Below are 57,201 nucleotides of genomic sequence, written 5' to 3' on the forward strand. Positions count from 1 at the left end.
CGCCAGGATCGGCCTTCCGGCCGTGCTCAAGACCCGCCGCTTCGGTTATGACGGCAAGGGCCAGGCCATCATCCGCGAGGGCGACGACATCGCCAAGGTGTGGACCAGCCTCGCCACCAAATCCGCGATTCTGGAAGCCTTCGTGCCCTACGAGCGCGAGATCTCCGTGATCGCCGCGCGCTCGGCCACGGGCCAGGTCGAGTGTTTCGACGTCACCGAGAACGAGCATCGCGACCACATTCTGAAGATATCCCGAGCGCCCGCCCGAATTCCCGACGCGCTCGCCGAGGAAGCCCGCAGCATCGCCGGCAAGATCGCGAGCGCGCTCGACTATATCGGCGTGCTCGCCGTCGAGATGTTCGTGCTCGCCAACGGCACCGGCCCGAAGGTGCTGGTCAACGAGATCGCCCCCCGCGTGCATAATTCCGGGCACTGGACGCTCGACGGCGCGTCGGTCTCGCAGTTCGAGCAGCACATCCGCGCCATCGCCGGCTGGCCGCTCGGCAAGCCCGTGCGCCACGGCGAAATCGTCACCATGACCAATCTGATCGGCGACGAGATCAACGATTACGAGAAATGGCTGAGCGTGCCGGGCGCGACCGTGCACATCTACGGCAAGGGCGCGCCGCGCCCCGGCCGAAAGATGGGCCACGTCACCGAAGTGCTTTCCACCACGGGCAGGTAACGGGACCGCAGCAATCGCTGCGATCCCGCTTTGCGACTACGCCGTCTTCGTGCCTGCGACGACGCCAGCGGGCTCCTCGCTGAGCCAGCGATAGATCACCCCGCCCAGGGCGCCGCCGATCAGCGGTGCGACCCAGAACAGCCAGAGCTGCGCGGTCGCCCAGCCGCCGACGAACAGCGCAGGGCCCGTGCTGCGCGCCGGGTTCACCGAAGTATTGGTGACGGGGATGCTGACGAGATGGATCATCACCAGCGCGAGCCCGATCGCGAGCGGCGCAAAGCCTGCGGGTGCGCGGCCATGGGTCGCGCCCATGATGATGAACAGGAACATCATGGTCATCACCACCTCGGTGAGGAAGCACACGATCATGCTGTACTGGCCGGGCGAATGCGCATCATAGCCGTTGGAGGCGAAGCCCTTGCTGACATCGAAACCCGGAGCTCCGCTCGCGATGACGTAGAGGAGCCAGGCGGCCACGATCGCGCCGGCCACCTGGGCGATCACGTAGGGCAGGATCTGCCCGGCGGGAAAACGGCCGCCGGCAGCAAGCCCGACGGTGACCGCCGGGTTGAGATGGCAACCCGAGATATGGCCGATCGCATAGGCCATGGTGACGACGCTCAAGCCGAACGCCAAGGAGACGCCGACCAGGCCGATTCCGACCTGCGGAAAACCGGCGGCGATCACCGCGCTACCGCAACCTGCGAATGTGAGCCAAAAGGTGCCGATGGCCTCAGCGGCGTATTTCTTGATATCCATGTGTCGTCCCCTGCTTTCAAAGATTCCGGAACGAAGCTCCGGAAACGGCCCCACCCTTGGCGTCAAATCTCCCAAATCAGGGCCGCGCAGAGGTATTTTGCCTCATTTAATGGCTGAACTTGGCCCGAATCCCCGCTTGGCCGGTGGACATCCCGGGTTTTGTCTGATACATCCGCGCCCTCAAGGTTAAGGGCTTGCGCGTTTTCGCCATCCCCTTTGACTTACCAGAATTCAAATCCGATCCACTGAAGAGGATGCCGCGTGCAGGTTCTCGTTCGCGATAACAATGTCGACCAAGCCCTCAAGGCGCTGAAGAAGAAGATGCAGCGCGAGGGAATTTTCCGCGAGATGAAGCTCCGCGGTCATTACGAGAAGCCCTCCGAGAAGAAGGCCCGCGAAAAGGCCGAAGCCGTGCGCCGCGCGCGCAAGCTGGCCCGCAAGAAGCTGCAGCGCGAAGGCCTGCTGCCGATGAAGCCCAAGCCGGTGTTCGGCGCCGGTCCCGGCGGTGATCGCGGCGGTCGTAGCGGCCCGGGTGCAGGTGCAGGTGCAGGTCCGCGCGGACCGCGCTGATTTACCGAATCTTGAAAGACTTTGAGTTTTCGATGACGCGGGCCTCTGGCCCGCGTTATTGTTTGTGCGCGGAGCCTTTCCGGGCCGGGCATCAGGGGCGCGGCACACAGGCGCGATGAGATTTGGATTGAACGTCGTCGCGCTTTGGTTTGTTGTTCGAGCATGATCTCTACGCAAACGCGTTCCGCGTTTGTCGCGAGGAAAAACCGCTGCATGCTTTTCGCCAACGCGGCCTTCGGGTCCGGATCATGCTCTAGCGCGAGCGAACCGTAGATGGCCTCCCCCTTCCCCCAGCGCGGCTTGGCGCGGCTACGCCAGATCTGGCAGCCGCTCGCGCTGGCGTTGATGGGGATTACGCTGTGCGGCTGTTCTTTCGATCTGGGATCGCTGATGCCGGAGAAGGACAAGCCGCAGGAGGCCCCCAAGGCGGCCGCGCCCGCCGAGAGCGCAGTGAGCGCGGGCAACGTCGCCGAGGCCCAGGCCCTCACCGCAAAAGCCCAATCCCTGGCGAAGTCAGGCGAGGTCGCGGCAGCCCTCGACGAATTCAATCGCGCGGTCGGGCTCGATCCCTACAATGCGCAGGCGCTGTATGGCCGTGCCCTGATCTACCAAGGCAAAAATCAGCACGATTTCGCGATCGCAGATTTCAGCGCTGCGAGCGGGCTCAATCCCCAGAAGGTCGAGCCGCTGCTCGGCCGCGCCACCAGCTATCTCGCGCTCGGCAAGGTCAAGGAGGCCACGGCCGATCTAGATGAGGCTTCCGAGGCCGATCCACACAACGCGCAGGTCTGGACTGCGCGCGGACAGGCCTATGAGCGGCTGGGCGACAGGGCCAAGGCGGCGGCGTCCTACACCAGGGCTGTCTCGCTTCGCCCACGTGACGACGCCGCGCGCAGCGGCCTCGCCCGCGTCGGCGGCTGACGGTTTTGGCGGCGCGGGCGCCGTCTTAATCGGGGGTGGCGCCCTTCGGCAGGACCGAGTGGAACATCGACTTCATGCCCGACAGCATCTCGTCGGCGACATTGGTCTTCTTCGGCCGGGGCATGGAGGCGCCGGCGTCGGCGCGCAGATCGAGCGGGGGCGCGATCGTCGGCACGGGAATGTCAGCCGGCGGCGTCATCCGATTTGGGTCATCGTTACCGACCGAGGCCGTGTAGGGCGGATTGGCCGGCGAGGAGCCATCCTTGTCATAGGCGTCCGGCAAGGGCGTCGATACCGTGATCGGCGGCGGCAGCGGACGGACCGTAGCCGGCTCCATGCTGATGATCTGGGGGGCCTCCGGCGTGCGGGCGGCTTCCCGCACGGCAGGCTCGATCGGCCTCTCGGCTGACTTGGCTTCGGCAGGCCTGGCCTCGAACGGCCTGACCTCGGCGGACTTGCTCTCGGACGACTTGCTCTCGTACGACTTGCCCTCAGGAGACTTGCGCAGCCGCTCGATCGCGGCACGCACGAGGTCGTTGGCGTCGGGGGCCGGGGCCGCAGCAGCCGGTGCCGAATTGGCCTCTACCACCGGAGCGGGGGTGCCGGCGGCCGGGGTCGACTTGGCCGCTGCCTTCTCGCGCGCCGACGGCTTGCCACGCGGACCGGCCTCGGCCGGGGCCCCGTCGGCAGACTTGTGCTCGGCGGACGGCTGATCGCCAGCCTTTACAGCCGTCGGCTTGTCCGTCACGCTCTTCTCGAGGATGCCTTTGGCCTTGACGCCGGGCGCAGGGAGATTGGCCACATCGGCTGGCTTGCCGTTCTTGCCGGCTTCGGCAGGGGCCACGACGGCCGCAGGGGCATCAGCCGCCGGCCTGGCGTTGATGTAGTGGTTAACGATGTACGCCCCGATGATCGTCGCGAGCACCGAGGGGAAAATATCCATCGAAATTTTAGCGAGGTATTTCAGCATTCCGGCCACTCCCCGCGATCAGATGCGGGAACTTTGGGGCATTGTAAGGGATCAACTGCGACGGATCGATGGCAAGTTGTAAGGCGGACCTACGGCTTCAGCTCGATCTCAAGGAACACGATCTCGGTTGAGGTTTCGTTAAGTACGTCGTGTTGGACGCCGGCCTTGCGGAAATAGGATTTCCCGGCTGCCAGCTGCGCCTTGGACCGCTCTCCGCCGGGCGCGACGATGGTCATTTCCCCCGCGACCACGGGAACAATCACGTAGTCCATGCCGTGGGTGTGATGGCCGGTGGCGCCGCCGGGCGGAAGGCGCCATTCGGTCACCCGGACCTCCTCGTTGTCGACCTGAACCTCGGACTTGGCGGCAAGCATCTGGAACCTCTCCTGGCACCTAGCACGTCAGGGTACGAAAACCATGAACACGTAAACGGCAAATACCACCATATGGACCAGCCCGAACAGGACATTGGTCCTGCCCGTTCCGAAGGTCAGCATGCTCAGAAAGAAGGTCAGCAGCAAAAGCACGCTGCCCTGGGAACTGAGGCCGAGCGTGAGCTCCTTGTCGAGCGCGTAGGTGGCGACTCCGACGGCCGGGATGGTCAGCCCGATGGTCGCCAACGACGACCCCAAGGCGAGGTTGATGCTCTTCTGGAGGTCGTTCTTGCGGGCCGCCGCGACGGCCGCGACGCCTTCCGGCATCAGGATCAGAAGCGCGACCAGAACGCCGGCAAAGGCCGGCGGCGCCCCGATCTTGGCCGCGACGGCGTCCATCACCAGCGAGAATTTCTTGGCGAGCAGCACCACGGCCAGCAGCGCAATCAGCAGCAGCACCACGCTGAGCGCCAAGATCCGGCCCGACAGATACGCCTCGCCGCTCCCCCCGTCCGCCCATTCATGGACGAAGTAATCCTGGTGCAGGACGGTCTGAGTGTAGAGAAACACCCCGTACAGCGCCAGCGTGACCACACCGACGAAGCCGAGCTGAACCGCCGAATAGGCCGGCCCCGGCGTTGTGGTCGTGTAGTTCGGCATGATCAGCGTGATGGTCGCGAGCGCGAACAGGACGCTGAGATAAACGTTCGCCCCCGAGAGCTGAAAGCCCTGCTCGCGATAGCGCAGGCCGCCGATGAAGATGCAGAGTCCGACGAGACCGTTGCAGACGATCATGACCACGGCGAACACGGTGTCGCGCGCCAGTTCCGGGGCGGGCTTGTCGCCCAGCATGATCGTGGTGATCAGCGCCACCTCGATGACGGTCACCGAGAGCGTCAGCACCAGCGTGCCATAGGGCTCACCGACCCGCTCGGCGATCACTTCGGCATGATGAACCGCGGCGAACACCGTGCCAAACAGGATGACCAGGAGGACGATGGCGAAGACGAGCCCGCCGAGCGACAGCGTGAAGACGTAGCCGGTCGCGCTGACGGCTGCGAACAACAGCACGGCCAGCGCCGGAAAGATCCAGGCCGACCTGGGCATCGGATTATGCGCGCTCATCTACCGGCTCCAATCGCTGAAGACGAGCAGTAGCAAATCGGCAGGCAGATTCAATGCCAGCGCAGGATCGGCGCCACCGGCAGCAGCGTCAGCAGCATGAACAGCGGGATCAGCACCGCGCCGGCGCGCAAGAAATAGCCGAAGAAGCTCGGCATCTCGATGCCGTTCTCGCTGGCGATGCTGCTGACCATGAAGTTCGGCGCATTACCGATATAGGTGAGCGCTCCCATGTAGACGGCGCCCATCGAGATCGACGCGAGCGTGCCCGACAGCTGATGCATCAACGTCTGCGGATCGCCGCCGGCAAGCTGGAAGAACAAAAGATAGGTCGGCGCATTGTCGAGAAACGCCGACATCAGGCCGGTGAACCAGAAATAGGCGACCTCGCGCGGCGCGCCGTCCGGCCCCGTCACGGCCGACAACAGCCAGGCGAAGGCACCGTGATGGCCGGCATTGAGCATGGCAATGACCGGGATGATGGCGACAAAAATGCCCGCGAACAGTTTCGCGACCTCGCGGATCGGCTCCCAGGTGAAGCCGTTGGCCTCCCTGTGCTCATCCGGGGTCAGCCACACTGACAACGCCGCGATGGAAAGCAGCGCCAGATTGCGGGCGATGTCTTCGAGCTCCAGCTTCGTTCCGAGAATGTCGAAAGCAATAGCCGGCTTCCACATCGCCGACGCCAGCAGGCTCGCGACGATCGCTGCGATCAGCACGAGGTTGACGAGACCGCGGATGCGGACGGGGGCTGCAGGACTGGGGTCGCTGAGTGCAGGCTCGCGGCGGAAGCGCCAAAGATCGACAACGATGAAGATCGCGAGCAGCAATCCGGCAACGATCGCGGTCTGCAACCAGATGGTCCGCGTGGTCCAGAAGAAGTCGACGCCGTGCAGGAAACCGACGAACAACGGGGGATCGCCGAGCGGGCTCAGCGCGCCGCCGACATTGGCGACAAGAATGATGAAGAAGATGATGACATGGGCATTGTAGCGCCGGGGCCGGTTGGCGCGGATCAGCGGGCGGACCAGGATCATCGCGGCACCCGTGGTGCCGACGATGCTCGCCATCAAGGTGCCGAGCGCGAGAATGCCGGCATTCGTCGCCGGCGTGGCCTTGATGTCGCCCGTGATCAGGATGCCACCGGCCACGACGTAGAGCGCGAACAGCAGCACGATGAAGCCGAGATATTCAGTTAGCATGGCATGGACTAACGCCGCCAGCGTCGCCATGCTTCCGGCAAAAATGACGAGCGAGGCCAGCGCCAGCAGCGACCAGGCAGCGGTGATCTTGCCGTAATGATGGTGCCAGACTTTCGCAAACAGCAGCGGTCCGAGCGCGATCGAGAGCAACAGGCCTGCAAAGGGAAGCGCGTAGGGCCAACGCATCGCCGCACCATCGAGGCCGGTTGCGGCCCATGCCTGCTGCGGCAACAATACGAGGATGGCGGCAAGGGATATGCTCCAGAGCCGGGTGACGAGCTGTTTAGGATCCAATGAATTGCCTTACTGTTTCGATCGCACCGAACGCATCGAGATTGTCGTGTCCGCCACCCGCAAAGCGAACGAACTGCTTCGGTTCATGCGCGAGCGCGAACAGACGCTCTCCGAACACGATCGAAATGGCAAGGTCATTGGTGCCATGCATGACCAATAGCGGCACAGTGACGCGCGCGATCCGCTGGTCGGAAGGGAACGGATCGCGCATCAAGAGGCGCACCGGAACGAACCAGAACGACGAAGATGCAATGTCGGCCGTCGACGTATGGGGCGCCTCCATGACGAGTTTCCCAACACGCCGTTCCGAGGCGAGCGCGACCGCCACGCCGGTCCCGAGCGAAAAGCCCCAGGCGACGATTCGTTCCGCCGTGTAGCGCGCCGTGGTGAAGGCATAGGCCGCGGCGGCATCGCGCAGCAGCCCCTCCTCGCTCGGCGCGCCGCTCGAGCCGGCATAGCCGCGGTAGGACAGCGCAACGAGCCCCGTGCCGTCAGCCGTCATCGCCTTGAAGCGACCGACACGGCCGGCGAGAAAATCGCCATTGCCCGGAAAATACAGGATCACGGGACGACCGGGCCTCGCCGGCACGTGCCAGACGATGATCTTCTCGCCATCCGAGGTGGTCAGGACATGCTCCTCCGCCTCGGGACAATCCGCCGCCTCCGGCGGGGTCCGCTTGGCGGTCGGTATCGGAAACAGCATCTCGCGCTGCCGGGTGTAGAGCACGACGAGCCCGGCGAGATAGACGCCAGCGAGCAGGATGACGGTCCATTTGGCGATGGTGATCATGGCGCGGCCGGCCCTGGTTCAGGCTCAGGATTTGCGACGGCTCCGCAGCAATTTCATGACGTCGGGCCGGAGGCTCGCCGGTACGTCGCGGCAACCGCACGCCGCCTTGTGGGCGGCATGCCATGCGACGCGTTGCTCGCGCGTTGCCTTGAGCGGCATGCGATGAGACCGGTGCCATTCCTTGTTGATGGCCACGGTCGGTTTCCTTCGCGTGCTACATCGCCTTGACGATGTTCTCGGTGACCTTCTTGGCGTCCCCGAGCAGCATCATGGTATTGTCGCGATAGAACAGCGGATTGTCGATGCCGGCATAGCCGGAGGCAAGCGAGCGCTTGATGAACATCACGGTGCCCGCCTTCCAGACCTGCAGCACGGGCATGCCGTAGATCGGCGAGGTCTTGTCCTCTTCGGCCGCCGGATTGGTGACGTCGTTGGCGCCGATCACGAAGGCGATGTCGGCCTGAGCGAACTCCGAGTTGATGTCCTCGAGCTCGAACACCTCATCATAGGGAACGTTGGCTTCGGCCAGCAGCACGTTCATGTGGCCGGGCATACGGCCGGCGACCGGGTGAATGGCGTATTTCACCTCGACGCCTTCCTTCTTCAGGATGTCGCCCATCTCGCGCAGCGCGTGCTGCGCCTGCGCCACCGCCATGCCGTAGCCGGGCACGATAATGACCTTCTGGGCATTCTTCATGATGAAGGCCGCGTCGTCGGCCGAGCCGAGCTTGGCGGGCTTCTGCTCGCCGCCGCCACCGCCGGCCGCCGCGGTCTCGCCGCCGAAGCCGCCGAGGATGACCGAGATGAAGGACCGGTTCATCGCGTGGCACATGATGTAGGACAGGATCGCACCGGACGATCCGACCAGCGCGCCCGTGATGATCAGCGCGGAATTGCCGAGCGTGAAGCCGATGCCGGCCGCAGCCCAGCCGGAATAGGAGTTCAGCATCGAGATCACGACCGGCATGTCGGCGCCGCCGATCGGGATGATCATGAGTACGCCGAGCGCCAGCGCGATGATGACGATCAGCCAGAAGTCGAGCGCGCTGCCCGACATCACCAGCCCGACGATGAAGACGACGAGCGCGATTGCCAGCGCGATGTTGATGATGTGGCGGAACGGCAGGATGATCGGCGCGCCGCTCATGCGCGCGGACAGCTTCAGAAACGCGATCACCGAGCCGGTGAAGGTCAGCGCGCCGATGGCGACGCCGAGCGACATCTCGACCAGGCTTTGCGGATGGATGTTGCCGGGAGTGCCGATGTCGAAGGCTTCGGGCGCGTAGAACGCGCCGGCGGCCACCAGCACCGCGGCCATGCCGACCAGCGAGTGGAAGGCGGCGACCAGTTCAGGCATCGAGGTCATCGGCACGCGGCGGGCGATGACCGCGCCGACCGAGCCACCGATAGCGATGCCGAGAATGACCAGCACCCAGGCGAGACCGTCGGCCGGCGGATGGCTTGCCAGCGTGGTGGCGACCGCGATCGCCATGCCGATCATGCCGAAGAAATTACCCTGGCGCGACGTCGCCGGGCTGGACAACCCGCGCAGCGACAGGATGAACAGCACACCCGCCACAAGGTAAAGAACTGCTGCCAGATTGGCGTTCATCTCAGGTCCCCTTTGTCTTCGTCACCCCGAGGTGCACGCCGGTCACTTTACCTTCTTCTTGTACATCGCCAGCATGCGCTGGGTGACAAGGAAGCCGCCGAAGATGTTCACGCAGGCGAAGATCAGCGCGATGAAGCCGAAGGCACGCGCCCATCCTGAACCGCTTGAGATCATACCGACGCCGACGGCGAGCAGCGCGCCGACCACGATCACCGAGGAGATCGCGTTGGTCACGCTCATCAGCGGGGTATGCAGTGCCGGGGTCACCGACCACACCACGAAATAGCCGACGAAGACGGCAAGAACGAAGATCGACAGCCGGAAGACGAAGGGGTCGACGACCTGTGCAACATGCTCCATGGCGGCTCTCCTCAAGCTTTCGGCTGGAAGTTCGGATGAATGACGGCGCCGTCTTTCGTGAGCGCGGTCGCCTTGACGAGCTCGTCGTCCCAGTTCACGGCGAGCTTCTTCTCCTTCTTGTCGACCATGGTCTCAATGAAGTTGAAAAGATTGCGCGCGTAGAGGCTGGAAGCAGACGCCGCGACACGGCCGGCGACGTTGGTGTAGCCGACGATCTTGATGCCATCGAGGTCGACGACCTCGCCGGCCTTGGCGCCCTCGACATTGCCGCCGCGCTCGACGGCAAGATCGACCAGCACCGAGCCCGGCTTCATCGACTTGACCATCTCGCCGGAGACGAGCTTCGGCGCGGGCCGGCCCGGGATCAACGCGGTGGTGATCACGATGTCCTGCTTCTTGATGTGCTCGGCGGTGAGCGCGGCCTGCTTGGCCTGGTATTCCTTGGACATTTCCTTGGCGTAGCCGCCGGCGGTCTGCGCGTTCTTGAACTCCTCGTCCTCGACGGCGAGGAATTTCGCGCCGAGCGATTCGACCTGCTCCTTCGTGGCGGGACGCACGTCGGTCGCGGTGACGACGGCGCCGAGACGGCGCGCGGTCGCGATCGCCTGGAGGCCGGCGACGCCGACGCCCATCACGAACACTTTTGCGGCAGGCACGGTACCGGCCGCGGTCATCATCATCGGGAAGGCGCGGCCGAACGCCTCGGCGCCCTCGATCACGGCGCGGTAGCCGGCGAGGTTCGCCTGCGAGGACAGCACGTCCATCACCTGCGCGCGGGTGATGCGCGGCATCAACTCCATCGCGAAGGCGGAAACGCCGGCATCGGCGATCGTCTTCAGCGCAGCCTCGTTGCCGTAGGGATCCATGATCGCGATGACGAGTGCACCGCGCTTGTATTGCGCGAGCTCGGACGCCTCAGGGCGCTTCACCTTGATGATGATGTCGGCATCCTTCAGCGCATCTGCGCTGACGGTGGCGCCGGCGGCCGTGAATTCGGAATCCGGAAGACCCGATTTGAGGCCGGCGCCCGGCTCGACGGCGATCTCGGCACCCAACGCCTTGAACTTCTTCACCGTATCAGGCGAAGCGGCAACGCGCGGCTCCGACGGATCGATTTCCTTGGCAACGGCGATCTTCATAGGCCCTCCGGCGACGCGGACAAAAACGCGCACGCGAACTTAGCGTTACTCCCGCAACGTTTCGATACCGGTTTTGGAACCGGCTTGTATGCAAATTTTATGAGCAGCCGCCGGCGCTGGCGGATGCAACCGTCGATGGATCAGGTCAGGAAGACCGCCATCAGGATCACGATGAGCGCGACCGAGACCGTGCCGTACTTCACCAGCTTGATGAAGCCCTCATAGGTCTGCTCGTGGGCAATGTAGTCGTTGCCGTCTGCGGTGGTGTAGGCCACTTCGCTATGGTCAGCCATGGAATGTCCCCAGTCGAAAGTCGAATTCTTGGGCTGGGATACCTGAAACCTTCGAACAGGGCAACGGCAGGCAAGCGCGGTTTTCCCGCAAATCAGGTCATTTGGAATCCCAATTGTCGCGGATCCAGCGCGTCAGGCTCTCCTCGCTGACTTCGCCGGCGGCGAGCGAGAGGATGATGATTGTCGCTTCCGCGGGATCGGGACTGAAGGCCACGCCGTTCTTGTGGAGGAAGACCATCAACGCCATGAAGGCGATGCGCTTGTTTCCATCGACGAATGCTGGGTTTTTCGCGAGACCAAATGCATAGGCCGCGGCGAATTCATCGATCGGCGCCTGCTCGTACCGCCATTTGTTGATCGGACGGTCCAGCGCCGAGCGCAACATGCCCTCGTCGCGCAATCCCGGCGCACCGCCGAAGCGCCGGAGTTGTCGACCGTGAATTGCGACGACCTGCTCGTAGGTGATCCAGAGCGGCTCCTGCAGATCGCTCATGCGCCTGGCAGGCTATTTTGCAAGCGCAGCGAGCGTGTCGCGATACTTGTCCATCACCTCGTCGGCGATTTCCATCGTCCGCTCGAAATCGGGGTCGTAAGGCAACAACTGAAAACCACCGCCGGGTAATTCCACGATGTGCAATTGCTGTCCGCGCTTGAGATCGAGACGCTGCATCAATTCGCGCGGCAGCAGCAGACCATCGGAATTGCCGATTTTCTTGATCTCGATCTTCATGGGCTTGCCTTAGGGGCGTTATACATATGTATAACACTGTTGACCAGCGCTGTTCAACAGGTGTTTTACGCCCTGTTGGGCGCTTGGAGCACCGCTACCTCCCCTCAGCCCATTGCCTCCAACTCGTCGATCATGCCGGCGATGACCGAGAGCCCGCCGTCCCAGAACTTCGGGTCCTTGGCATCGAGCCCGAACGGCCGCAGCAGCTCGGAATAATGCTTGGTACCGCCGGCGGCGAGCATGTCGAGATAGCGCTCGGCAAAACCCTCGGCCGCGTTCTCGTAGACCGCATAGAGCGAGTTCACGAGGCAATCGCCGAACGCATAGGCGTAAACGTAGAACGGCGAATGGATGAAGTGCGGGATGTACATCCAGTAGTTCTCATAGCCCGCCTTGATCTCGATCGCCGGACCGAGGCTCTCGCCTTGCACCGACAGCCAGATCTCGCCGAGCCGCGTCGCGGTGAGCTCGCCGTTCTTGCGCTCGGTGTGGACCGCGCGCTCGAACGAGTAGAACGCGATCTGCCGCACCACGGTGTTGATCATGTCCTCGACCTTACCGGCGAGCAGCGCCTGGCGCTGTTTCGCATTCCTGGTCTGGGCAAGGAGCCGCCTGAAAGTGAGCATCTCGCCGAACACGCTGGCGGTCTCGGCCAGCGTCAGCGGCGTCGGCGCCATGAGCGCGCCGTTCTTCGCCGCCAGCACCTGGTGCACGCCATGGCCGAGCTCGTGGGCGAGCGTCATCACGTCGCGCGGCTTGCCCTGGTAGTTCATCAGCACATAGGGGTGCGCCGACGGAGTGGTCGGATGCGAGAACGCGCCCGGCGCCTTGCCCGGCCGCACCGGCGCGTCGATCCAGCGATCGGTGAAGAAGCGCTCCGCGATATCAGCCATTTTGGGCGAGAACCCACGATAGGCCGTCAGCACCATGTTGCGGGCGTCGGGCCAGCCGATGGTATCGGTCGCGGCAAAGGGCAGCGGGGCGTTGCGATCCCAATAAGCGAGCCGCTTCTTGCCGAACCACTTCGCCTTCAGCGCGTAATAGCGATGCGACAGCTTTGGATAGGCTGCGCGGACCGAGGCGACCAGTGCATCCACCACCTCGCGCTCGACGCGGTTGTTGAGATGGCGGGAATCCGCGACATCCTTGAACCCGCGCCAGCGGTCGGAGATGTCCTTGTCCTTGGCGAGCGTGTTGGTGATCAGGGCAAAGGTGCGCTCATTGGCCTTGAAGGTCTTTGCCAGCGCCTCAGCCGCAGCCTTGCGCTTGGCGCCGTCACGGTCCTGCAACAAATTGAGCGTCGGCTCGATCGCGAGCTCCTTGGACCCGACCTTGAAGCGCAGCCCGGAGATGGTCTGGTCGAACAACCGGTTGAAGGCGGAGTAGCCGGTCTGCGCCTTCTCGAGGAAAAGCTGCTCGAGCTTGTCGTCGAGCTGATACGGCTTCTCCTTGCGCAGATCCTCGATCCAGGGACGGTAGTGCGCCAGCTCGGGGGCTTGCATCGCGCGGTTCAAAATATCGTCATCGATACGATTGAGCTCGAGCGCGAAGAACAGAAGATGCGTGGACGCCCCGGTCAGCCGCTCCGACACATCGCCATAAAACTTTGAAATCGCAGGGTCCACGCTGTCGCCGGCGTGGACGAGCCCGGCATAGGAACCGAGCCGACCGGCAAGATCGTCGATTGCCTCATAGCGTCGCACGGCTCCCGCGAGCCATTTTCCGCCATCTTCGTTTGCTGTCCCTGTCGCCAGCTTGCCCTTGTAGTCGGTCTCGAACGCGACGCAGTCGGCATCCATCTTTTCGAGATCGCGCGCCACTTCCGGCGCATCGATCCCGGAATAGAGATCGGCGAGGTTCCACTCTGGAAGCTTGCCGGTCTTGCTCACAGGCTTCGTGGGTGAAGATTTGGAGGATTTGGCCTTGGCGGCAGATTTCGGATTGCGAAGCGCGGGCTTGCTGGAAGCGGACTTCTTGAGAGCGGAGGTTTTGAGAGCAGGCTTGGAGCGCGAATTCATTGTGTGGGAAACCTGTGTTCAACAATCGCAGCGGCGGGCGAGGGCATCAAGGTTTAAGAGTGCGTTAATCGGCTTCGGCCAGAGTGCCCCGATTCGAGACAGATAGTAGTAGCGTGCGGGGAACACCATGGCTGCCAGTATTTTGATCGCCGACGACGATGCCGTGGCCCGCCGGCTGGTCGAGAACATGGTACAGAAATGCGGCTATGAGACGGTCGTCGTGGACTCCGGTGACGCCGCGATCGCCGCCCTCACCGCCCCCGATGCGCCGGCCATCGACGCCGTCATCCTCGATCTCGTGATGCCCGGTCTCGACGGCATGGGCGTGCTGGCGAAAATCCGCGAAGCGGGTCTCAGCGTCCCCGTCATCGTGCAGACCGCCCATGGCGGCATCGACAACGTGATCTCGGCGATGCGCGCCGGCGCGGCCGATTTCGTGGTCAAGCCGGTCGGTGTGGAGCGGCTCCAGGTCTCACTTCGCAACGCGCTCAACGCCTCCGCGCTCAAGGGCGAATTGCAGCGCATCCGGCACAGCCGCGAGGGCCGGCTGACCTTCTCCGACATCATTACCCGCGCCGAGGCAATGGCCGGCGTGATGCGCGCCGCGCAGAAGGCGGCGAACTCCGCGATTCCCGTTCTAATCGAAGGCGAGTCCGGAGTCGGCAAGGAGATGTTCGCGCGCGCCATCCATGGCAGCGGCGAGCGCAAGGCAAAGCCGTTCGTCGCGGTCAATTGCGGCGCGATCCCCGACAACCTCGTCGAGTCCATCCTGTTCGGCCATGAAAAGGGTGCCTTCACCGGCGCCACCGAGCGGCACATGGGTAAGTTCGTCGAAGCCCATGGCGGCACGCTGTTTCTGGACGAGGTCAGCGAACTGCCGCTGGCTGCGCAGGTCAAGCTGCTGCGCGCGCTCCAGGAAGGCGCCGTCGAGGCAGTCGGCGGCCGCAAGCCCGTCAAGGTCGACGTGCGCATCGTCTCGGCAACCAATCGCCGGCTGCTGGAGCGGGTGAAACAGGGGCACTTCCGCGAAGACCTGTTCTACCGCCTGCACGTGCTGCCGCTGACGATCCCCTCGCTCAGGAGCCGGCGCGAGGACATCCCGCATCTGCTCCGGCATTTCCTGGCGCGCTTTGCCGCCGAGGAGAATCGCCAGATCACCGGCATCAGTGGCGAGGCCATGGCGCATCTGGCCCAGCTCGACTGGCCCGGCAACATCCGCCAGCTGGAGAACGCGGTCTACCGTGCGGTGGTGATGAGCGAGGGCGACCAACTCGGCCTTAGCGATTTCCCTCTGCTCGCCTCGCAGCCGCATCCCGCAACCGAGATTCCAACCGCCCCGCTGATGCTCGAGCCGGCCGCGGCCCCGTCGATGGTATCAGGCAATGAAATACCGATCGCGCCGCTTCCGGCGGGGGGAACTCTCGCCCTGCTCACTGCGACCGGCGACGTCCGCTCGCTGGAGGACATGGAGAGCGAGATCATCCGCTTCGCGATCTCGCACTACCGCGGCCAGATGTCCGAGGTGGCCCGCCGCCTCAAAATCGGCCGGTCCACCCTGTACCGCAAACTCGACGAGGCCGGCGTTCCCGGACATGGCGGGAAAAGCGGCGAGGAGACGCACTGAGCCTCAAGAAAACGGAGGTTCGCGGGACGCTGGGAGACCAGCTGTAAGCCGTTCGCATGACGACAGAATTCGACTGTGGCTTGAACCGTGACTTGGAAGTGACAGACACAGGGAAAAGCGCTTCGGGCAAGCGCACAATCCGTTGCCAAGAGGCTCCCTTGAAGTCAGTTTGCCGTGAGTTGTCCCGGTTAGCGCTGGCTGCAAAACCGGGCCCTGTATATCGTCTGCGTAGGAATCGTTGCGTGCAGGCGTGCAACTTTCGAGAGGCCGGCGCCGTTTAGCCGAAGCTCAATAGGCGATAACAAAGCTGTTCCACGAGGGACAGTTCACCCGAGGGGTGCGACACAATGCGTGACTGTTTGAACCACCGTGCAGGCTTCGATCGTGTCTTGATGACGGTCGCGGCAACCTTCCTCACGGTGTCCGCCGGCTCGGCCCTGGCCCAGGATCAGGCGCGCAGCAGCGCCGCCGAGCTCGCAATCGAAGCCGCGATCCCACGTCCCGAGCCGGCCAATGTCCCGCCCCCGACCGCGTCGGACATCAAGCTCGACACCACCGCCACGGTTCAGGACGCCGCCAAGGAACCAGCGAAGGAGCCCGTAAGGGCTGACGTCGCTCCAGCCCCGGCCCCCGAGAAGGTCGAAACCAAGCCGTCTGACGTCGCCACCACGCCTGCGCCCGCGGCGCCGAACAGCGAAACCGCGAAGTCCGAGCCCGCAGCCACTACCCCGGCCGCGCCGGCACCCGCCACCGCTGCGGCTCCTGCCGCTGAGCCCGTGAAGGCCGCGAGCAACGTTCCCGCCGCCGACCAGCCGGTCGCCGACAAGCTCAAGGACATCATCGGCGCCAAGACCTCGCGCCATTTCGACCGCAAGAACGAGCGCGCCGCGATCGAAAAGTTCTATGGCGCACGCGACTTCGCGCCGGTCTGGACCCAAGGCGGCAGCCTGACGCCCGCCGCCAAGGGCGTCATCGCACGGCTGAAGGACGCGGCGTCCGACGGCCTCAATCCCGCCGACTATGCGGTGCCCGACTTCGCCAGCGCCATCACGCCCGATGCGCTGGCCGATGCAGAGCTCAAGCTCACCGCCAGCATGTTCGACTATGCGCGCCAAGCCCAGAGCGGCCGCATGCATTGGTCGCAGGTCAGCGGCGACATCCTCTATCCCGAGCATCCGGTCGATCCGAACGAGGTGCTCGCCAAGGTCACGACCGCGACGGATGCCTCCGCTGCGCTCGACAGCTACAATCCGCCGCACAAGCTCTACAAGGAGCTGAAGGCCAAGCTCGCGGAGCTTCGCGGTCAGGGCAACGGCCCGGTGATCGAGATCGCCGATGGTCCGGCGCTGAAATACACGCCAGCCCGCGGTAAGAAGCAGGCTGAAATCGTCGTCGACGATCCGCGCGTGCCGCAGCTGCGCGCCAAGCTCGGCATCACCGAAAACGCGAGCGACACCCGGTATGACGCAACGGTCGCCGAAGCCGTGCGCAAATTCCAGACCAGCGCCGAGATCAAGGCGAACGGTATCCTCGACGACAAGACGGTCAAGGCGATCAACACCCCGAAGCGCGACAAGCAGATCGACGCCGTGCTGGTGAACATGGAGCGCTGGCGCTGGCTGCCGCGCGACCTTGGCGTGCCCTCGCTGGGCGATGCCTATGTCATCCTCAACATTCCAGACTACACTCTGAAGGTCATGCAGCGCGGCCAGCAGATCTGGACCACACGTGTCGTGACCGGCAAGCCGGGAACGCATGCGACCCCACTGCTCACCGAGACGATGAAGTACATCACGGTCAACCCGACCTGGAACGTGCCGCCGTCGATCGTCTACAACGAATATTTGCCGGCGCTTCAGCAGGACCCGACCGTGCTCCAGCGCATGGGTCTCAAGCTCGAGCAGAACCGCGACGGCTCCGTGCACATTTCCCAGCCGCCCGGCGAAGCTAACGCACTCGGCCGCATCCGCTTCAACTTCCCGAACAAGTTCCTGGTCTATCAGCACGACACGCCGGACAAGAACCTGTTCTCGAGGGACGAGCGCGCCTTCAGCCACGGCTGCATGCGCGTGCAGAACCCGGATCAGTACGCCTCCGTTCTGCTCGGCATCGCGCTGCCGAACGAGAAGTACACACCGGAGCGTATCCGCAGCATGTACGGCAAGAGCGAGATCGACCTGAAATTTCCGACCCCGATCCCGGTCAACATCACCTATCAGACCGCCTTCGTGGACGACGCCGGCAAGCTGCAGTTCCGCAAGGACGTCTATGGCCGCGACGCGACCATGATCAACATCCTGAAGAACAACCGCGGCAAGGATCTCGAAGCCGTCGTCGCGCACTCGCAACCGAGCTATTCGCGCCCGGCGACGACCCTCCCCTCCGGCGTTGCGGTGGCCAATAATGGCGGTGGCTTCGGCTCGTCCGGCCCGAACTTCTTCGAGCGGCTGTTCGGGGCGCCGACACCCCCGCCGGCTCCGGTCGGGCGCCGGCCTCAGCAGCAGCGGGTGTTCACCCGGTAAGCCTGCACGGCCCTCCTTTTCTGAATTCCACAACGAAATCAACGGCCCCATCCCATGGATGGGGCCGTTTAACGTTAACCATTGTCCACCTCGCTCGGGGCAGCGGGCGTTTTTTTGCCACACTCACCCGGTTAGGTTTGTATTCTGACTTGGTTTGGGGGCGAGAAGGTCAACCTCGAATTAACCTTCTCGCTTTAAGAAAGCGTTCACCCTCTTTCGCGCGCTAACGGGGTTGGCGGGAGAGTCCATTTTGAACGCTGGTCGACTGGGTGGGCTCTAACGTGCTGACTGGTCTCGCACGCAGATTTACTGTGTTGTCGTTGTCCCATGCGGGAGTGAAGGCCGGATCCCGGATCGGCCTCGCTGCCGTATTGTTGCTTGCTGCCGCGGGTTCAGTCCATAACGCCGCCGCGTTGAGCGAAACCAAGACGCTCTCCTTCCACCACACCCATTCCGGCGAAGACCTGACCGTCACCTTCAAGCGCGAGGGCCGCTACGACGAAGCGGCGCTGAAGCAGCTCAATCACTTCCTGCGCGACTGGCGCACCCAGGACGAGACGGTCATGGACCGTCACCTCTTCGACATCCTCTGGGACGTCTACCGCGACGTCGATGCCAAGCAGCCGATCCAGATCATCTCCTCCTATCGCTCCCCCGCCACCAACGCCATGCTCCGCCGCCGCTCCTCCGGTGTGGCGCGCGCCAGCCAGCACATGCTGGGACATGCGATGGATTTCTACATTCCGGGCGTGCCGCTGGAGCAGATCCGTTTCGCCGGCTTGCGCCTGCAGCGCGGCGGCGTCGGCTTCTATCCGACCTCCGGATCGCCCTTCGTGCATCTGGATACCGGCAGTGTCCGGCACTGGCCGCGCATGACGCATGACCAGCTCGCCCGCGTGTTCCCTGATGGCAAGACGGTGCATCTGCCGACCGACGGCGTGCCGCTGAAGGGCTATGAGCTCGCCAAGGCCGAGATCGAGCGGCGCGGCAATGCCGGCGATTCCGGCAGCAAGCCGAATTTCTTCGCCGCCTTGTTCAAGGGCAAGCCGGCCCCGGCCGCCAGCAGCGACGAGGATGACGAGGGCGCGCCCGCCCCGGCCGCCAAGCCGGCAGCCGGGCCGACCGTGGTTGCAGCCAAGCCCGCGGACCCGGTGCCGACGCCGCGCGCCAAGCCGCAGATTGCCGCCACGATCCAGCTCGCCTCGGCCGACGCGCAGCTCGTTGCGCCGCCCAAGCCGAAGCCCGCGGCCGTGGCTGACAAGCCGGCCCACAAATCTGCGGACGGCAAGCCGGAGACGCCGGCAGACATCATCAATGCCCGCGGCTTCTGGGATGATGTCCCGGCCGCGCCGCAGCAGGCGACGCCGGCGCAAATCGCGGCTCTGAAGGCGCGCCAGGCGCTCGCCTCTGCCACCGATCCGCAGGCAACCGCGAGCCTGCCCAACGCAGCCCTTCAGGCGCTGGCTTACGCGCCGGCCGCATCCCCGGTCGATCGCGCCAATGTCGTTGCCGCCTCTGCGCCGATCCCCCGCTCCGCCCGTCCCGCATCGCGCAGTGTCGCTCAGGCCACCGAAATCAACACGGTGGTCGGCAAGAACGTCGACGGCGCAGTCGCGACCGCGACCCGCCTCTCCGCTGCCAAGAGCGAGAGTATCTGGCTCAAGATCGCGATGCTGTCGCCGAGCGCCAGCCGCGCGATGTCGGTCACGCTGATGGGCGAGCTCGATACGGCCGCGCTGCGCGGCTATTTCGTCAAGCCGCATGCCGTGATCGCGATGGGCTTTGCCGACGACCCGATGCACGGCCTGTCCTGCGACAGTTTTTCGGGCAGCGCGACCGCGAAGCTCCAGACGACATCGTTCGTCATGCGCACGGCCGCGTTGCGCTGAGGCGCCGAGCTCCCTCCGCGAATTCGGTCTCGTCGCCCGGATGAACGGGTAGACATCCGGGAAAGTCGTGCGCGCTGAGACATCTCGGATATCGCTTCGCTCATCATCCGGGCTACAGGTGCGCCGATTTCGCCTTCCTTCCCCGCCGGTCCAGATGATACGTCAGCGCCAGCGACAGGCAGACCGATAGTTCCCGCTTTGGCAGCTTGCCCGCCATCGGCAACAACAGCGCCCGCGTCTGCCGGTACTCGAACCGATCGGGAAAGCGTTCGCGGAAGCTATCGATCAGCGTCGACTGGCAATTGAACAGGATGGCAGCGTGCGCGGAGTCCTTGACGCGGCCGAGCCGGATCGTCGAGCCGCTGCCGGACTCGTCGGTCAGATAAGCCGGCTCGCCCCATTTCAGAGTCTCGGTGAGCCGGCCGACCTCTTCATGCGCCGCGGCGGTCGCGAAGATCAGCGCGCGCACCTGAAGCAGCCGCTTGCCGATCGGCAGGGGAAGAGCGCCGAAGGCACGGCCCACCTCGCGCGGCAGCGGTGGCGCGGTCACGGCAAGCTCCGATCACAAGCCAAGTGCGACATCCCACGCTTGTAGCCTGGATCGAGCGACGGCGTAACCGGGACGCCGCCCGCACAGCAAGAACCCGGATTTTGCTTGCGCTCCATCCGGGCTACGGCAGCGGTGTTCGAGGCAGGATGCCTCAGAGCATCCCCAGCGCCTGCATGTAGGTCTCAAGAATGGTCTCGGCCTCGGCGCGCTCGTTGGGATCCTGCTTGCGCATGCGCACGATGGTGCGCAGCGCCTTGACGTCGTAGCCGTTGCCCTTGCTCTCGGCATAGACGTCGCGGATGTCGTCGGAGATCGCCTTCTTCTCTTCCTCCAGCCGCTCGATGCGCTCGATGATGGACTTGAGCTGGTCCTTGGCGAATTTCGTCGCGGGCTCGTCGTCGCGGACGGCGGCGGTGGTGGCCATCTTGGTACTCCACATGGAACTGGCAAAACGAGGTGACGCCGGCATCCTCACCGCGCGTGCTGGCTAGAACCCTTAGGGGCCGTACCGATTGCGTTCAAGGCAGCATCGCGCTCGTCCACAGCGCGCCCACACCTTCCTGCGGCGAGGCCGAGAAAGCTGTTGTGTGATGCGACTCAGGCGTGGCTTCGCAGGACCGCTCAGTGCCCGTGGCCGTGGGGGTGGACCTTCTTCATCGTATCGAGCTGCTCGGACGTGGCTGTGCCCTGGTATTTCGACTTCCAGGTCTCATAGGGCATGCCGTAGACGGCCTCCCGGCTCTCGTCCTTGCTCAAGGCGACGCCTTGCGCGTCGGCGGCCTCCTTGAGCCAATTGGACAGGCAGTTGCGGCAGAAGCCCGCCAGATTCATGAGGTCGATGTTCTGGACGTCGGTTCGCGTCTTCAGATGTTCGACCAGATGCCGGAAAGCGGCCGCCTCGAGCTCCGTTCTGGTTTTGTCGTCGATTGCCATGGCTATGTCCCTTGGGCCTGCCCCCGGTGCTGGTCACCCTTACGGGATCAGGTGGGTCCTGTCACAGATTTTGCCATATCCCGGCGCAAACGGACCCGAACCCGGCCTCGGGGCAGTTCCTCGTCCCCTGCGCCAAATCGTCAATGATCTGATATAGCTTCCGCGACAATGATCGCCGAATCTCCCCGCTCCCCGCTTCGCCTGCTCGCCCGGTTGGTCCCGGTGCTGGTGGTCGCTTGGCTGTGCCTCTACGCCACCCCGGCCTCGGCCGATTTCCGTCTCTGCAACAACACCTCGAGTCGGGTCGGCATTGCGCTCGGCTACAAGGACGCCGAGGGCTGGACCACCGAAGGCTGGTGGAACATCTCGTCCCGCGCCTGCGAGACCCTGCTGCGGGGAACGTTGGTCGCCCGTTATTATTACATCTACGCCATCGACTATGACCGCGGCGGCGAGTGGTCGGGGCAGGCTTTCATGTGCTCGCGCGACAAGGAGTTCACCATCCGCGGCACCGAGGATTGCCTCGCGCGGGGCTACGACCGGACCGGCTATTTCGAGGTCGACACCGGCGAGCAGCGGGCCTGGACGGTGCAGCTCACCGACGCCAACGAGCAGCCGTCGCAGCAGCAGCGTGTGCCCGGCCTGCCGGGCCCAGTTGGCCCGGGTGGCGGGGTTCCGGGTTTGCCCAATGGGCCGCCCGGTGGTACGCCCCCCGCCGCGCCTGGCCTCCCGCCAGCTCCCTCGCCACCGTCTGGAAGTAAGCCATGAGGCGTCTTCGCCGTATCAAGATTCTCGCGACGCTCGGACCGGCCTCCTCAGACCTCGCGATGATCCGCCGCCTGTTCGAAGCCGGCGCCGACCTGTTTCGCATCAACATGAGCCACACCCCGCATGACAAGATGCGGGAGCTGGTGGCGACGATCCGCAACGTAGAGAGCAGCTACGGCCGGCCGATCGGCATCCTGGTCGACCTCCAGGGCCCGAAGCTGAGGCTCGGCGCCTTCGCCGAAGGCTCGGTGCAGTTGCAGAACGGCCAGACCTTCACGCTGGATTCCGACAAGACCCCCGGCGATTCCACGCGTGTCCATCTTCCGCATCCGGAGATCCTGGCGGCGCTGCGGCCCGGCCACGCGCTGCTGCTCGACGACGGCAAGGTGCGGCTGATCGCGGAAGAGACCTCGAAAGAACACGCGGTGACGCGCGTGGTGGTCGGCGGCCGGATGTCCGATCGCAAGGGCGTCAGCCTGCCCGATACGGACCTCGCGGTCTCGGCGATGACGCCGAAGGATCGCGCCGACCTCGAGGCCGCACTGGTCACCGGCGTCGACTGGATTGCGCTGTCCTTCGTGCAGCGCGCCGATGACGTCATCGAAGCCAAGAAGATGATCCGCGGCCGCGCCGCGGTCATGGCCAAGATCGAGAAGCCGCAGGCAATCGACCGTCTTGCCGACATCCTTGAAGCCTCCGACGCGCTGATGGTGGCGCGCGGCGATCTCGGCGTCGAACTGCCGCTGGAGCGCGTGCCGAGCCTGCAGAAGCAGATGACGCGGATGGCGCGCCGTGCCGGCAAGCCGGTGGTGATCGCGACCCAGATGCTGGAATCGATGATCCAGTCGCCGGTGCCGACCCGCGCTGAAGTCTCCGACGTCGCCACGGCGGTCTACGAGGGCGCCGACGCCATCATGCTGTCGGCGGAATCGGCGGCCGGCAAATTCCCGGTCGAGGCGGTCTCGACCATGAACCGCATCGGCGAGGAGGTGGAGCGCGACCCGATTTATCGTTCCGTGCTCACGGCGCAGCGCCCCCCGCCGGAAGCCACCGCGGGCGATGCCATCGCCGACGCCGCGCGGCAGATCGCCGAGACGCTCGACCTGCCCGCTTTGATCTGCTGGACCTCATCGGGCTCGACCGCAGTGCGCGTGGCGCGCGAGCGGCCGAAGCCGCCGATCGTGGCGATCACGCCGAACATCACCGCCGGCCGCCGGCTCGCGGTGGTCTGGGGCGTGCATTGCGTAGTCGCGGAAGATGCGCGCGACCAGGACGACATGGTGAACCGCGCCGGCCAGATCGCGTTCCGCGATGGCTTCGTCCGCGCCGGTCAGCGCGTGCTCATCGTCGCCGGCGTGCCGCTCGGCATTCCCGGCACCACCAATATGGTGCGCATCGCCTCGGTCGGCCCCGAGGGCGACGCTGACATCTAGGGCCCCGCCAGGGCACGCCGAACTAAAAGTCGAAAAACAACCCCATGCAAAGTAGCCGGAGGGTCCGGCGAGCCTGCTGCGGTTTTGCGAAAAGGCTCGCTCGGTCAACGACCTGAGCGCCGTGAGGCCGGCCACTCGTGTGCATGGCGGTTCTACGCCCCAACCAGCGCCTTTGCGGTCGGCAACAGCGTCTGCTGCACCACGAGACCCCTGGCGCGGGCGTCCATGACGCCGACCGCACGCAGCGCCAACAGCGTCACGGTCTGCACCGCGTCGCGCATCTTGACGGGATCGTCGAGATTGTCAGGCGCGAGCGGCCCGACCAGGGCTTCATGCAGCGCGCCGAGCAAGGCGGTGGCGGCGAGCGCTGTGTCCTGCGCCGGCAGGTGACCGGCCCGCACCGCAGCGTCGATCCGGGCAGCCATCTCGCCCGCGATCTCGCGCCGGCTGGCCAGGCGCGAGGCACTGACATCGACATCGACGGGCTCAGCCAAAATGCCCCAGGCCAATCGGCGCTGCGACAGGGTGTGGACCGCTACCGTCGTCACGGCCGCGGCCAACGCCGAGGACGGCCCCGGCGCGGCATCGGCCGCCCGGCGGATCGCCGCGAGCTCGTCGCGGGAGACCTCGGCGATGAGTTCGGAGATCAGTTCGGCCTTGGAGGGGAAGTAGCGGTAGACCGTGCCCGCCGCGACATTGGCCCGGACCGCGACCGGTGCGATCTGCACCGCCGCCATGCCGCCTTCCGCCGCCGTCTCCCGTGCCGCCGTCAAGATCGCACTGCGCCGCGCCGCCAGGCGCTTAACCACTTGATGCGTCCGCCGATAAACCATGGCGCGCTTCCTGTCCCACACGCCGCCGCACGCCCTGCGGCCAAACGCTTCGTCACGTCAAAAGATGCAAATCGCCCCGCAAGGACTGAACAACTATTCAGGAAGGATGACAAGATGGGAAATGCTTGGAGCGTCACAGCCGATTGGACGGAAGCGCCAACCCTGGTTGTGAAGGGCCTCGTCCCGAAAACCGCCCAAGCGGAACGAGTGGGAGATGATGGCTATTGCGCGATATCCACCTGGAAGGACCGCCGCGCGATCTCGGCACCATGTCGGCGCAGAACGAAAGTCGCCCGATAGCTGCCGACCGGCCAAGCGGAGCCTGCGCGCTTTCGCCCCGCCGAGATGAAATACTGGGCCTGGTCCCGTGGCAGCTTCGGCGCGCGATACTCCGCGACGACCTGCCCCTCGGGTGACCTCAGCTCGAGCGCTTGCTCGTCGTCCGCCTGAAGTCCGATTGCACGAACATAAGCCACGATGGCGGCCGATTGAGAGCCAGGCAAGGATCGCTTGACCTCACCTGTCTCGATCTCCTCCATGGTCACCGCGCGATCGGCAAAGCCGGCATTGATGATCTCTGCGGACGGATAGTTCGAAACGGAGTTTTGCGTCGGCTGCCACAGCGAACGGCCGGAATTGCATTCGCCCTTCGCGGCACCGGAGGCGAATGGATCCACAATTTTCCCGTCATGCCTCACCGTGAAATGCAAATGTGGGAACTCGGTATTTCCGGACAGACCCACCAGCCCAAGCGCTTGCCCGGAGCTGACGCTGTCACCGGGCTTCACTCTGAGACTGCCCTTGGCCATGTGGCAGTATTGCGTGCTCCAGCCATTTCCGTGTTCGACGACTGCGCCGTTGCCACATTCCCTGCCGGTGATTGCGGCCTTGCCGACGACCTTGACCGAGACGTCATCCATACCGTCGCGCGCATGAGCAACGCGCCCCGAGGCGGCAGCAACGACCTCGACCCCCTGTCGCTGAACGTCCAGATCGGGGAGCCGGATGTCGGTGCCGTCATGGCCATCATAGGTTCGGTGACCACATCGAAAGTCCAACGTCTTGTCCAAGGGATCATGGTCGACGTAGTTCTGGATGAAACAGGTCGTTCCCAATTCGCAAGCGACCGGCCAGGCAAACTGCTGTAGTTCGGAGCAGCGGGCCTCCGACGCGCAAATGATGACCGCGCAAACCATCGGTACAGATACAATCGCCATCATCCGACCGGTCCGCTCTGCCCAAGGGGCCCGCGACAAAGTGTAGTCTGGAAGCGAGAGCTTCATTCCTGATGTCCCAAGAACCTTGGCCAACATCGGCACACTGTTAAGCCACCAGTACCGCGGAGGATCACCCACGAAGGCAACGATTCATCCCTATCTGCCGGATTTGTGCCGCTCAAGCCAAGCCCGTATCTCTCGTGCGATGAAAACGAATCCCAAGCAGCCTATCAGGATGAACAAGCAAAACGAGCGCGATCTCATTCGCTGTCTCATTGCGGTCATTGGCAAACGAAATCGATGGCGATTGAACAGCGATCGAACTTCAAATGCTTGGACTCGCGGGTTCCAATTTGATTTGAATCTTCGCGGCTTCGCGTGTCAGCGCGCCACGTCCTCGGAAAAGCAAGAGGTTGTGTTCCGCTTCTTTACATCTCGAAGTTCTTATGTAGTGTCCGCAACACGACGTTGACGTCGGCCCGCGCGCAGTGCGCAGGCGGCATCGATGTTCGAGGGCCGTGGTTGTGACCGGCGTTTGGAATACATTCAGAGACCATTTGCGCGGCGCACTTCATTGCGCGTTCACCAAGGCCACGCAGCCAATTTATCACGGGCAATGTCGAGAGTTCCAACTACAGCTTCGCTGCGGGCTCCGCTGTCATGCGCGAACGGAGCGGCCAGCATGAAGCGGCTCGCAGGCCTCCCTCTCGCACTCATTCTGCTTCTCATGCTGACGCCGGATCCCGCAGCAGCCGCTGAGCCATTTTCCGTGCGGTGTGAGGGTGGCGTTCCCGTCCGCCCATACTTTGCGACGTTCGATGTCGATACCAAAACGGTCGTCTTTGAAACGCCGCCGATCAACGTCGAAACAAATTTCGGTATCAATGCATACTCAGGAGAGATCAATTCCACAAACAATGGAAAGTTCGAATTTGTAGTGCGCATCGGTCCAGGGCGGGTCGATCTGATCTTTGATCGCAATCAAAAGACCATGACTTGGCAGGGACTAGAGGACCCCACCTTTCGGCCGACGTTGGTCCACAAGTGCACCGACACCCCTCCGCGAAGCATACTGAGCTTCCGGGTTCGCGATCCCATTCTGCATCCGATCTCTGTGCGCTGTGAACACACAGGCGCGGTATACTTTACGATGGATGCCGCTTCGAAAACAGCACTCTATGAGCGTGGCAGGGAAGGAAGAGGGTTTCGCGGCGAGGTCACGGATGCCGGCCAGGATGAGGTCACGCTGTCGATGAATTTCGATGTCCCGCGCCGGGTCGTATGGAGCAGAAGTCGCCAGACCATCACGGTCGAAGGCATCGAGGGCGATGCATCGCGACCTCGTACTGTCGTGCAATGTCAAGAAGTCCCGCCTCGAACAGTGATGGAATTTTATAGAGCCCCACAGCGGTAAGAGCCTCTCGATGGCGGGAACAATCCGTTTCAATCAATAGAAGGAAACGAGCGACCGGCCGACCGTGCCTCATGCCGCAAACAAATAAAAGCACCGCGCAGAGGTTGTAAAATCGATAACCACACTTCTTACCGGGATCTTAACGCGGGTCCGTAACAGTACGGAGGCAATGCAATTCCATCTCGGTACACCATGCTCGACACGGACTCCCGGACTGCTTGGCAGTTGTTCCACCTCAACTGGTTTGCGATTCTCGGGATGGGGGCCCTGCTGGCGCTCGGCCTTGCCTCGACCGGACTGAGTCTCGAGCCGGTCGCCTTCGGCGCGACCGTGGCGATCGCCACGGCGCTGCTCGCGGTCGCCTATGGCCACCGGATGGTCAAGGGCAAGCTTGCGAATCCGAAGCTGGTGTTTTCACTCGGCACCATCGGACAGGTCATTCTCACCTGCGCGATCGCCGGACCGCTGAGTTACGTCGCGGGCAAGCTGAACTGGCCGCTCGAGGACCAGGCACTTCTGGCGATCGACCGGGCGTTGGGCCTCGATCCGGAGCCGATCGCGCGCTACGTCAACGATCATCCCTGGCTCGCGATCTGCCTGGCGCACGCCTACGGCCTGATCAAGTTTCCGCTGCTCGGCATTCCCGTCGTGCTGGCTCTGACGGCGCGCTATGTGCGGCTGCAATTGTTCATGCTCGCGATGAGCCTCGCGCTCGCGGTCACCATCACGATCTCCGCCGTGGTGCCCGCGATCGGCACCTATTACGGACTGAATCTGCCGGCCGCGCATTTGCCCGAGATCGACACCGCGGTCTATGCCGGACAGCTGCGCGACATCCTCGCGCTTCGGGACGGCAGCCTGCAACAGCTTCGGCTGTTCTCGCTCTCCGGCATCGTCTCTTTTCCGAGCTTTCACGCGGCATCGGCCGTGCTGTACATGTGGGCGCTGTGGCCGGTGCGCTGGCTCGGCGGCATCGCGGCCGCGCTCAGTTTGTCGATGATCGCGGCAACGCCGGTGATCGGTGCGCACTACATCATCGATGTCGCGGCGGGCGTCGCGCTCGCGGCAGCCTCGATCTGGGCCGCGAAAGTCTACCTCGGCTGGAGCCGCGTAGCGCATGTGTCTGCGTTACTGGCTTCGCCAGCCGGACTGGCAAGCCTTGCCCAGGAACACTGTCAAGCCTGGCCCAAAAGAAAAGAGCCCCGTCAGGAACGGGGCTCTCGGAAATCTCTGGTTCGCCCGGCCTTACTTGAGGCTGGTCGAGATCGCGGTGAACTTGGTGTTCAGCGTGGTGCCGAGGTTGTTGACGACGGTGATGATCGCCAGCGCGATGCCGGCAGCGATCAGGCCGTATTCAATGGCGGTGGCGCCGGATTCATCCTTCAGGAAACGCGCAACGAGGTTCTTCATAGAGTGCTCCAAATGAGTACACGAGGCTACAACTGATCTGGTCTTTTCGGCTTCCCAGCGCCGCCCGACCATGGAACCGAACGTAGAGGCAAAGAATTGCGCCGCAGTTAATTCGACTGCGTAAACACCAAGCGGTTTGCGTGTATTCGCTGATGGTAAATTGAAATCCAAAACAATCCGTTAAATTGTCGGGACATGAAGCCGGCGTGACCGACCAGTTTACCCGAAGTTATGACCGCCCGTGGTCCAATGCCGCTCGCCCGGACTGACGCGCGACGAGATCGACCATTCATCGCGCTTCAGGTGATTGTTCGAGCATGATCCTCCCGGAAAGCCGCGCCACACATTGCGCCAACTCCGGCTCCGGATCGTGCCCGACCGACAAGAACAACAGGACGACGAGGCGGCATGTCCCTTTCCTTTGCCAACAGCATCGCGGCGCAGAGCCGCGCGCGAGCGCTGGTGCCGCTGTGCGTCGGCGCCGGCGTCTATCTGTTCTTCCTCTACCTCGGCGACACGCGGCTCCAGGACTCCGACTCGTTCTGGCAGGTCAAGATCGGGCAATGGATCCTCGATCACCGCGCCATGCCCACCACCGACTTCTATTCGTTCACGCGCACGGGCGCGCCATGGATGTCGACGTCATGGCTGTCGCAGGTGCTGTTCGCCTATTCCCATGCGCAATTGGACTGGGCAGGCCCCGTCATCCTCACCGCGGTCGCGGTCGCGATCACGGTCGCGATCTTCGTCTATCTGCTCGACAGGCAGATCGAGGCACCACGCGCAGTGCTGTTTGCGATGCTGGCGCTGCTGCTGTCGACCCATCACGTGCTGGCGCGTCCGCATATCCTGGCGCTGCCGGTCATGGTTCTGTGGGTCGGCGTGCTGATGGCGGCTGCCGACCGCAAGAGCGCGCCGTCCTGGTATTGGCTGCCGCTGATGGCGCTCTGGGCGAATTTGCATGGCGGCTTCGTGCTGGGCCTCGCGCTGATCGGCCCGATCTCGCTCGAGGCCGTCGAGCATGCCGAGAAGGGACGACGGCTGGCCCTGTTCACGCGCTGGGTGTTGTTCGGAATCGGCGCGCTGGTTGCGAGCTGCCTCACGCCGTACGGCTGGCGGACCCTGCTGGGCGCGACCAACATCCTCGGCCTCGGCGAGCTGCTGTCGCTGATCTTCGAATGGATGCCTGCGAACTTCTCCACTTTCACGCCATTCGAAGGCGCCCTGCTCGGCTTGATCGCATTCGGCTATTATCGCGGCCTGGTGCTGTCGGCGCCCCGGATCTTCCTGATTCTATTCCTGACCTGGGGCGCGCTGACCCATGTCAGGAGCATCGAGGCATTTGCGTTCCTTGTGCCGCTGGTGCTGGCAAAGCCGCTCGGCGAGATGTTCCCGCGCCCGGCGCCTGACGCCGCCGATGCCGGGCGCTGGCCGGCCCGCTATGTCACCGCGCTTGGCGCGCTGATGATCGTGGCGGCGAGCTGGACCTCGACGTCGCTCTACATGAGGCACCACCGCTTCGCCTTCACGACGACGCATACGCCGGTTGCGGCCGTCGATCTGCTCGAGCAACGCAAGGTGCAGCGCATCTTCAATGCCTACCAGTTCGGCGGCTATCTGATCTCGCGCAACATTCCGGTCTTCGTCGACGGCCGTGCCGAGCTCTATGGCGAGAAATTCGTCATGGACTTCTTCAAGGCGACGGAAGGCAAGAAGCCCGAGCTGCTGCCCCGCCTGCTCGACGAGTACAAGATCGACGCGACCCTTCTGGTTGCCGATGCGCCGGGCCCGCAGATCCTCGACCAGCTCAAGGGCTGGAAGCGGATCTATACCGACGACATCGCCGTGATCCATGTGCGAGACCATGCGGACAGCGCAGCCGCGACGCCTTCGAAGTGAGCACCCACTTGAGGGCACGCACCCGTAACCGCGAGCAAATGCGCCGCGGACACGACCACTGCGCTCAAACCCCGGCGATCCCGCGACATGTCTTCTTTTGACAGGCCGACTTTGACAATCCCGTCTCGGTTCGGCTCGGAGCGGTCCGTGGCGATCGCCGTGCTGGCGGTGCTGGCGGCCGTCTCGTTTCTGCCGGTGCTGCTGACCCCCATTCCCGCGATGGTGGATTATCCCAATCACCTCGCCCGCATGTACATTCTGAGCCAGAACGGCACGCCCGACGCCAATCCGCATTACGAGGTGGCCTGGGCCTTCTATCCCAACCTTGGAATGGATCTGCTGGTGCCGCAGCTGGCGCGGCTGATGAGCGTCGAGAACGCCACGCGGCTGTTTCTGCTGCTGAGCCAGTTGCTGATCGTCGGGGGCGCGCTGCTGCTGGAGTGGACCCGGAAGGGACGGGTTCATCTTGCCGGCTTCGCTGCGCTCGCTGTCCTCTATTGTCTGCCGTTCAGCTGGGGATTCGTGAATTTCGAGTTTGGCCTCGGCCTCGCTCTCTCAGGCATCGCGATCTATCTGATGTTGGCCGAAGGCCCCTGGCCGCTGCGTTTCGTCGCCAACATGCTGTTCGTCGCTGCGCTGTATGCGGCGCATTTCTTCTCTCTCGGCATCTACGGCGCGACGCTTGGCCTCTACGAGCTCTCGCGCATCCGCCGGCAGGGAATAGCGTACCGGGTCGCCGCCGCGCGGCTCGGCGCGCTGGCCCTGCCGGCACTCGTGTTGTTCGGGATCATGCAAATGACTGCGGGGTCGATCGGAAGCGAAGGGACGAGCTGGTTTTTCGGATTCAAGTTCGTCTGGCCGTTGCGCATCATGAACGGCTACAATCTGACGGCAGCGGCAGCGACCGGCCTGACGCTGATGATCTCGTTGCTGTTCGCCGCACGGCGCGGCGTTCTCAAGCTCGAGCCGGCCGGGACCTGGCTCGCGATCGGCTTTGCGCTGCTCTACCTCGTCATTCCCTCGAAGCTGTTCGGAACCGCGTTTGTCGATCTTCGCGTAATTCCCGCCGCAGCCCTGATTCTTCCGGCCTTCTGCTCGCTCTCGCTGCCGAGCCGTGCCTGGAGAACAGCCGCGCTCGCTGCGATCAGCGGCATCATCCTGATCAATCTCGCCGTCGTCCTCGCGGTCTGGCTGCCTTACCGCGCCGACTATGCCGCGATCATCGCCTCGTTCCAGAAGATCGAGCGCGGCTCGCGCGTCCTCGTCGGCAGCACGGGCGACAATGGTGACCCGCCCTTCGCCGACCTCACCTCATATCCGATGTATTATGCACCGACGCTGGCCGTGCATTATGCCAACGCGTTCGTGCCCAATCTATTCACGGAAGCGGGCAAGCAGCCCGTGCGGCCACGCGAGAGCTTGCGTGGTCTTGCCATTCCTTATGGGGGACCGGTGCCGTCGGCGCTGCTTGCCGCGATCGCGACGAGCCAACCGCCGGCAGGCGTTCCGCCGTTTGTCCGCACCTGGTACCGGGACTACGATTATCTCTATGTGCTGGGCGCGCCTTCCGCGAACCCGATGCCGGATCTGCTGGAGGTGTTAGAGACCTCGGAGCGGTTTGTTCTCTACAGGATACGTCGCAGGACGTAGGCTTGGGCGTGGACTCGTGAACCCGATCGGCCTGCGCCAAGGAGGGTCGTGTCCGTTCACTCTTCAAGACCGGACATGGCCAGTTCGCCCCAGCTAGTCGGCTAAGGGCCGATTTTGTTGCAAAAGTCGGCTGCAATGGATTTGGCCGCTGGGCCTTTCGTTGAGCCGCGCTCTGAAGCGCTGGCCCTGACGCATTTTACGCAACTTCGACGCTACGCTACGCGATGCGCAGAGCCTGAGCCGGTGGCGGTCGTGCGACCAGCGATGCAAATCGCCTCAGATTCTGGGCGATGGCGGCTAGAACAAACTCATCCTGGGCACCTTGCGGGCCGCGCAATCGGAGCCGACCAAGCTTCAGGATGCGCTTCAAGTGTGCGAACCTCATCTCGATCTTCTTGCGCTGACGCCGAGAGAGCTCGAAGCCCTCGGTGCCAGCGAACGACCGGGCAACGTCTCGGGCATGCTCATGGATATCGCGCGGGATCTTGCGTGATGGTTCCTTTGGGCAGCACTGCGGCTTGAGCGGGCATACATCGCAGTCGAGCTTGCTTGCACGATACAGAAGGGTCTTGCCCTCGTGCACGGTACCGCTCGTCCCAAGCCGCTTACCACCCGGGCAGTGGTAAACGTCGCCGATCGGGTCATATCGAAAGTCGCTCCGCGAGAAAGTGCCATCATCCCGCTTCGACTTATCGAACACAGGGATATGTGGCGCGATGCCCTTCTCCTCGACCAGCCAGTTCAGCATTGGAGCCGCTCCGTAAGCGGTATCCCCGACAAGTCGCTCTGGCTTGAGACCGAAGCGCTCCTCGGTCCGTTCGATCATGGTCTTTGCTGCACCGACCTCGGCCTGGCGAATGGCGCGGGAGGCCTCGACATCAACGATGACGCCGAACTTCACGTCGATGAGATAGTTGTCGGAGTACGCGAAGAATGCCGGCCCCTTGTGAGCGCCGGTCCACTGCGCTGCCGGATCGGATGGCGAGACAAATTTCGGGATGACATCGCTGGCGGCTCCCCACGCCGGATCGTCGAGGGTTGCCAAATACTCCTTCACCGCGCGGCTAGACCTGGCCGGATCGCGATCCCTGCGCCAATCGTGACCTGCGATCGAGCGCTGCTTGTTCGCGTCGGCCGCAATCAGGCTCGCATCGACTGCAAATCCTTCGCCACCAACCAGACCGGCGGCAATGCATGTCTCGACAATCCGTTCGAACACGCGGCGGAGAACATCTCCATCGCGGAAGCGCTCGTTGCGGGCGCGCGAGAACGCCGAATGATCCGGGACAGCGTCCTCGATACCGAGCTTACAGAACCAGCGATAGGCGAGGTTCACCTGCACTTCACGGCAGATCAGCCGTTCCGAGCGGATCGCAAAGACATACCCCACGACCAGCATCCGGATCATCAGTTCCGGATCAATCGACGGGCGCCCCATCGACGAATAGTGAGATGCTAGTTCACCGCGAAGCCAGGACAGATCGAGAGCAGCATCGATCTTCCGCACCAAATGATCTTCAGGAACCGCGTCGCCAAGACAAAACTCGTAGAACAGTTGACCTTGGTCACTCTTCAGACGGCCCATCATGGATCGACCTCGCCGAGATTCGCGTCAACACAACGGAATCACGCTTCGTGACTTGTCTCAACCGACTTTTGCAACAAAATCGGCCAACAGGCGACATCCACAAGTGGATGCCGACAAGACTCGAACTCGCAACTACACCGCTATGAGTGCACTACCCTGTCGGAAATTAAGCAAATTCAGAATTGTGATTGGCATCGTGCACTTCGCGGGCTTGTACGCGGTTTCTCCCGGATAACTGGGGGCATAGGAAAATCGCGGCAGATGGTTCTGTTAAAGAAAGCTGGGCGCCTTGGGAGCCGGCGCCATCCCGTTCATACCTGTCGATCGTATACCGATTTACGATGAGTTTCGGGTCACGCCTCGTCAAGAACTTTTCTTACTTTCTCAGCCAGTCCGCGAAAGGTGAACGGCTTGCTCAACAAGTTGACCCCTGCATCCAGCCGACCGTTGTGAACTATCGCATTGCGTGTGTAGCCTGTTGTGAATAGCACCTTGATCGTCGGATGCAGGCGTCTGGCATGATCGGCGACATTTCTTCCGTGAAGGCCATCCGGCAATACAACGTCGGTGAAGAGAAGATCGATCGTCCGAGACGATTCAAGAAAGCTAATGGCCGAGGCCGCATCAGCCGCCTCGAAAACTTGATATCCCAGGTCGCGGAGCACACCGGATGAATACGCGCGCAAATCGTCATGATCTTCTACAACGAGGATAGCCTCGTTACCCCTCAACAGCGCTGAGGTCGGAATGCTGCGATCTTCTTGCTTATCGGGTTCAGTCTGGGATCGAGGAAGATAGAGTTTGACCGTCGTGCCATGCCCCGGTTCGCTGTAAATCCGAATGTGGCCCCCCGTCTGTCGCACGAACCCGTAAACTTGACTGAGCCCCAACCCAGTCCCTTTGCCGACCTCCTTAGTCGTGAAAAACGGCTCGAATACGCGATCGACGGTTGCCTTATCCATTCCGGTTCCAGTGTCGGTGACAGCAACCAACACGTATTGGCCGGGAGGCACGGGTTCTGGCAGTGCGGCAACATACTCATCATCCAGCCAAGTGTTGCCGGTCTCGATTGTAAGTCGTCCGCCACCGGGCATCGCATCCCGCGCGTTAACCGCCAGATTGAGGATTCCATGTTCTAGTTCCGACGCATCAGCAAAGGCGTTCCACAAACCGGCATTGCCAACTATCTCAATCCTGATTTGCTCTCCTAAAGTGCTCTTGAGCAGTTCGCTCATTCCCCCGAGCAAGCGATCTACATCAATGGACTTTGGATCCAGCGGTTGGCGACGTGAAAAAGCTAGCAAGCGGGCGGTGAGTGTGGCCGCGCGCTGAGATGCATGATGCGCCATCGCCTGCGCGCGCATGATGCGCCCAAACTGTGGCGCATTGGACATGCTTGCGATCTGCCGTCCGATCGTATCAAGACCGCCCATGATCACCGTAAGCAGGTTGTTGAAGTCGTGCGCAACACCGCCGGTAAGCTGACCGATCGCCTCAAGCTTTTGCGCTTGGCGCAGCGCTGCTTCGGCCTCGTTCCGACGCGCGATTTCTTCCGCTACACGCTGTTCCAGCGTCGCATTGAGATGCTGAAGTCTTAACGACGTAGCGGATACATCTTTACGCGCACCATCGAGTGCTCTTGCAAGATGCGTTGCGTGAGCCGCCGCCTCTCTCGCAGAACTTTCGCGTGCCAAGGCTATATGAACCCGCGCTTCGATTTTTAATAGTTCAATTAAAAGCGGAAGGCTCGATTCGATATCATTCCAACGGATAGACAAGTTCCTGCCGACAAATACCAGGATTGCCGCAGGGGTCGAACGAGCGACCGCGGGAACGAGCGTGTTAGCGTCGGGAAATGCTACCTCTCCGGAGAACTCACAGGAGCTTGACGCTTGCTTCAAAAACGCTCGCCAAGTCGGGCCCCCAGGCAGGCGCTGGTCAAATCCCTGAGCTGGCGTAAAGCTGCCGGTTTCTTCATCTTTCAAGAGAATGAGGAAGGCGTCGCCTCCCATATTCTTGGCTAATCGCGCCGAAGCTTCTTGCCTTCCGTTGGCGTTTGCAAAACCAGTCAAAAGGTGAGCGCCGGCATCTTTCAAGTGACCTACTCGGGAAATACGCAAACTACCGCAGTGCAGTTGTGGAAGCCACTAAACTGCCCTTCCGCCCGGGCTATTTGACCGTGGGTGTTACACCCCGTCAACGGCACTTCGGACAATCGCTCTTGCAGGCTTGAGAGTTCGAGCCCGAACTCGTCTCCCATCCGCAGCCGAGTGGCGACGCAATCAAAGAAAAGGGCCGCCGCTGGAGGACCGCCTAATGCATGCAAAGCAGCATTTGCCGCCTGCTTCGCCGCAGAAACTGCAGAGTCCGTACTCGTCCTCATGATTCTTACGACGGATCCCATAGGAACCTCAGCGGCGCATACGACTGCGCCCTCTCCATCGACAGCTAGTGGTACGCGCAAGCGATGTTCGGCTCCGGTATCAACTCCAATAATGTTATGCAGAAAGAATGGTAACGGTTCCTTCCGATCAAAGTTCTGATGAGTTTCTTCCGCGTGTTCTTCGAATACTTCAATGGCCGGGAAGCCATTTAGACTAATCATTTTCATCCCGTCTGATGCGGTCACACGATACGCACGTGACGCGGGCGTCCAACCGTGACTCACCCCAACGCCCAGCGGCTTTGAAGAAAGGATTTCCAGGGCCACCGCGGCGTCGGACATGACTTCGGCACCACAAAATACCGTGGTCTTTTGGAATTGAGCGTTGTCTCCCGCGCCTCCACCAAAAAACTGATATTGACCGGCCGTAGCTATCGTCAGCTGATCCACTAGAATATCAGCATGCCCAGCCAAAGCGTCAGCCAAAACGAGAGCGGCTCGAAAGGGAAACTTGGCAGGAGCTGTAGACGTAAACCTGGAAGCTATCTCTTGGGCTGCCGCAGTGGCGTCCGATTTAAGATTGCGACCGACGCTAGATGAAAAAACTACGTCGTCCCCCACCAGCCCCATTGCACAGGCTAAGCCTGGTCCACTAGTCACGTTCGTAAATTCACCAGCCGATGAGGCGCCAACAACAATGGTGTCGGGCAACTCGTTTTTAATAGCCGAAAGCATGGCTTGGTGGTCATACTGAGGAGCTGCAAATACTACCAAGGCCCCGGGCGAATTGCTCAGGGATTTTCTTACTTCAGCGGCCAAATATTTGCCTGCAACCGCGCTGTCATTCGCGTCCGTCGAAATTACCGCTGCCCTCATATTCCCCCCAAGATGTGTCCAACAGTTGTAAATTTATACCTTGGAAAAGGTTCCACGCGAGGAGGCAGTTGGCCCCTGGTCTGGACCTAGCCCAGACAGAATCGCCGTACCCCTCCATCGTCAGTCACTAACGGGTTCCGATCTCCCTGTTCATGCCATGGCTGCGCGTCCTTCAGTTCGGCTGACGAGGAACGGATGTCCGCTGAGGGTCACAAGCCGCCGATTACGCCAAAGGTGGACAGCTTCTGCTTTGCCCCGGTAAGCCGACGTTTATGAGTGCACGTCCTCGACCGAAGCTCCGGCTCCACCGCAAGGCTAATCACCGGGTATCGCATCCATTCCGCCTCCCCGTCAGTCGCCCCTGCGGCCAAATCCTTAACAGTTGCGGCAAGGCGACCTTAACCACCGGCGAATAGACTTCCGCCCTGCAACCCAGCCGGAATCCTTCGCATGGCGGCCAATTCCAGATCGATCCGCTACAGCCTCGTCATCCCCGTGTTCAACGAGGAAGCCGTGCTGCCGGTCCTGCTGCGCCGGCTCGACCTGGTCTTGTCCCGGCTCGACGGCCCGGCAGAAGCGATCTTCGTCGACGACGGCAGCAGCGATTCCAGCTCGATCGTGCTCCAGGCGCTCGCCCAGCGCGATCCGCGCTTTCGGTATATCGGCTTGTCCAGAAACTTCGGCCATCAGGTCGCCATCACCGCCGGCATGGACGCCGCGCAAGGTGAAGCGATCATCGTCATGGACGCCGATTTGCAGGATCCGCCGGAGGTGATCGAGCAATTGATCGCGAAGTGGAAGGAAGGCAACGACGTCGTCCACGCCCGCCGCCTGTCGCGCGAGGGTGAAAGCCGATTCAAGCGCGCGACTGCGCACCTGTTCTACCGGCTCCTCGGCAGGATGTCCTCTGTCGGCATCCCCGCCGACGTCGGCGATTTCCGCCTGATCGATCGCAAGGTGCTCGACGCCCTCAGGCAGATGCCGGAGCAGGATCGCTTCGTGCGCGGCATGATCGCCTGGCTCGGTTTCCGGCAGGCCGAGGTCGCCTTCCACCGCCTCGAGCGCGCAGCCGGCGAAACCAAATATCCGCTGTTCAAGATGGTGCGGCTCGCGATGAACGCCGCGCTCGGCTTTTCCGATCTGCCGCTGCGGCTCGCAATCTGGTGCGGATTGACGGTTTCGGGACTGGCTTTGCTGTACGGCGGCTGGGTGATCCTGTTGTGGCTCAGCAACGACAGCCATCTGGTCACCGGCTGGTCCTCGACGATGGTCGTCGTGTCCCTGCTGTGCGGCATCAACATGCTGATGACGGGCATCGTTGGGCTTTATGTCGGCCGCATCCATGCCGAGGTGAAACGCCGCCCGCTCTACGTGGTGCAGACGCGTACCGGCTTCGATCGCAACGAGGCGGCGGTCGCACCTGCGATCCACGCCGTCAACGAGTGACCCGGCGCATGAGCGAGCTCTTCGACGGCTATCACGCCAACTACCGCGACGTCGTGCAATCCTCGATCGACTTCTCGGGCCTGCCGCATGATTTCTTCATGCGCGCGAAGGCCGATCTGCTGCGCGACCTGATCGCGCAGCGGCTCGACACGGACAAGCCCGGCATGCTGGACGTCGGCTGTGGCGTCGGCAGCCTTCATCCGCTGCTGCACGGCATCGTCGGCCGCTTGAGCGGCATCGACGTTTCGTCGGCCAGCCTGGCGCAGGCCCGCGCGGCCAATAGCGGGGTCGACTACCGCGAGTTTGACGGCCGCACTTTTCCCTTCGAGGACGCCAGCTTCGATCTCGTCACGGCCATCTGTGTCATGCACCACATCGTGCCCGCCGAATGGACGCATTTCATCACCGAGATGCGCCGGGTGGTACGCCCCGGGGGGCTCGTCTGCGTGATCGAGCACAATCCGTACAACCCGCTGACGCGTCTTGCCGTTGCGCGCTGTGAGTTCGACCGGGACGCCGTCCTGCTCAGTGCCGGCAAGACCCGAAAGCTGATGGCGGCGGGGGGCTTGCACAAGATCGGCGCGCGCCATTTCCTGCTGCTGCCCTGGGACACCAAACCGGCGCGTCGCCTCGAAGATGCCCTGGGCGGCGTGTCGCTGGGCGGCCAGTACGCGGCCTTCGGCACCGTCTGACTTTATCGCTGCGGCGGATCCCGCCGCTTGTGCACGACCGCCACATCGTCGCTGTAGACGCGTTGCCACTGGGGCATCCGGTCGAGCATCGCGACTGCGGGTGTGCGCGGCGCGAGCAGCGTCGCGCCGATGTCGTAGTCGTCGAGCAGCTTGAGAAAATCTGCGAGGTCGACCAGCGCCAGGGCCCGATTGTAGCGGTCGATGAACGGTCCCCCGTACAATTCGCCGCGACCATCGATGAAGGTGGGAATGCCGGCGAAGACCAAATAGCCGCCGAAGGAATAATCGTTGAGCACGCGCCCCGCCTTGGCGAGGTCGGCTCGAGCGACGGCAGCCTGGGGGGTGATGACGGCAGCCGGCCCTATGTCGCGCGCCAGCGCCGCCCCGCTCATCGCGATCAAAACACCGAACGCGGCCAGATTCATGCCGCGCGACGCGCCCGCCTCGTCGTCCGTGATCCGCTCGCCGAACTTTCGACCCAAGGGGGCCGCCAGATAGAGCGGCGCCAGCATGGCCAGCAGGTCCGCGTTGCGTACCTGTGCCAGGGCGAAATGGAGTAGGCCGATCACCACCAGCGCCCGCACGACCGGCAGTGTCACACCGCGCGCGAGCGCGAAGATGCCGGCCAGCAGCAGCAGCTCGAAGCCACCGACATGGCTGAAATCCTGCGGCCGCCATTCCCCGATCCAGGCGAGCGCAGAGCCGAGGCCGAGTGTCGTCAGCGGCATCAGCAGCGGTTCCGGCCCGTGCGGCGTCAGGCAGGACGCAGCGAGGGCAAGGGCCGAGAAGGGCAGCCACCGCAGCAGCACGCGCGGCCATTCGCTTCGCCCCTCACGCAGCAGCGCCTCGAGCACCGCCGGGCCGATCAGCCCGAGCGCGAGCACCACGCTGCCATGCAGATTGGTCCACAGCACCAGCAGCGGCAGCGCCCAGTATGGCGGAGGCCCGCCGCGATCCATGCAACGCACCAGGGCAGCCGCCCAGGTCACCATCACCGGCAGCACGAGGACATGTGGCCGCGCCAGCATATGCGGCGCCAGCAGGATGACGGCCGCGATCACCATGAGCAGCGTCAGGGCCGGCGAGAGCTCACGCAGCAGGAAGAAGGTGAACAGGCCAAAGGCGAGCGCAATCGCCGCTGCCGCGACGACGACGACGCCAGGCCAGCCGGACAATGCGTAGGCTCCGGCGTAGACCACTTCCGAGAGCCATTCGAACGTGATCCAGGGCGCGCCGTGCCTGGAAAACGAAAAGGGATCGCTCTCCGGCAGGGCGCCATGCGCGATGATCCAGCGCCCGACCTCGATATGAGAATAGCTGTCGGGATCACCGAGCAGCCACGGCCCCACGACCAGCAGCAGGGCATAGACGCCGAGGCCCACGGCCCAGGGGAGCGCTGCACGTGCCGAAAACGGTTGAACCGCGCTGTGAACGACCTGGTCAGTCATGGCAGGCCAAAATAGGACGCAAGCGTTAAGTTCTTCTTTAGTGATTCCCGCGTTTGCCCCGGGAGCCGCGCGCTCCGCTCGCGCCCGGGACGCCCTGCATCCGCGAACCACCAGCCAACGAAAAACGCGGCGTTTCCGCCGCGTTTTGCAATCTCATCTGCCGTTCGCGATTACGCCTGCGGCTGCGGCTCCAGGCCGGGATCCGCATCGGGCCGCGGGCGCGGCGACTTGCCGGCCGGGGGCACCGCGGAGGCGCGCGGCGTGGTCGGCTCAAGCACCGATTCACGGTTCGGCTTCTTGCCCTTGAGCAGATCGATGATCTCGTCGCCGGAGAGCGTCTCGAACTCGAGCAGGCCCTTGGCGAGAGCTTCGAGATCGGCGCGCTTCTCGGTGAGAATGCGCGTCGCTTCGTTGTAGCCCTCTTCCACGAAACGCCGGATCTCGGAGTCGATCTTCTGGACGGTCGCCTCAGAAGCGTTCTGCGTGCGCGAGACCGACATGCCCAGGAACACCTCGTCCTGGTTCTCGCCGTAGGAGACGGTGCCGAGCTTTTCGGACAGACCCCAGCGCGTCACCATCATGCGAGCCAGACGTGTCGCCTGCTCGATGTCGGAGGACGCACCCGAGGTCACCTTCTCGCGGCCGAAGATCAGCTCTTCGGCGACACGGCCGCCCATCATGATGGCGAGCCGCGAGGTCATCTGCTCCAGCGACATCGACAGCTTGTCGCGCTCCGGCAGCTGCATGACCATGCCGAGAGCACGGCCGCGCGGAATGATGGTCGCCTTGTGGATCGGGTCGGTCGCGACGACGTTGAGGCCGACGATGGCATGGCCGCCCTCGTGATAGGCCGTCAGCAACTTCTCTTCCTCGGTCATGACGAGCGACTTGCGCTCGGCGCCCATCATCACCTTGTCTTTTGCTTCCTCGAACTCGGCCTGGGTCACCATCCGCTTGTTGCGGCGGGCGGCTGTCAGCGCGGCTTCGTTGACGAGGTTCATCAGGTCGGCGCCGGAGAAACCGGGCGTACCGCGCGCGATGGTCTTGAGGTTGATATCGGGGGCCAGCGGGACCTTGCGGACGTGAACCTTGAGGATCTGCTCGCGGCCGACGACGTCCGGATTGGGCACCACGACCTGGCGGTCGAAGCGGCCCGGACGCAGCAGCGCGGGATCGAGCACGTCGGGACGGTTGGTCGCGGCGATCAGGATCACGCCCTCGTTCGCCTCGAAGCCGTCCATCTCGACCAGCAACTGGTTCAGCGTCTGCTCGCGCTCGTCATTGCCGCCGCCGAGGCCTGCGCCACGGTGACGACCGACCGCGTCGATTTCGTCGATGAAGATGATGCAGGGCGCGTTCTTCTTGGCCTGCTCGAACATGTCGCGGACGCGGCTGGCGCCGACGCCGACGAACATTTCGACGAAGTCCGAACCTGAAATGGTGAAGAACGGCACATTGGCTTCGCCCGCGACCGCACGCGCGATCAGGGTCTTACCGGTGCCGGGAGGGCCGACCAGCAGCACGCCGCGCGGAATGCGGCCGCCGAGGCGCTGGAATTTGCCGGGGTCGCGCAGGAATTCGACGATCTCCTGGAGGTCCTGCTTGGCTTCGTCGACGCCCGCGACGTCCTCGAAGGTGACGCGGCCGTGCGCTTCGGTCAGCATCTTCGCACGCGATTTGCCGAAGCCCATCGCCTTGCCGGCGCCGCCCTGCATCTGCCGCGACAGGAAGATCCAGACGCCGATCAGCGCGATGAAGGGCAGCCAGGACACCAGCAGCGAGACGAACCACGGCACGTTGTCGCCGGGCGGCTTCGCGGTGATCTGAACCTTGCTGTCATAGAGGCGCTTCACCAGCGTCGGGTCGCTCGGCGCATAGGTCTGGAAGCTGGAGCCGTTGGTGAAGGTGCCGTGGATATCCGGCCCCTGGATCACGACGTCGCGCACGTTGCCGCGGTCAACTTCGCTCAGCAGCTGGGAGAAGGCGATGTCCTGCGAGGAGGCGCGCTGACCAGGATTCTGGAAGAGCGTGAACAACGCCAACAGCAGCAAGACAATAATGACCCAGAGGGCGAAATTGCGCAGATTGGCGTTCATCGATCTTCCTTCGTGGTCGCGCGGATCGCGGCCTCATCCTTGGGCTTTACGAGGAAATCCCCAAGGAATCCTCATCGTTAGACGAATACAATTTAGGTGCCGCCCCGGTCGCTGCCAAGGGAACGAGATGGGACTATTTATCCCATCTTAGAGCGATTCCCGCTGAAATAATGGCGACCCGGCCGGGGTTTTTCCTGCCTGGTTAAGGTGACCTGACGTTAGCCGCCCGGAAACGGCCGGTGTCATGATCCGCCCTCGTCCGTGCCTATCCGCCCTGGCGACGCCGGGCCGGCGCCGGCGCGATGTGGATACGCCCGCCTGCAAGGCTGATCAAGGCTCCCGCAAGGGTCTGCCGCAAGGCCGGCCGGCCCTTTGCGCCTGCGCGAGGGCTTGCGGCGATGGCCTGGTCGAGCACCGCGAGGAGGGATTCAACCTTGCCGAGTTCCGCCGGCCCTTCGTGCCCGAGCGCGTTGATGGCGCGCAGCAGGAGCCGCAGCCGGACCTCCTCCGGCAGGACCGCGAAGGCCGAGGCCTCGAAGCTTCGCACGCCGACCTGCGACGCATCGCCGCGATCCCGCAAACGGAGGAAGCGCTCGGCGCCGTCGGCCAGCAGCTCGACCGCCGCATTGGCCCGCGCCAGCCGGGCCGCGAGCCGCACCAGCGTGCGGGCGTCGCCGCCCTCGGCCGCAAGCAGCGGCAGCAGCGCGCGTAGCCGCGGCCGGGTGAAGGCGGTGTCGCGGTTGGTGGGATCGTCGGCAAAGCCGATTCCGGCCCGCTTCAAGGTCGCGATCAGCTGCGCCTTCGGCACCTCGAGCAGTGGACGCGCCAGCACGATCCCGTCGCGCTCGCTGAGGGACGCCATTGCCGACAGCCCGGCAAGTCCGCTGCCGCGCAACAGGCGCATCAACAGGGTCTCGGCCTGGTCGTCGCGGGTATGAGCGGTCAACACGTGGCTCGCGCCGACGGCACGCGCGGCCTGCGCAAGCAGGCGGTAACGCGCCTCGCGCGCCGCCGCCGGCAGACCCGTCGTCGGCTTTGCACCGCGCCAGCGCAGGGTCCGGTGCGGCAATCCGAGTTCGACGGCGAGCCGCTTGACCTCACGCGCCTCGCGCGCCGCCTCTCGCCGCAGGCCGTGATCGATCGTAACGACGGTGAGAACCGGGCCGCGCGCGAGGCTGCGCCGCCAGCGCGCCGCAAGCCACATCAGCGCGACCGAGTCGGGGCCGCCCGACACGGCGAGCACCAGCGCCGGCGCGCTCTTCAAGCCGGCGAAGAGCCGCCTCGCCTCGCGCGTCGAGATCGGAGAATTGTCGTCGTCTGACATGACGCTGCCCCAGCAATGCCGGCACCGTTTTAGCGCAACGCCATCGGCCTTGTCAGCGCTCGACGTCGCGGGTCAGCACTTCACCCGCTTCTGCTCGCGGTCGACCGCGGCTTTGACGCCGGCGGAGGCGCGCGGATATTTGCGGCCGACCTCGCCGAAGGCGGCGCAGGCGGCCTCCTTCTCCTTCAGCGCGGCGAGCGACTGGCCGAGCCGCAGCAGCGCATCCGGGGCCTTGGCCGATTTTTCGTATTTGGTGGTGACGGCGAGGAAAGCTTCCGCGGAGTCGCGGTATTGCTGGCGCTGGAAGTAGCTTTCGCCGAGCCAGTATTGCGCATCCCCGAGCAGCGGGTCGCTTGGATATTTCTGCGTGAAGTTCTTCATGGTCTGCTCGGCGAGCGCATAGTCCTTGCGCTGCATGTAGCCGATGCCGAGGTCGAACTCGTCACGCGGCGTGGCCGAGGGCGGAAGCGTCGTCAGGGCCGGAGCGCCAGCGGGCGCCGGATTGCCCTGCTGGACCGGCGGATAGGCCGGCTGCGCCGGCGCCGCGGCCTGCGGATAGCGACCGCCATTGTTGGAGAGATCGAGCGGCTCGCCCGCGTTGCGCCCACCCGGGGCTCCCGCGGGCAACGGCTGCTGCCCGCCGCCGAGCGCACGCGGCGCGCCAGGCGCATTCGGATTCTGGTTCGGGTCGAACGCATCGCCGCGACGGCTTCGCCCGGGCGCGCCGGGCGCCGGCTGCTCCTGAACGATCGGCGCGGGAGACGCAATTTGCGGCTGCTCGTAATTCGGCTGCACGGCCTGCTGCTGCGGCTGCTGGCGATAGCCGGGCGCGACCTGACCTGGTCCGATCTGGGCGGGCGGCATCGCCGCGACGTTGGGCGCCTGTCCGGGCGCGCCTTGCGTGCCGCTCTCGAGCGCCCGCAGCCGCTCTTCGAGCTGGCGGTTGCGGTATTGCAGCTCTTCGTTCTGGCCGGTGAGCTGGCGCAGCTGGTTCTCCAGCCGCTCGATCCGCATCTCGGGATCGTCATCGGTCTGGGCGAAGACGGGCGACCACAAGGGGAGCAGCGCGGCGATGGCCACGGTGCCGGTAAGAACCTTAAATCTGGATGACATCTTGCCCTGACGACGAAAGCGAAATGGCCTGCGACGGAACATGCGACGCGCCACACATTGAGGGGGAGTACGCCAAAAATGTGTCTGGCACCACGGGGATTCTGTCACGGATTGCTGAAACGAAACCGGCGCCCGAGAGGGCGCCGGCATAATCGGTTCTGCAAGATGAACGGTGCCTGACCGAGTGTCAGTATCCCGGCGTCAGGAGCTCGCGTTCAGCACGGTGACGGCGCGACGGTTCTGCGACCAGCAGGAGATGTCGTTACAGACGGCGACCGGCCGCTCCTTGCCGTAGGAGATCGTGCGCATGCGGTTCGGATCGATGCCGCGCGAGGCGAGGAACGAACGCACCGACTGGGCGCGGCGGGCGCCGAGCGCGATGTTGTATTCGCGGGTGCCGCGCTCGTCGGCATGACCTTCGATGGTGAAGCTGTAGCGCGGATAGCTCTGGAGCCACTGCGCCTGCTTCTCCAGGGTCACGATCGCCTGCGGGGTCAGATCGGTCTGGTCGCTTTCGAAGAACACGCGGTCGCCCACGTTGACGACGAAGTCCTGCTGGCTGCCCGGCGTCGCCGCATTGGCCATCGCATCCGTCGCGGCATTCTTGTTGGCGCAGGCGCCCATCGACAGCGCGACGGCGAGTACCGCAACCAGCTTCAATCCCTGGAGGATACGCATAGGATGTTTCATTCCGGAGCCTCCACGCTCACGTTAGTCAACTGCCGTCCGGTCTACAGGGGGTTGGTTAAGCGAACGTTCCGTCAACCTTGACGGAACCTTGCCTCAGCCGATCAAATGCCCCCAACCAGCGAAAAGCAACCGTCATGGTTAATGGGTTGTAAATGTGGCGCGAGGGTGAAGGCAAGTCGCCGGCCGGCAAAAACGCCGGCATTTGCCGGAATTTTGGGCGCAGGGCGTGATGTGGGACGACACGTAACCGGCAAAAAAGCCCAGGCTCAAGCCAGAGCCGCATCCGCGCCAACGCCGACTCGGGCGCGTGCGGCGTCCGCCACGAGCACCGGCCGCTGCGGCACCTGGCGCTGGCCGCCGCGCCCGAACAGCATACGCCGCTCGAAGGCGGTCGACCGCATGATCGGATATCGCTCGAACACCTTCTTGCGGAAGGTCGGGAAGTCCGCTGCCATCAATCCGAACGGCTTGGTGAGGCCGGGAACCAGCCGGGGCTCGGCGATGGTCTCGTGCAGGAACACCCGGCGGTAGAAGGCTTGATGCTCTGAACGCACGATGGCGAGGCCGAGATCGGCATTGAAATGCTCGCAGGCCATGTAAGCGAGACGGGTCGTCAGATAGGGCAATTCCGGAACCCGCTTGACCTGGTCGGGATCGGCGACGAAGCGGGTCGGGTCGATCATGACCTCGCCGCGATCGAGCCGCGGCATCAGGATGTCCGGGAAGACATCGGCCGAGGTGGACTCGCGCCATTCCGACGTCAGCACGCTGATGCGCACCGAGCTGCAGAGCTCGCCATGGAGATAGACGCCGAAGGTCCACGCGTTCGGCAGTTCGTCGTAGCGGTCTGTGACGCGTGCGTCCGCCGAAGGCTTGACGGCGCCTTCCCGCAGATAGGCGCGGTAGCGGAGATTGTAGATCTCCTCTTTCTCCGCGGCGGTTTCCGCAAGATGATAGTCGACGTCGGTCAGGAGCTCCGCTCCCCGTCCAACAGCCGAAATGACAGATCTGGCTGAGGACTGCATTCCAACTCCCTACCTACACACACGCCACGGCATCCAAAGCCAATCGCCGCAAGACAACTTGCACGGGCGCGGCAATTATTAACACTCTCTTAACAGGTATGCAAAGCAATCGAAGCGTTAAGGTTAACCCCGTAGCACTACGGTGAGCTGCAACAGCCTGAAATGATGGGACCTTTCGAGAAACGGGCTTAAGCGAAGGAGCGCGAGCTGGCGACGTGGAGCTGGCCTTCGCCGCGCCGTCCATGCGAGGCGTTGAGCAGCTGGCGCATCCGCACGGCGGGCACCGGACGGCTGAACAGATAGCCCTGCGCCTCGGAGACGGTGCCGTCGGCGCTGATCAGATCGAGCTGCTCGTTGGTCTCGATGCCCTCGACCACCACGGCCATGCCGAGATCGGCCGACAGTCGCGCCACGCCGCGCAGCAGCGTCAGCGGCCGGTCGGTGTCGATGCCTTCGAGGAAGGAGCGGTCGATCTTCACCTTCTGCATCGGGAAATTGTGCAGATAGCTGAGGCTGGAATAGCCGGTGCCGAAATCGTCGAGCGAGATGCGCACGCCGAGCGCGTGCAATTGCGACAGGATGTCGTGGGTGAGCTGGGTGTTGCGCAGCAGCGAGGACTCGGTGATCTCGATCTCCAGCCGATGCGCCGGCAGGCCCGACACTTCGAGCGCGTAGCGGATTTCGCTCAGCACGTCGCGCTGGTGGAATTGCTGCGGCGAGAAGTTCACGGCGACGCTGACGCCCTCCGGCCACTTCATGCATTCCATGCAGGCGCGGCGCAGGATCCAGCGGCCGAGATCGACGATCAGGCCCATGTCCTCGGCGACCGGAATGATGTCGACCGGCGAGACCGTGCCGCGCACCGGATGATTCCAGCGCAGCAGCGCCTCGCAGGTGGTGATCTTGCCGGACTTCAGATTGACCAGCGGCTGATAGAACAGCTCGAACTCCTCGTTGGCGAGCGCCTTGCGCAGATCGAGCTCGAGGATGCGGCGCGCCTCGACGGTCGCCGCCATCTCGTCGCGGAAGAAGCAGAAGGTGCCGCGGCCGTCGGCCTTGGCGCGGTACAGCGCCATGTCGGCGTTCTTGAGCAGGGTGTCGGCGCTGACGGCTTCGTCCGGCGAGGTCAGCGCGATGCCGACGCTGGCGCCGATCTCGACCAGATGATTGTCGATGCGGTAGCGCTCGCTCAACCGCTCGACGATGCGGCGGGCAAGCGCGGCGGCGTCCTCCGCCGAAGAAATGTTCTGCTGGAACACGACGAACTCGTCGCCGCCGAAGCGGGCGACGAAATCTTCGGGGCGCAGCATCTCGCGCAGACGGTTGGCGACCGCACACAGCAGCTGGTCGCCGCAGGGATGACCGAGCGTGTCGTTGACCTGCTTGAACTGGTCGAGGTCGACGAAGAGCAGCGCGGAGAGTCGCTCGGCATGATGCGAGTTCGCCAGCAGCCGCTGGATCTCGTCGTGGAAGCTGACCCGGTTGGGCAGTGCCGTGAGCTCGTCATAACGAGCCAGATGGCTGATGCGGGCTTCCGCAACGGTGCGTTCGGTGATGTCTTCCAGCAGCAGCACCGTGCCGCCGCCGGTCATCGGCTGGAACGTCCAGGCCAGCGTGCGGGCGCGCGAGGAGTCGGGATCGGCGGTGACGATCTCGCAGACCCGCGCATGCTCGATTTCGGCCAGGATCTGGTCGCCGCTCTCCGCCGAGATCGACCCGGCGGAAACGCAGGCCGAGACGATATCGGCGGCAGTGGCGCCGCGCTTGACGAGATCCTCGGGCAAGGCCATCAGCTCGCCGAAGCGGTGGTTCATCACCGCAAGGCGGCCGTCGGCGCGGAACATGCACAGGCCGTGCGGCATGTTGTTGAGCGCGGTGTCGAACTGGCTTGCCAGCGCGGATTCGCGGAAGCTCGAAGTCAGCGCCTTGACGAAGATCGCGTGCAGGCTGAGGTTGATGTTCTTGAGCCCGATGAAGAAGAACACCAGCAGGATGGCGAGACCGATGTGGTAAAATCCGCCGTGCAGCAGCAAGGCGAGCGACATCGGACCGCAGGCCAGCGCGACGTGCCACTGGATCACCCGGGGCTGCCCGTAATTGCGGGCGGCGCCGCCCGCGGTGTAGCCGATGCCGATGGCGACACAGAGCATGTCGGCGATCGGATCGTTGTTGTTGTAGATGACGACGAAGGCCCACACACCGAGCACCGCCGCATAGGTCAGCGCGCCGATCCAGTAACGCGGCGCGAGGTGCTTGGCCTCTTCGAATGACAGCGTCTGGGTGCGGTTCTCGTATCCGCGCATCTGGAACGCACGTGCGGTGCCGATGGCAATCAGCAGGAACGCAAGCGGCCACAGCCAGACGTCGCCCGTCTTCATCGCAGTCATCACCGCGGCCACGGCAGCAGAGGCCGAGCCCAGGAAGATCGCCCAGAAATTCTGCACCATGGAGTTGATGAGAGCGGCGTAGAGAATCGGCTCCAGCTCGTCTCGATCACTCTGCTTCTGGTCGGCCAGTTGCATTGGCTTGTTACGCATCCTGTTCGGAGCGTACTTTTACCCAGCCCAGATGAAGTCTTTCTGAGGGAACATCGTTAAAGTCGAGTTGTTTTTCGGTATCAGCGAACCGATTTCCGCTTAAATATCAAGCAACTAGGCAAGCCTTGCCGAGCCCAAGGTAAAGGAAAGCTTGCTTTGCACGGAGAAGTCGAAAAAATCGGCGCGTTTTTCGACAACATCGCGCATCCGAACGCGCGATGTTTTAGCGCTCTCTCGTCAGCCCGCCGTGGAGGATAGCAGCGGCGACCATGCCGGGTCGGAAGCGAAGCCCGGCGTCGGGACCTTGAGCTCGTTGCGGCCGGAGATGTCGACGCTGTACAGCGACGGCCCGCCATTGCCGCCGGGATCGCGGAAGAACATCAGCACGCGGCCGTTCGGCGAGAAGGTCGGGCCTTCGTTGTGGAAGCCGGAGGTGAGCAGCCGCTCGCCGGAGCCGTCCGGCTTCATCACGCCGATCGAGAACTGCCCGCCGCCCTGTCTCGTGAAGGCGATGTAATCGCCCTTCGGCGACCACACCGGGGTCGAGTAGCTGGCGTTGGTATCGTCCTTGGAGAACGAGATCCGCTGCGCCTGTCCGCCGCCCGCCGCCATCACATAGATCTGCGACCGGCCGCCACGATCGGACTCGAAGCAGATGCGGCTGCCGTCCGGCGAATAGGATGGAGACGTGTCGATCGCCGGCGTGTCGGTGAGGCGCGTGGTCGAGCGCGAGCGCAGATCCATCACGAACAAATTGGAATTGCCGCCCTGCTGCAGGCTCATGATGACGCGCTGGCCGTCCGGCGAGAAGCGCGGCGCAAAGGTCATGCCCGGGAAGTTGCCGACGATCTCGCGCTGGCCGGTCTCGATGTTGAAGAGATAGACTTTCGGATCGCCCTGGCCGAACTCCATGTAGGTGATCTCTTGCGAGTTCGGCGAGAAGCGCGGCGTCAGCACGAGGTCGGCGCCGCGGGTCAGATAGCGCACATTGGCGCCGTCCTGGTCCATCATCGCGAGCCGCTTGACGCGGCGCTCCTTTGGACCGCTCTCGTCCACGAACACCACGCGGCTGTCGAAATAGCCCTTCTCGCCGGTCATCCGCTCATAGATCTGGTCGGAGATGATGTGGGCGATGCGACGCCAATATTCCGGCGAGGTGAAATATTGCTGTCCCGCAAGCTGCTGGCCGGAGACCACGTCCCACAAACGGAATTCGGCCTTCAGCCGTCCATCTGACTGCCGCGTCATCCGGCCGGTGACGAGGGCCTGCGCGTTGATGGTCTTCCAGTTCTGGAATTGCGGCGCGACGTCGATGTTGCTGATGCGCTCGATGAAGGCAGCCTGGTCGATCGGCGCGAACAGCCCCGAGCGCTTCAGGTTGTTGGTGATGACCTGGGTCACACCATTGCCGACGTCGCCATCGGCGGGCGAGCCGGGCACGAAATTGGTGATCGCGATCGGGATCGGTTGAAACTCGGTCGGGTCGATACGAATTCGCGGCTGGGCCTGCGCGAAGGCCTTTCCGCCCCCAAGCATCGCGAGCGTCGATCCGGTCAGGGTCATGAAGCGGCGGCGGTTCATCGATCGGACGTCATTCATTGCAAAATTCTTTTGTTCGGATGTCACAACATATCTTTCAAGCCGAAAGTCATCGGAATGAGCTTCCAGCTCTCGTACTGCTGCTTCGGCATGAACGAGTAGGCCTGACACTGCACGATGGCGCGTTTGGCGCTCTCCGCCACCGCCTGGGCGATCGACCGTGAAGGTCCCCTCACCGCGACCACGATGGGTTCGGAGGCGAGCGAGCCATCGATCTTCATGGAGATGTCGATGTCAGCCTCGTATTGATCAGCATCCTGCCCATTATAGGTGGGCGTGAAGCAATGCTTGATTTTCTCAACGAACGCACCGCGCCAGGTCGCAACGTTATTGGAGGCCGTGCCCGTCGCTGCCCCCAGCGAAGCCGACGCATTCAGCGCCGAGCCGGTCTGCTCGTGCCGGGTCGCGGCGCGCTTGTCGAGGTCGCGCTGGATCTGCGCGGGATCGAAGCTGCGCTCCTTGGGCTTCGGCTGCTGCTGCGGCTGCACCGCCGCAACCTTTTGCTCCACATGCTTGGGCGGCGGCTTCTTGGTCTCCAGCTTCTTCTGCAACTCGGCGATCGGATCTTCCTTGGCCGGATCAGGTTTCTTCTCCTGCGGCTTCGGTTCTTCCTTCGGCTTCGCCTCGGCGACGGGCTTCGGCGGCTCGGGCTTCTTCTCCACCGGCTTCTCGGCCGGCTTCGGCGGCGGCTCCGGCTGCGAATTGGTCTTGATCAGCTCTTTCTTCTCGGTGACCTTGCCGACAGCGTCTTCCTCCGGCTTGGGCTCCGCGATCTTCTCCACCTTGGGCTTGGGCTCTTCCTTCTTGCCGGTCTTCTGCCCGGCCATCATCTTCGCGAGCTGATCGGTTGAGATGATGTCGATCGGGAGCGACTCTTCCGGCGCGATGTAGGCCTTGCTGCTGAAGGTGACGAGCCCCCATCCCAGCACGAGCACGTGGAGGGCAATCGACGCAACGAGTGTCTTGTCGACGTTCACCTTCACCGGCTTAGGATCCCTGATCCGCTTCCGTGACGAGGGCCAGCTTCTTGAACCCGGCACCGGACAATTGGCCCATCACCTTGGCCACCGTACCGTAATCCGCCTTCTTGTCGGCGCGCAGATAGATGCGCTCCTCGAGCCCGCCGCGGGCGTCGGTGATCGCCTTCAGCTTCGGGATCAGCTCGTTGATTGCGATCTCGGTGTCGTTGATGAACACCTTGCCATTGATGTCGACCGACATCTGGATCGGCTTCTGGTCGTTGTTTTCGAGGCTCTTGGCCTGGGTCTGCGGCAGGTCGAGCGGCACGCCGACCGTCAGCATCGGCGCCGACACCATGAAGATGATGAGCAGCACCAGCATCACGTCGACCATCGGCGTGACGTTGATCTCGGCCACGACCGGCTTGCGCCGGCCGCGGCGCCCGCCGCCTCCAGACGAACTCGCAACGTTCATCGCCATGATCGCGTGCCCAAATTGCCCTTCACACTATACATGCCGCCCGTCAGCCCCGCTCGTCGATCTGACGCGACAGGATGGCGGAAAATTCATCGGCGAAGCCTTCCAGCCGCTGAGCCTGCCGGTTCACCTCGGAAGTGAACTTATTGTAGAAGATAGTGGCAGGAATGGCGGCGATAAGGCCGACCGCGGTCGCAAACAGCGCTTCCGCGATGCCCGGAGCGACCACCGCCAAAGAGGTATTTTTCGACGCCGCGATCGACTGGAAGCTCGACATGATGCCCCAGACCGTGCCGAACAGGCCGACGAAGGGGCCGGCGGAGCCCACGGTCGCGAGCACGAGCAGGCGGCGTTCCAGCCGCTCGACCTCGCGGGCGATCGAGACGTTCATGACCTTGTCGATGCGCATCTGCAGGCCGGCGACCGAGCGGGCCTGGTTCTCGAACGAGCGCTTCCACTCGCGCATCGCCGCCACGAAACAGGCCGCCATCGAATGCGTCGGCTTGGCCGAGAGGGTGCGATAGAGCTCCTCGATCGATTCGCCGGACCAGAACGCCTGCTCGAAACGGTCCATCGAGCGGCGGGTGCGGGCAAACAGGAAGATCTTGTCGATCGCGATCGCCCAAACCCAGACCGAGCAGGACAGAAGTCCCAGCATCACCGCTTTCACGATCCAGTGAGCCTGCCAGAACAGCGCGATCAACGACACGTCCGCGGAAGCGGCAACCGGAAGGGCTGACTGAGCCACGTCGGCCGGATTCATAAGCAGTATCCTCTCAAGGCGATCGTTATCCGATGTACCGGCCAGCAAATGGCTGCCGGTTCCCCAATGGCCGCGCTAGAACCGGCGCGGCCGGCAAGCCCGCTCAAAGCCTTGTCTTTCTGGGTGCAGGGGCTCGTCCAAAGCCGGCCGTCTGCATTCCCTGCCAAGATGTCAAAACTATGGGCCTCGACCCCGAGACCTTGACCGTGGCCCCGACTTCGGGCTTTGGGCGCGACTGTCCGCCCTTACCTGAGCCCGGCGTTGGTTAATGCGGGGTTACCACAGGCGAATTTGGCTGCCGGAAAGGTAGGCAGCGCAGGAGGTTGGGGCGGGACCCCCCTCCCTTGGGAATATGTGGCCGGACATGTCCCGCCGACGATGCCTCCACCGCAATCGAGCCGGGTGCGCCGCATCCCCATGCCGCGATGGCGCGTCACGCCGCCGAGGCGGGCTCGGGGCAATTGGTCAGCCGCGCAGGATCACCGACTGCCGTGCAGCCACTTGGCACGTCATGGGTCACGACCGTGCCGGCTCCGACCTTGGCGAAATCGCCGATTCTGATGTCGCCCAAGATGGTCGCGCCGGCGCCGATATAGACGCCCCGGCCGATACGCGGCGAGCGCGTCGGCAACTCGCTGCCGCGGCCGATGCTGACATTCTGGAGGATGGTGACCTCGTCGCCGATCAGCACATCGGCGCCGATCACGATCCCGGTGGCGTGGTCGAGATACACGGACGCGCCGATGCTGGCCGCCGGGTGAATGCTGACCTGCAACAGGTTCGACGCCTCGTTCTGAACCAGCAGCGCCGCATCACGATGGTCATGACACCAGAGCCAGTTCGAGACGCGCCAGGCTTGCAGCGCGACATAGCCCTTGAAATGCAGCAGCGGCGCCAACAGACCGGCGATGGCGGGATCGCTGCGCACGATCGCCTGCAAGTCGCGGGCAGCAGCTTCGATCAATTCCGGCGCGCCACGAAAGGCGTCGAGAGAGAAGGACGTGAAACGCACCCGGCCTGCGGCGTCGCCGCCAAGCCTGCGCCCGATCAGATCGGCCAGGGCCGCGGCGAAACTATCATGCGCCAGCACCGCGTCGACAAGCGACTTGCCGAAGACGGGATCGAATGCGCACGCGCGCTGCGCCTCCTCGCGTATGTTCCGCCAGAGGCGATCGTCCGTTGCGGTCGCAGCTGCCATCAGGCCGCCTCCGGTGCTTGGGTGCTTCCTTCACGTATCGAATATAGGCCGTTGGCAACCCGCGCGCCACGCGGCGCTGCGGCATCGCGATACCCCGAACACCATGCCGCAGGTCCCCGTGAGGCTACGAGCTTGCGCGCCCAGTGTCTGCGACCATATATTTAGCAGAGTGTTCGGCCGACGCTGCTTTGGCCGGGATGTCGATACAAAGCAGCTCGCTCAAGCCCGCGCGGTGGTCCGCCATCCGCGGGTTTTTCGCACCCGGCGATGTTCCGCGCTGCCGACGCGAATCCCGGATCCCGTCACCTGAGGTCACGCCAAGACATGTCACCTAACGCTGCCGCCGACGACCACCACGACGACGTCATGTATCCCTCCGCCATCCCGTTCGTGCTGGTCCATCTCGGCTGCTTTGCGGCGATCTGGTCGGGCATCACGTGGCAGGCCGTCGCGATCTGCGGTTCTCTTTATGTCGTGCGCATGTTTGCGATCGGGGCGGGCTACCACCGCTACTTCTCGCATCGGGCTTTCGCCACCGGCCGCGTGTTTCAGTTCATCCTGGCCTGCCTCGCGCAAAGCACCGCGCAGAAGAGCGTGTTGTGGTGGGCGGCCAAGCATCGGCATCATCATCTGCATTCCGACACCGAACTGGACGTGCATTCGCCGCGTCAGCGCGGCTTCCTGTACAGCCATCTCGGCTGGATCTTCTACCGGGAACACGACGCGACCGACCTGGTGAAAGTCGGCGATTTCACAGTGTATCCCGAGCTGATGTGGCTGCATCGGCTGGAGCTGCTGCCGGCCTTCGTGCTTGCAGCGCTCTGCTTCCTGGTTGCGGGGTGGTCGGGTCTGATCGTCGGCTTCCTGTGGAGCACGGTGCTGGTCTATCACGCGACCTTCTGCATCAATTCGCTGGCCCATGTGCACGGACGCAAGCGTTACGTGACGGGCGACGACTCCCGCAACAACTGGCTGCTGGCGCTGGTCACCATGGGCGAGGGCTGGCACAACAATCACCACGCCTATCAGAGCAGCGTGCGACAGGGCTTTTACTGGTGGGAGATCGACGTCACCTATTACGTGCTGAAGGTGTTGTCCTGGTTCGGCATCGTCTGGAACATGAAGGCGCCGCCCGAACAGGTGCTGCGCAACGAGCAGCCGCTCGGCGCCCGTGTCATCAATCGGGCAGCCCGCGAGCTTGCCGGGCGCTTCGACGCGCCGAAGCTTGCACATGCGATCTCTTCGGCGCTGCACCGGGCCGATCCAACCCAGCTGCAGCTGCCGACGCTGCACGACATCCTCAATCGTGCGCATGACGGCGTCGACGCGCTGACCCACCTGCATCTGCCGAGGATCCCGACCCGCGAGGAGTTCCTCGCCGAGGCCAAGGCGATGTTCGCGCGGACGCGATCACTCAACGAGATCGTGGATCACGCCTACGAACACTTCCTGGCTTCCGTTCGTGCACAGCTCGTGACGGTGCGCTGAAGCTCGCGGCCATGCGACGGGATTCGCTTGGCCTTCGTCGGCGATTCGGCCATCCGTTGAGGAACGCGATCGCCAGCGGCACCAGGCCTCCGAACCGGTCGAACAGGTCCGAGACGCGGTCGAGCAGCGCGATGCGTTGCGTGGTCTCGTTGCATCCAGCGTCGGCCATGGTCATACCCGTCGGCGCGCGGAAAGCGCGCTGCTGGGGCTTAATCGGGGCTCGCGCGGATTGGGTTCTACGGCGCTTGGCGAGTTGGCGGTGCCCCCAAAACCAAACCGCCCGCCTGCGGGTTGCGCAGACGGGCGGCTCGGGGCCATCAGGACTTTGGGGGCATGCGCCTGAAGGCTTTGAGAGGCATCAGGCTTGAAGGTCAGCCCTGCTGCTGATCGGTCGGCGGCGGGGTCGGACGCGTCTTGTGCTGCGCCATGAACTGGTCGAACTCTTCCTTGTCCTTGGCGTGGCGCAGACGATCGAGGAAGTTCTTGAACTCGACCTGCTCTTCCTCGAGCCGCTGCAGCGTTTCAGAACGGTATTCGTCGAAGGCGCGGTTGCCGGAAGACGGCGGACCGAAGCCAAAGCCGAAGCCGCGGCGCTCCATGCGACCGCGCATGCGGTCCATCTTGTACTGCATCCGCTCCATCTTGTTCTGCCAGCGGTCCTGATTGCTCCAGCACGACATTCTTCTGCTCCCGAGTGTGAAAAAGAGAAGGGCGAGTCCGATCGGCCACCAGATGATGAAGCCGAGGATGGTCACGGCGATCCAGCCCGGATGCCAGGGCGTATCGAGCATGCGGGGACGCTCGTACTGTTGGTGTTGGTCCGAAGGGCCGCGCCAGCGATTGACATCAGCGGTGTAGGCCATTTCCTTCTCCATGACGGCATCGGCCGTTGTGAATGTAAATAACATTTACATAGCTAGACCATCCCGCGATTTTGTCAAGCCGGCCGCCTGACACGCCCGCGTGATTATTCGCGTAATTTTATTTCGGCTTGCCCCAAGGCCCGCCGGGCGGAACGCCTGAACCGGAGGACGCCTCCGGCGGCACCGGCGGCGGCTCGGCCCCCTTGGCCGGAGGACGGCGGTCGGTCGGGAAGCCGAGACCGCGCAGATAGATCAGCACCTCGGCCTCCAACAGCTCGTCCGGCGACATCGGCAGCTTTCGACGCGCGGCGTCGCCGCGGGAGAACAGCGAGGCGACGCCGTGCGCCATCGACCAGATGTGCAGCGCCATCATCATCGCCGGCGGGCGCGGAATGCCGGGCGGCGCCAGCGCCGCAAGCCGCTCGGCGGCGGCACGAATGATGTTGAATGCGCGCTCGCTCGCGGCCTGCAGCGCCGGATTGGCATCGACCGGCAGGCCGGACTCGAACATCGCTGCGTAGAAGGCGGGCTCCTCGCGGGAGAAGGCGAGATAGGCCCTGCCGACGCGCTCGAACGCGGTGACCGTGTCGGGCCGCCCGTCGTCCCAGGCCGCAGTCAGGCGCGCCTCGAACTGCTCGAAGCCGCGCTGGGCGA

Annotated in this window: 50 protein-coding genes and 1 pseudogene (2 of these 51 running past the window's edge); 15 read left to right on the forward strand and 36 right to left on the reverse strand. The window is 63.7% G+C overall.

The window, feature by feature from the left end; translation table 11 throughout:
* Positions 1-685, forward strand: the 3' portion of a protein-coding gene (locus tag IVB24_RS34425) for a 5-(carboxyamino)imidazole ribonucleotide synthase (protein ID WP_247770972.1). Its footprint begins 422 nt before the window's first position; only the last 685 of its 1,107 coding nucleotides appear in the window; its start codon lies off the left edge, out of view; it ends in the stop codon at positions 683-685.
* Between the two features lie 36 nt (positions 686-721).
* Here the strand turns inward: IVB24_RS34425 and aqpZ are convergent, their stop codons facing one another.
* Entirely contained in the window at positions 722-1,444 is a 723-nt protein-coding gene (gene aqpZ / locus IVB24_RS34430; protein ID WP_247770974.1) for an aquaporin Z, read from the reverse strand.
* 261 nt (positions 1,445-1,705) lie between these two features.
* Between aqpZ and rpsU the strand changes: the two genes are divergently transcribed.
* Together rpsU and IVB24_RS34440 are read left to right on the forward strand one after the other, a co-directional pair.
* Positions 1,706-2,014, forward strand: a complete 309-nt coding sequence (gene rpsU, locus IVB24_RS34435; protein WP_208073004.1) for a 30S ribosomal protein S21 — start codon at positions 1,706-1,708, stop codon at positions 2,012-2,014.
* Between the two features lie 273 nt (positions 2,015-2,287).
* Positions 2,288-2,935, forward strand: a complete 648-nt coding sequence (locus IVB24_RS34440) for a tetratricopeptide repeat protein (RefSeq protein ID WP_094976897.1) — start codon at positions 2,288-2,290, stop codon at positions 2,933-2,935.
* Positions 2,936-2,960: 25 nt separating this feature from the next.
* On the opposite strand, the gene IVB24_RS34445 is transcribed toward IVB24_RS34440, so the two are convergent.
* The 12 genes from IVB24_RS34445 to IVB24_RS34500 form a co-directional block, all read right to left on the reverse strand.
* Entirely contained in the window at positions 2,961-3,905 is a 945-nt protein-coding gene (locus IVB24_RS34445) for a hypothetical protein (protein WP_247770976.1), read from the reverse strand.
* An 89-nt stretch (positions 3,906-3,994) separates the two neighbouring features.
* Positions 3,995-4,279 carry a cupin domain-containing protein gene (locus IVB24_RS34450; protein ID WP_091956448.1) on the reverse strand — a complete coding sequence of 95 codons (285 nt, stop codon included), beginning with the start codon at positions 4,277-4,279 and terminating at the stop codon, positions 3,995-3,997.
* A gap of 27 nt (positions 4,280-4,306) precedes the next feature.
* On the reverse strand, positions 4,307-5,404 hold the full coding sequence (locus IVB24_RS34455) for an ionic transporter y4hA (RefSeq protein WP_247770979.1): 1,098 nt from the start codon (positions 5,402-5,404) through the stop codon (positions 4,307-4,309).
* Between the two features lie 50 nt (positions 5,405-5,454).
* A complete protein-coding gene (locus IVB24_RS34460; RefSeq protein ID WP_247774226.1) occupies positions 5,455-6,789 on the reverse strand; it encodes a sodium:proton antiporter in 1,335 nt (444 codons plus the stop codon).
* Between the two features lie 97 nt (positions 6,790-6,886).
* Positions 6,887-7,684, reverse strand: a complete 798-nt coding sequence (locus IVB24_RS34465; protein WP_247774227.1) for an alpha/beta hydrolase — start codon at positions 7,682-7,684, stop codon at positions 6,887-6,889.
* Positions 7,685-7,901: 217 nt separating this feature from the next.
* Positions 7,902-9,299, reverse strand: a complete 1,398-nt coding sequence (locus tag IVB24_RS34470) for an NAD(P)(+) transhydrogenase (Re/Si-specific) subunit beta (RefSeq protein WP_247770981.1) — start codon at positions 9,297-9,299, stop codon at positions 7,902-7,904.
* A gap of 42 nt (positions 9,300-9,341) precedes the next feature.
* Positions 9,342-9,659 carry a proton-translocating transhydrogenase family protein gene (locus IVB24_RS34475; RefSeq protein WP_094976891.1) on the reverse strand — a complete coding sequence of 106 codons (318 nt, stop codon included), beginning with the start codon at positions 9,657-9,659 and terminating at the stop codon, positions 9,342-9,344.
* A gap of 11 nt (positions 9,660-9,670) precedes the next feature.
* On the reverse strand, positions 9,671-10,798 hold the full coding sequence (locus tag IVB24_RS34480) for a Re/Si-specific NAD(P)(+) transhydrogenase subunit alpha (RefSeq protein WP_247770983.1): 1,128 nt from the start codon (positions 10,796-10,798) through the stop codon (positions 9,671-9,673).
* A 140-nt stretch (positions 10,799-10,938) separates the two neighbouring features.
* Positions 10,939-11,091 (reverse strand): aa3-type cytochrome c oxidase subunit IV, encoded by a 153-nt coding sequence (locus IVB24_RS34485; protein WP_094976889.1) that lies wholly within the window; start codon positions 11,089-11,091, stop codon positions 10,939-10,941.
* Positions 11,092-11,188: 97 nt separating this feature from the next.
* Positions 11,189-11,584: a type II toxin-antitoxin system death-on-curing family toxin gene (locus IVB24_RS34490; protein ID WP_094976888.1), complete on the reverse strand. Its 396-nt coding sequence runs from the start codon at positions 11,582-11,584 to the stop codon at positions 11,189-11,191.
* Positions 11,585-11,596: 12 nt separating this feature from the next.
* Positions 11,597-11,821 carry an AbrB family transcriptional regulator gene (locus IVB24_RS34495; protein WP_018641564.1) on the reverse strand — a complete coding sequence of 75 codons (225 nt, stop codon included), beginning with the start codon at positions 11,819-11,821 and terminating at the stop codon, positions 11,597-11,599.
* A 104-nt stretch (positions 11,822-11,925) separates the two neighbouring features.
* Positions 11,926-13,839, reverse strand: a complete 1,914-nt coding sequence (locus IVB24_RS34500; protein ID WP_247770984.1) for a M3 family oligoendopeptidase — start codon at positions 13,837-13,839, stop codon at positions 11,926-11,928.
* 127 nt (positions 13,840-13,966) lie between these two features.
* Between IVB24_RS34500 and IVB24_RS34505 the strand changes: the two genes are divergently transcribed.
* The 3 genes from IVB24_RS34505 (at position 13,967) to IVB24_RS34515 (ending at position 19,874) form a co-directional block, all read left to right on the forward strand.
* On the forward strand, positions 13,967-15,463 hold the full coding sequence (locus IVB24_RS34505; protein ID WP_247770988.1) for a sigma-54 dependent transcriptional regulator: 1,497 nt from the start codon (positions 13,967-13,969) through the stop codon (positions 15,461-15,463).
* 347 nt (positions 15,464-15,810) lie between these two features.
* On the forward strand, positions 15,811-17,985 hold the full coding sequence (locus IVB24_RS34510) for a L,D-transpeptidase family protein (protein WP_247770989.1): 2,175 nt from the start codon (positions 15,811-15,813) through the stop codon (positions 17,983-17,985).
* A 269-nt stretch (positions 17,986-18,254) separates the two neighbouring features.
* Positions 18,255-19,874 (forward strand): DUF882 domain-containing protein, encoded by a 1,620-nt coding sequence (locus IVB24_RS34515; RefSeq protein ID WP_247770992.1) that lies wholly within the window; start codon positions 18,255-18,257, stop codon positions 19,872-19,874.
* 112 nt (positions 19,875-19,986) lie between these two features.
* Here IVB24_RS34515 and IVB24_RS34520 read toward each other — a convergent pair whose 3' ends face one another.
* From IVB24_RS34520 to IVB24_RS34530, 3 genes are all read right to left on the reverse strand, one after another.
* Positions 19,987-20,424: a DUF1801 domain-containing protein gene (locus IVB24_RS34520; RefSeq protein WP_247770995.1), complete on the reverse strand. Its 438-nt coding sequence runs from the start codon at positions 20,422-20,424 to the stop codon at positions 19,987-19,989.
* A 151-nt stretch (positions 20,425-20,575) separates the two neighbouring features.
* Entirely contained in the window at positions 20,576-20,848 is a 273-nt protein-coding gene (locus IVB24_RS34525; RefSeq protein ID WP_094976882.1) for a DUF2312 domain-containing protein, read from the reverse strand.
* Between the two features lie 197 nt (positions 20,849-21,045).
* Positions 21,046-21,357 carry a DUF1244 domain-containing protein gene (locus IVB24_RS34530; protein WP_094976881.1) on the reverse strand — a complete coding sequence of 104 codons (312 nt, stop codon included), beginning with the start codon at positions 21,355-21,357 and terminating at the stop codon, positions 21,046-21,048.
* Between the two features lie 168 nt (positions 21,358-21,525).
* Between IVB24_RS34530 and IVB24_RS34535 the strand changes: the two genes are divergently transcribed.
* Positions 21,526-22,125: a DUF1036 domain-containing protein gene (locus IVB24_RS34535; protein ID WP_094976880.1), complete on the forward strand. Its 600-nt coding sequence runs from the start codon at positions 21,526-21,528 to the stop codon at positions 22,123-22,125.
* The gene (gene pyk, locus IVB24_RS34540) at positions 22,122-23,558 is read left to right on the forward strand and encodes a pyruvate kinase (RefSeq protein ID WP_140481134.1); all 1,437 of its coding nucleotides are present in this window, start codon (positions 22,122-22,124) and stop codon (positions 23,556-23,558) included. Before IVB24_RS34535 ends, pyk begins: the two co-directional genes overlap by 4 nt.
* A gap of 152 nt (positions 23,559-23,710) precedes the next feature.
* Here pyk and IVB24_RS34545 read toward each other — a convergent pair whose 3' ends face one another.
* Both IVB24_RS34545 and IVB24_RS34550 read right to left on the reverse strand, forming a co-directional pair.
* A complete protein-coding gene (locus IVB24_RS34545) occupies positions 23,711-24,391 on the reverse strand; it encodes a TetR/AcrR family transcriptional regulator (RefSeq protein WP_091956437.1) in 681 nt (226 codons plus the stop codon).
* A gap of 221 nt (positions 24,392-24,612) precedes the next feature.
* Entirely contained in the window at positions 24,613-25,674 is a 1,062-nt protein-coding gene (locus tag IVB24_RS34550; RefSeq protein ID WP_247770998.1) for a M23 family metallopeptidase, read from the reverse strand.
* 616 nt (positions 25,675-26,290) lie between these two features.
* Here IVB24_RS34550 and IVB24_RS34555 point away from each other — a divergent pair.
* Positions 26,291-27,022, forward strand: coding sequence for a hypothetical protein (locus IVB24_RS34555; RefSeq protein ID WP_247771000.1), 732 nt, complete (start codon positions 26,291-26,293; stop codon positions 27,020-27,022).
* 375 nt (positions 27,023-27,397) lie between these two features.
* Positions 27,398-28,045: pseudogene (locus IVB24_RS34560) on the forward strand (phosphatase PAP2 family protein); the annotation flags it as partial.
* A gap of 222 nt (positions 28,046-28,267) precedes the next feature.
* Here the strand turns inward: IVB24_RS34560 and IVB24_RS34565 are convergent.
* Positions 28,268-28,432, reverse strand: coding sequence for a Flp family type IVb pilin (locus tag IVB24_RS34565; RefSeq protein ID WP_094976876.1), 165 nt, complete (start codon positions 28,430-28,432; stop codon positions 28,268-28,270).
* Between the two features lie 408 nt (positions 28,433-28,840).
* Between IVB24_RS34565 and IVB24_RS34570 the strand changes: the two genes are divergently transcribed.
* Together IVB24_RS34570 and IVB24_RS34575 are read left to right on the forward strand one after the other, a co-directional pair.
* The gene (locus tag IVB24_RS34570) at positions 28,841-30,331 is read left to right on the forward strand and encodes a hypothetical protein (protein ID WP_247771002.1); all 1,491 of its coding nucleotides are present in this window, start codon (positions 28,841-28,843) and stop codon (positions 30,329-30,331) included.
* 87 nt (positions 30,332-30,418) lie between these two features.
* Positions 30,419-31,981: a hypothetical protein gene (locus IVB24_RS34575; protein WP_247771004.1), complete on the forward strand. Its 1,563-nt coding sequence runs from the start codon at positions 30,419-30,421 to the stop codon at positions 31,979-31,981.
* Positions 31,982-32,198: 217 nt separating this feature from the next.
* Here IVB24_RS34575 and IVB24_RS34580 read toward each other — a convergent pair whose 3' ends face one another.
* The 3 genes from IVB24_RS34580 to IVB24_RS34590 form a co-directional block, all read right to left on the reverse strand.
* On the reverse strand, positions 32,199-33,569 hold the full coding sequence (locus IVB24_RS34580; protein WP_247771006.1) for a transposase: 1,371 nt from the start codon (positions 33,567-33,569) through the stop codon (positions 32,199-32,201).
* Between the two features lie 353 nt (positions 33,570-33,922).
* Positions 33,923-35,665 (reverse strand): ATP-binding protein, encoded by a 1,743-nt coding sequence (locus IVB24_RS34585; protein WP_247771008.1) that lies wholly within the window; start codon positions 35,663-35,665, stop codon positions 33,923-33,925.
* 5 nt (positions 35,666-35,670) lie between these two features.
* Positions 35,671-36,828 carry an FIST N-terminal domain-containing protein gene (locus IVB24_RS34590; RefSeq protein ID WP_247771015.1) on the reverse strand — a complete coding sequence of 386 codons (1,158 nt, stop codon included), beginning with the start codon at positions 36,826-36,828 and terminating at the stop codon, positions 35,671-35,673.
* Positions 36,829-37,278: 450 nt separating this feature from the next.
* On the opposite strand from IVB24_RS34590, the gene IVB24_RS34595 reads away from it, so the two are divergent.
* Positions 37,279-38,274: a glycosyltransferase family 2 protein gene (locus tag IVB24_RS34595; RefSeq protein WP_247771017.1), complete on the forward strand. Its 996-nt coding sequence runs from the start codon at positions 37,279-37,281 to the stop codon at positions 38,272-38,274.
* Positions 38,275-38,282: 8 nt separating this feature from the next.
* Entirely contained in the window at positions 38,283-38,966 is a 684-nt protein-coding gene (locus IVB24_RS34600) for a class I SAM-dependent methyltransferase (RefSeq protein ID WP_247771018.1), read from the forward strand.
* A 2-nt stretch (positions 38,967-38,968) separates the two neighbouring features.
* Here IVB24_RS34600 and IVB24_RS34605 read toward each other — a convergent pair whose 3' ends face one another.
* The 12 genes from IVB24_RS34605 to IVB24_RS34660 form a co-directional block, all read right to left on the reverse strand.
* Positions 38,969-40,348: a hypothetical protein gene (locus tag IVB24_RS34605; protein ID WP_247771020.1), complete on the reverse strand. Its 1,380-nt coding sequence runs from the start codon at positions 40,346-40,348 to the stop codon at positions 38,969-38,971.
* A 236-nt stretch (positions 40,349-40,584) separates the two neighbouring features.
* Positions 40,585-42,510, reverse strand: coding sequence for an ATP-dependent zinc metalloprotease FtsH (gene ftsH, locus IVB24_RS34610; protein WP_094976867.1), 1,926 nt, complete (start codon positions 42,508-42,510; stop codon positions 40,585-40,587).
* A gap of 265 nt (positions 42,511-42,775) precedes the next feature.
* Positions 42,776-43,834, reverse strand: a complete 1,059-nt coding sequence (gene tilS / locus IVB24_RS34615; protein ID WP_247771027.1) for a tRNA lysidine(34) synthetase TilS — start codon at positions 43,832-43,834, stop codon at positions 42,776-42,778.
* Between the two features lie 72 nt (positions 43,835-43,906).
* Positions 43,907-44,947 carry a tol-pal system protein YbgF gene (gene ybgF / locus IVB24_RS34620; protein WP_247771030.1) on the reverse strand — a complete coding sequence of 347 codons (1,041 nt, stop codon included), beginning with the start codon at positions 44,945-44,947 and terminating at the stop codon, positions 43,907-43,909.
* A 201-nt stretch (positions 44,948-45,148) separates the two neighbouring features.
* Positions 45,149-45,637 carry a peptidoglycan-associated lipoprotein Pal gene (pal, locus tag IVB24_RS34625; protein WP_094976864.1) on the reverse strand — a complete coding sequence of 163 codons (489 nt, stop codon included), beginning with the start codon at positions 45,635-45,637 and terminating at the stop codon, positions 45,149-45,151.
* 266 nt (positions 45,638-45,903) lie between these two features.
* On the reverse strand, positions 45,904-46,662 hold the full coding sequence (locus tag IVB24_RS34630) for a hypothetical protein (RefSeq protein ID WP_247771031.1): 759 nt from the start codon (positions 46,660-46,662) through the stop codon (positions 45,904-45,906).
* A gap of 188 nt (positions 46,663-46,850) precedes the next feature.
* A complete protein-coding gene (locus IVB24_RS34635) occupies positions 46,851-49,184 on the reverse strand; it encodes an EAL domain-containing protein (protein WP_247771033.1) in 2,334 nt (777 codons plus the stop codon).
* 252 nt (positions 49,185-49,436) lie between these two features.
* A complete protein-coding gene (tolB, locus tag IVB24_RS34640) occupies positions 49,437-50,780 on the reverse strand; it encodes a Tol-Pal system beta propeller repeat protein TolB (RefSeq protein WP_162308935.1) in 1,344 nt (447 codons plus the stop codon).
* 41 nt (positions 50,781-50,821) lie between these two features.
* On the reverse strand, positions 50,822-51,781 hold the full coding sequence (locus tag IVB24_RS34645) for a protein TolA (protein ID WP_094976860.1): 960 nt from the start codon (positions 51,779-51,781) through the stop codon (positions 50,822-50,824).
* Between the two features lie 4 nt (positions 51,782-51,785).
* Positions 51,786-52,238 carry a protein TolR gene (gene tolR, locus IVB24_RS34650; RefSeq protein WP_140481147.1) on the reverse strand — a complete coding sequence of 151 codons (453 nt, stop codon included), beginning with the start codon at positions 52,236-52,238 and terminating at the stop codon, positions 51,786-51,788.
* A gap of 43 nt (positions 52,239-52,281) precedes the next feature.
* Positions 52,282-52,998: a protein TolQ gene (tolQ, locus tag IVB24_RS34655; RefSeq protein WP_018317771.1), complete on the reverse strand. Its 717-nt coding sequence runs from the start codon at positions 52,996-52,998 to the stop codon at positions 52,282-52,284.
* A 433-nt stretch (positions 52,999-53,431) separates the two neighbouring features.
* Entirely contained in the window at positions 53,432-54,196 is a 765-nt protein-coding gene (locus tag IVB24_RS34660) for a DapH/DapD/GlmU-related protein (RefSeq protein WP_247771035.1), read from the reverse strand.
* A gap of 324 nt (positions 54,197-54,520) precedes the next feature.
* Here IVB24_RS34660 and IVB24_RS34665 point away from each other — a divergent pair, with 324 nt between their 5' ends.
* Positions 54,521-55,684 (forward strand): acyl-CoA desaturase, encoded by a 1,164-nt coding sequence (locus tag IVB24_RS34665; RefSeq protein ID WP_140481149.1) that lies wholly within the window; start codon positions 54,521-54,523, stop codon positions 55,682-55,684.
* 371 nt (positions 55,685-56,055) lie between these two features.
* Here the strand turns inward: IVB24_RS34665 and IVB24_RS34670 are convergent, their stop codons facing one another.
* Together IVB24_RS34670 and IVB24_RS34675 are read right to left on the reverse strand one after the other, a co-directional pair.
* Complete coding sequence (locus tag IVB24_RS34670; protein WP_162308739.1) at positions 56,056-56,547, reverse strand: DUF2852 domain-containing protein; 492 nt, start codon at positions 56,545-56,547, stop codon at positions 56,056-56,058.
* 118 nt (positions 56,548-56,665) lie between these two features.
* A protein-coding gene (locus IVB24_RS34675) for a TetR/AcrR family transcriptional regulator (protein ID WP_094976855.1) crosses the window boundary here: on the reverse strand, positions 56,666-57,201 show its 3' portion. The gene runs 205 nt beyond the window's last position; only the last 536 of its 741 coding nucleotides appear in the window; the start codon falls outside the window, past its right edge; its stop codon occupies positions 56,666-56,668.

The sequence above is a fragment of the Bradyrhizobium sp. 192 genome, from assembly GCF_023100965.1.
Taxonomy (GTDB): Bacteria; Pseudomonadota; Alphaproteobacteria; order Rhizobiales; family Xanthobacteraceae; genus Bradyrhizobium; species Bradyrhizobium symbiodeficiens.

Bases quoted from the DNA above. Each gene is read 5' to 3' on its own strand.
- IVB24_RS34630 (WP_247771031.1), bottom strand. From the start codon at position 46,662: ATGCAGTCCTCAGCCAGATCTGTCATTTCGGCTGTTGGACGGGGAGCG.
- IVB24_RS34595 (WP_247771017.1), top strand. From the start codon at position 37,279: ATGGCGGCCAATTCCAGATCGATCCGCTACAGCCTCGTCATCCCCGTG.
- IVB24_RS34445 (WP_247770976.1), bottom strand. From the start codon at position 3,905: ATGCTGAAATACCTCGCTAAAATTTCGATGGATATTTTCCCCTCGGTG.
- IVB24_RS34550 (WP_247770998.1), bottom strand. From the start codon at position 25,674: ATGAAGCTCTCGCTTCCAGACTACACTTTGTCGCGGGCCCCTTGGGCA.
- IVB24_RS34590 (WP_247771015.1), bottom strand. From the start codon at position 36,828: ATGAGGGCAGCGGTAATTTCGACGGACGCGAATGACAGCGCGGTTGCA.
- IVB24_RS34500 (WP_247770984.1), bottom strand. From the start codon at position 13,839: ATGAATTCGCGCTCCAAGCCTGCTCTCAAAACCTCCGCTCTCAAGAAG.
- IVB24_RS34485 (WP_094976889.1), bottom strand. From the start codon at position 11,091: ATGGCTGACCATAGCGAAGTGGCCTACACCACCGCAGACGGCAACGAC.
- IVB24_RS34580 (WP_247771006.1), bottom strand. From the start codon at position 33,569: ATGATGGGCCGTCTGAAGAGTGACCAAGGTCAACTGTTCTACGAGTTT.
- IVB24_RS34635 (WP_247771033.1), bottom strand. From the start codon at position 49,184: ATGCAACTGGCCGACCAGAAGCAGAGTGATCGAGACGAGCTGGAGCCG.
- IVB24_RS34470 (WP_247770981.1), bottom strand. From the start codon at position 9,299: ATGAACGCCAATCTGGCAGCAGTTCTTTACCTTGTGGCGGGTGTGCTG.
- tolB (WP_162308935.1), bottom strand. From the start codon at position 50,780: ATGAACCGCCGCCGCTTCATGACCCTGACCGGATCGACGCTCGCGATG.
- pyk (WP_140481134.1), top strand. From the start codon at position 22,122: ATGAGGCGTCTTCGCCGTATCAAGATTCTCGCGACGCTCGGACCGGCC.
- IVB24_RS34505 (WP_247770988.1), top strand. From the start codon at position 13,967: ATGGCTGCCAGTATTTTGATCGCCGACGACGATGCCGTGGCCCGCCGG.
- IVB24_RS34665 (WP_140481149.1), top strand. From the start codon at position 54,521: ATGTCACCTAACGCTGCCGCCGACGACCACCACGACGACGTCATGTAT.
- IVB24_RS34570 (WP_247771002.1), top strand. From the start codon at position 28,841: ATGTCCCTTTCCTTTGCCAACAGCATCGCGGCGCAGAGCCGCGCGCGA.
- IVB24_RS34475 (WP_094976891.1), bottom strand. From the start codon at position 9,659: ATGGAGCATGTTGCACAGGTCGTCGACCCCTTCGTCTTCCGGCTGTCG.
- IVB24_RS34670 (WP_162308739.1), bottom strand. From the start codon at position 56,547: ATGGCCTACACCGCTGATGTCAATCGCTGGCGCGGCCCTTCGGACCAA.
- IVB24_RS34455 (WP_247770979.1), bottom strand. From the start codon at position 5,404: ATGAGCGCGCATAATCCGATGCCCAGGTCGGCCTGGATCTTTCCGGCG.
- ybgF (WP_247771030.1), bottom strand. From the start codon at position 44,947: ATGTCATCCAGATTTAAGGTTCTTACCGGCACCGTGGCCATCGCCGCG.
- IVB24_RS34660 (WP_247771035.1), bottom strand. From the start codon at position 54,196: ATGGCAGCTGCGACCGCAACGGACGATCGCCTCTGGCGGAACATACGC.
- tolQ (WP_018317771.1), bottom strand. From the start codon at position 52,998: ATGAATCCGGCCGACGTGGCTCAGTCAGCCCTTCCGGTTGCCGCTTCC.
- IVB24_RS34510 (WP_247770989.1), top strand. From the start codon at position 15,811: ATGCGTGACTGTTTGAACCACCGTGCAGGCTTCGATCGTGTCTTGATG.
- IVB24_RS34565 (WP_094976876.1), bottom strand. From the start codon at position 28,432: ATGAAGAACCTCGTTGCGCGTTTCCTGAAGGATGAATCCGGCGCCACC.
- ftsH (WP_094976867.1), bottom strand. From the start codon at position 42,510: ATGAACGCCAATCTGCGCAATTTCGCCCTCTGGGTCATTATTGTCTTG.
- IVB24_RS34525 (WP_094976882.1), bottom strand. From the start codon at position 20,848: ATGGCCACCACCGCCGCCGTCCGCGACGACGAGCCCGCGACGAAATTC.
- IVB24_RS34530 (WP_094976881.1), bottom strand. From the start codon at position 21,357: ATGGCAATCGACGACAAAACCAGAACGGAGCTCGAGGCGGCCGCTTTC.
- tilS (WP_247771027.1), bottom strand. From the start codon at position 43,834: ATGTCAGACGACGACAATTCTCCGATCTCGACGCGCGAGGCGAGGCGG.
- IVB24_RS34440 (WP_094976897.1), top strand. From the start codon at position 2,288: ATGGCCTCCCCCTTCCCCCAGCGCGGCTTGGCGCGGCTACGCCAGATC.
- IVB24_RS34575 (WP_247771004.1), top strand. From the start codon at position 30,419: ATGTCTTCTTTTGACAGGCCGACTTTGACAATCCCGTCTCGGTTCGGC.
- IVB24_RS34535 (WP_094976880.1), top strand. From the start codon at position 21,526: ATGATCGCCGAATCTCCCCGCTCCCCGCTTCGCCTGCTCGCCCGGTTG.
- IVB24_RS34490 (WP_094976888.1), bottom strand. From the start codon at position 11,584: ATGAGCGATCTGCAGGAGCCGCTCTGGATCACCTACGAGCAGGTCGTC.
- IVB24_RS34555 (WP_247771000.1), top strand. From the start codon at position 26,291: ATGAAGCGGCTCGCAGGCCTCCCTCTCGCACTCATTCTGCTTCTCATG.
- aqpZ (WP_247770974.1), bottom strand. From the start codon at position 1,444: ATGGATATCAAGAAATACGCCGCTGAGGCCATCGGCACCTTTTGGCTC.
- IVB24_RS34460 (WP_247774226.1), bottom strand. From the start codon at position 6,789: ATGCGTTGGCCCTACGCGCTTCCCTTTGCAGGCCTGTTGCTCTCGATC.
- pal (WP_094976864.1), bottom strand. From the start codon at position 45,637: ATGAAACATCCTATGCGTATCCTCCAGGGATTGAAGCTGGTTGCGGTA.
- tolR (WP_140481147.1), bottom strand. From the start codon at position 52,238: ATGGCGATGAACGTTGCGAGTTCGTCTGGAGGCGGCGGGCGCCGCGGC.
- IVB24_RS34545 (WP_091956437.1), bottom strand. From the start codon at position 24,391: ATGGTTTATCGGCGGACGCATCAAGTGGTTAAGCGCCTGGCGGCGCGG.
- IVB24_RS34480 (WP_247770983.1), bottom strand. From the start codon at position 10,798: ATGAAGATCGCCGTTGCCAAGGAAATCGATCCGTCGGAGCCGCGCGTT.
- IVB24_RS34495 (WP_018641564.1), bottom strand. From the start codon at position 11,821: ATGAAGATCGAGATCAAGAAAATCGGCAATTCCGATGGTCTGCTGCTG.
- IVB24_RS34450 (WP_091956448.1), bottom strand. From the start codon at position 4,279: ATGCTTGCCGCCAAGTCCGAGGTTCAGGTCGACAACGAGGAGGTCCGG.
- IVB24_RS34600 (WP_247771018.1), top strand. From the start codon at position 38,283: ATGAGCGAGCTCTTCGACGGCTATCACGCCAACTACCGCGACGTCGTG.